At 60.4% G+C, this 57,506-nt stretch carries 50 protein-coding genes (1 of these 50 running past the window's edge); 27 read left to right on the top strand and 23 right to left on the bottom strand.

Annotation, left to right across the window (positions count from 1 at the left end):
* Positions 1–541 precede the first annotated feature (541 nt).
* The 3 genes from BW967_RS16580 to BW967_RS16590 all read left to right on the top strand — a co-directional run bounded on the left by BW967_RS16580 (position 542) and on the right by BW967_RS16590 (position 3,634).
* A complete protein-coding gene (locus BW967_RS16580; RefSeq protein ID WP_076486222.1) occupies positions 542–1,378 on the top strand; it encodes a hypothetical protein in 837 nt (278 codons plus the stop codon).
* Between the two features lie 41 nt (positions 1,379–1,419).
* The gene (locus tag BW967_RS16585) at positions 1,420–2,394 is read left to right on the top strand and encodes an AAA family ATPase (RefSeq protein WP_076486223.1); all 975 of its coding nucleotides are present in this window, start codon (positions 1,420–1,422) and stop codon (positions 2,392–2,394) included.
* A gap of 448 nt (positions 2,395–2,842) precedes the next feature.
* Entirely contained in the window at positions 2,843–3,634 is a 792-nt protein-coding gene (locus BW967_RS16590; protein WP_076486224.1) for a class I SAM-dependent methyltransferase, read from the top strand.
* A gap of 42 nt (positions 3,635–3,676) precedes the next feature.
* Here BW967_RS16590 and BW967_RS16595 read toward each other — a convergent pair whose 3' ends face one another.
* From BW967_RS16595 to BW967_RS16610, 4 genes are all read right to left on the bottom strand, one after another.
* The gene (locus BW967_RS16595) at positions 3,677–4,912 is read right to left on the bottom strand and encodes a saccharopine dehydrogenase family protein (RefSeq protein ID WP_076486225.1); all 1,236 of its coding nucleotides are present in this window, start codon (positions 4,910–4,912) and stop codon (positions 3,677–3,679) included.
* A 47-nt stretch (positions 4,913–4,959) separates the two neighbouring features.
* Entirely contained in the window at positions 4,960–6,054 is a 1,095-nt protein-coding gene (locus BW967_RS16600; protein ID WP_076486226.1) for a carboxynorspermidine decarboxylase, read from the bottom strand.
* A 70-nt stretch (positions 6,055–6,124) separates the two neighbouring features.
* On the bottom strand, positions 6,125–6,775 hold the full coding sequence (locus tag BW967_RS16605) for a winged helix-turn-helix domain-containing protein (protein ID WP_076486227.1): 651 nt from the start codon (positions 6,773–6,775) through the stop codon (positions 6,125–6,127).
* Positions 6,776–6,800: 25 nt separating this feature from the next.
* Positions 6,801–7,082, bottom strand: a complete 282-nt coding sequence (locus tag BW967_RS16610) for a hypothetical protein (protein WP_076486286.1) — start codon at positions 7,080–7,082, stop codon at positions 6,801–6,803.
* A gap of 164 nt (positions 7,083–7,246) precedes the next feature.
* Here BW967_RS16610 and BW967_RS16615 point away from each other — a divergent pair, with 164 nt between their 5' ends.
* From BW967_RS16615 to BW967_RS16625, 3 genes are all read left to right on the top strand, one after another.
* Positions 7,247–7,729 carry a hypothetical protein gene (locus tag BW967_RS16615; RefSeq protein ID WP_139327853.1) on the top strand — a complete coding sequence of 161 codons (483 nt, stop codon included), beginning with the start codon at positions 7,247–7,249 and terminating at the stop codon, positions 7,727–7,729.
* Positions 7,730–7,836: 107 nt separating this feature from the next.
* Positions 7,837–8,472, top strand: a complete 636-nt coding sequence (locus tag BW967_RS16620; RefSeq protein ID WP_076486229.1) for a ribonuclease HII — start codon at positions 7,837–7,839, stop codon at positions 8,470–8,472.
* A 110-nt stretch (positions 8,473–8,582) separates the two neighbouring features.
* Complete coding sequence (locus BW967_RS16625; RefSeq protein ID WP_076486230.1) at positions 8,583–9,686, top strand: site-specific DNA-methyltransferase; 1,104 nt, start codon at positions 8,583–8,585, stop codon at positions 9,684–9,686.
* Positions 9,687–9,777: 91 nt separating this feature from the next.
* Here the strand turns inward: BW967_RS16625 and BW967_RS16630 are convergent, their stop codons facing one another.
* The 4 genes from BW967_RS16630 to BW967_RS16645 are packed head-to-tail and all read right to left on the bottom strand — an operon-like array spanning position 9,778 to position 12,104.
* A complete protein-coding gene (locus BW967_RS16630; protein ID WP_076486231.1) occupies positions 9,778–10,209 on the bottom strand; it encodes a MarR family winged helix-turn-helix transcriptional regulator in 432 nt (143 codons plus the stop codon).
* Positions 10,202–11,041 (bottom strand): carbon-nitrogen hydrolase family protein, encoded by an 840-nt coding sequence (locus BW967_RS16635; protein ID WP_076486232.1) that lies wholly within the window; start codon positions 11,039–11,041, stop codon positions 10,202–10,204. The genes BW967_RS16630 and BW967_RS16635 overlap by 8 nt, the downstream gene beginning before the upstream one ends.
* Entirely contained in the window at positions 11,041–11,298 is a 258-nt protein-coding gene (gene grxC, locus BW967_RS16640) for a glutaredoxin 3 (RefSeq protein WP_076486233.1), read from the bottom strand. The genes BW967_RS16635 and grxC overlap by 1 nt, the downstream gene beginning before the upstream one ends.
* A gap of 32 nt (positions 11,299–11,330) precedes the next feature.
* Positions 11,331–12,104 (bottom strand): ComF family protein, encoded by a 774-nt coding sequence (locus tag BW967_RS16645; protein WP_245826595.1) that lies wholly within the window; start codon positions 12,102–12,104, stop codon positions 11,331–11,333.
* On the opposite strand from BW967_RS16645, the gene BW967_RS16650 reads away from it, so the two are divergent.
* Positions 12,103–12,933, top strand: coding sequence for a methyltransferase domain-containing protein (locus tag BW967_RS16650; RefSeq protein WP_076486234.1), 831 nt, complete (start codon positions 12,103–12,105; stop codon positions 12,931–12,933). The genes BW967_RS16645 and BW967_RS16650 overlap by 2 nt on opposite strands.
* On the opposite strand, the gene BW967_RS16655 is transcribed toward BW967_RS16650, so the two are convergent.
* Positions 12,934–14,280, bottom strand: coding sequence for an alpha,alpha-trehalose-phosphate synthase (UDP-forming) (locus BW967_RS16655; protein ID WP_076486235.1), 1,347 nt, complete (start codon positions 14,278–14,280; stop codon positions 12,934–12,936).
* On the bottom strand, positions 14,280–15,020 hold the full coding sequence (gene otsB, locus BW967_RS16660; RefSeq protein WP_076486236.1) for a trehalose-phosphatase: 741 nt from the start codon (positions 15,018–15,020) through the stop codon (positions 14,280–14,282). Before otsB ends, BW967_RS16655 begins: the two co-directional genes overlap by 1 nt.
* A 113-nt stretch (positions 15,021–15,133) precedes the next feature.
* On the opposite strand from otsB, the gene hemH reads away from it, so the two are divergent.
* The 3 genes from hemH to BW967_RS16675 all read left to right on the top strand — a co-directional run bounded on the left by hemH (position 15,134) and on the right by BW967_RS16675 (position 17,892).
* Positions 15,134–16,192 carry a ferrochelatase gene (hemH, locus tag BW967_RS16665; protein ID WP_076486237.1) on the top strand — a complete coding sequence of 353 codons (1,059 nt, stop codon included), beginning with the start codon at positions 15,134–15,136 and terminating at the stop codon, positions 16,190–16,192.
* A 69-nt stretch (positions 16,193–16,261) separates the two neighbouring features.
* Positions 16,262–16,942 (top strand): lysophospholipid acyltransferase family protein, encoded by a 681-nt coding sequence (locus BW967_RS16670; RefSeq protein WP_245826597.1) that lies wholly within the window; start codon positions 16,262–16,264, stop codon positions 16,940–16,942.
* The gene (locus BW967_RS16675) at positions 16,939–17,892 is read left to right on the top strand and encodes a phosphatidate cytidylyltransferase (RefSeq protein ID WP_076486238.1); all 954 of its coding nucleotides are present in this window, start codon (positions 16,939–16,941) and stop codon (positions 17,890–17,892) included. The genes BW967_RS16670 and BW967_RS16675 overlap by 4 nt, the downstream gene beginning before the upstream one ends.
* Before the next feature lie 9 nt (positions 17,893–17,901).
* Here the strand turns inward: BW967_RS16675 and BW967_RS16680 are convergent, their stop codons facing one another.
* Entirely contained in the window at positions 17,902–18,510 is a 609-nt protein-coding gene (locus BW967_RS16680) for a L,D-transpeptidase (RefSeq protein ID WP_076486239.1), read from the bottom strand.
* A gap of 166 nt (positions 18,511–18,676) precedes the next feature.
* Between BW967_RS16680 and BW967_RS16685 the strand changes: the two genes are divergently transcribed.
* Positions 18,677–19,186 (top strand): divisome-associated lipoprotein DalA, encoded by a 510-nt coding sequence (locus BW967_RS16685; RefSeq protein ID WP_076486240.1) that lies wholly within the window; start codon positions 18,677–18,679, stop codon positions 19,184–19,186.
* Between the two features lie 53 nt (positions 19,187–19,239).
* Here BW967_RS16685 and BW967_RS16690 read toward each other — a convergent pair whose 3' ends face one another.
* From BW967_RS16690 to hslO, 6 genes are read right to left on the bottom strand one after another with little or no spacing between them, the layout of a single operon-like run.
* A complete protein-coding gene (locus BW967_RS16690; protein WP_076486241.1) occupies positions 19,240–19,755 on the bottom strand; it encodes a L,D-transpeptidase family protein in 516 nt (171 codons plus the stop codon).
* 60 nt (positions 19,756–19,815) lie between these two features.
* Positions 19,816–21,039 carry a class I SAM-dependent RNA methyltransferase gene (locus BW967_RS16695; protein ID WP_076486242.1) on the bottom strand — a complete coding sequence of 408 codons (1,224 nt, stop codon included), beginning with the start codon at positions 21,037–21,039 and terminating at the stop codon, positions 19,816–19,818.
* A gap of 51 nt (positions 21,040–21,090) precedes the next feature.
* Complete coding sequence (locus tag BW967_RS16700) at positions 21,091–22,944, bottom strand: ABC transporter ATP-binding protein (protein WP_108188656.1); 1,854 nt, start codon at positions 22,942–22,944, stop codon at positions 21,091–21,093.
* Positions 22,945–22,995: 51 nt separating this feature from the next.
* Positions 22,996–24,150: a CCA tRNA nucleotidyltransferase gene (locus BW967_RS16705; protein WP_076486244.1), complete on the bottom strand. Its 1,155-nt coding sequence runs from the start codon at positions 24,148–24,150 to the stop codon at positions 22,996–22,998.
* Positions 24,147–24,740 (bottom strand): CoA pyrophosphatase, encoded by a 594-nt coding sequence (locus tag BW967_RS16710; protein ID WP_076486289.1) that lies wholly within the window; start codon positions 24,738–24,740, stop codon positions 24,147–24,149. Before BW967_RS16710 ends, BW967_RS16705 begins: the two co-directional genes overlap by 4 nt.
* Entirely contained in the window at positions 24,733–25,749 is a 1,017-nt protein-coding gene (hslO, locus tag BW967_RS16715; RefSeq protein WP_076486245.1) for an Hsp33 family molecular chaperone HslO, read from the bottom strand. Before hslO ends, BW967_RS16710 begins: the two co-directional genes overlap by 8 nt.
* A 93-nt stretch (positions 25,750–25,842) precedes the next feature.
* On the opposite strand from hslO, the gene BW967_RS16720 reads away from it, so the two are divergent.
* The 5 genes from BW967_RS16720 (at position 25,843) to BW967_RS16740 (ending at position 35,296) form a co-directional block, all read left to right on the top strand.
* Positions 25,843–26,280: an NUDIX hydrolase gene (locus BW967_RS16720; RefSeq protein ID WP_076486246.1), complete on the top strand. Its 438-nt coding sequence runs from the start codon at positions 25,843–25,845 to the stop codon at positions 26,278–26,280.
* Between the two features lie 168 nt (positions 26,281–26,448).
* Positions 26,449–30,513 carry a beta strand repeat-containing protein gene (locus BW967_RS16725; RefSeq protein WP_076486247.1) on the top strand — a complete coding sequence of 1,355 codons (4,065 nt, stop codon included), beginning with the start codon at positions 26,449–26,451 and terminating at the stop codon, positions 30,511–30,513.
* Between the two features lie 10 nt (positions 30,514–30,523).
* Positions 30,524–31,861, top strand: coding sequence for a TolC family protein (locus BW967_RS16730; RefSeq protein WP_083952300.1), 1,338 nt, complete (start codon positions 30,524–30,526; stop codon positions 31,859–31,861).
* A 79-nt stretch (positions 31,862–31,940) separates the two neighbouring features.
* Positions 31,941–34,127, top strand: a complete 2,187-nt coding sequence (locus tag BW967_RS16735) for an ATP-binding cassette domain-containing protein (protein ID WP_245826599.1) — start codon at positions 31,941–31,943, stop codon at positions 34,125–34,127.
* Positions 34,124–35,296 carry an HlyD family type I secretion periplasmic adaptor subunit gene (locus BW967_RS16740; protein WP_076486250.1) on the top strand — a complete coding sequence of 391 codons (1,173 nt, stop codon included), beginning with the start codon at positions 34,124–34,126 and terminating at the stop codon, positions 35,294–35,296. Before BW967_RS16735 ends, BW967_RS16740 begins: the two co-directional genes overlap by 4 nt.
* Here the strand turns inward: BW967_RS16740 and BW967_RS16745 are convergent.
* Positions 35,293–36,585, bottom strand: coding sequence for a PP2C family protein-serine/threonine phosphatase (locus BW967_RS16745; RefSeq protein ID WP_373455195.1), 1,293 nt, complete (start codon positions 36,583–36,585; stop codon positions 35,293–35,295). The genes BW967_RS16740 and BW967_RS16745 overlap by 4 nt on opposite strands.
* A 323-nt stretch (positions 36,586–36,908) precedes the next feature.
* Here BW967_RS16745 and nhaD point away from each other — a divergent pair, with 323 nt between their 5' ends.
* Both nhaD and BW967_RS16755 read left to right on the top strand, forming a co-directional pair.
* On the top strand, positions 36,909–38,234 hold the full coding sequence (gene nhaD, locus BW967_RS16750) for a sodium:proton antiporter NhaD (RefSeq protein WP_076486251.1): 1,326 nt from the start codon (positions 36,909–36,911) through the stop codon (positions 38,232–38,234).
* Positions 38,235–38,425: 191 nt separating this feature from the next.
* On the top strand, positions 38,426–39,013 hold the full coding sequence (locus tag BW967_RS16755) for a CHAP domain-containing protein (RefSeq protein ID WP_245826600.1): 588 nt from the start codon (positions 38,426–38,428) through the stop codon (positions 39,011–39,013).
* Positions 39,014–39,028: 15 nt separating this feature from the next.
* On the opposite strand, the gene BW967_RS16760 is transcribed toward BW967_RS16755, so the two are convergent.
* Positions 39,029–42,748, bottom strand: coding sequence for a bifunctional diguanylate cyclase/phosphodiesterase (locus tag BW967_RS16760; protein WP_076486253.1), 3,720 nt, complete (start codon positions 42,746–42,748; stop codon positions 39,029–39,031).
* A gap of 370 nt (positions 42,749–43,118) precedes the next feature.
* On the opposite strand from BW967_RS16760, the gene BW967_RS16765 reads away from it, so the two are divergent.
* Positions 43,119–43,928: a division plane positioning ATPase MipZ gene (locus tag BW967_RS16765; protein ID WP_076486254.1), complete on the top strand. Its 810-nt coding sequence runs from the start codon at positions 43,119–43,121 to the stop codon at positions 43,926–43,928.
* Positions 43,929–43,931: 3 nt separating this feature from the next.
* Here the strand turns inward: BW967_RS16765 and BW967_RS18785 are convergent, their stop codons facing one another.
* Together BW967_RS18785 and BW967_RS16770 are read right to left on the bottom strand one after the other, a co-directional pair.
* The gene (locus BW967_RS18785; RefSeq protein ID WP_175610474.1) at positions 43,932–44,084 is read right to left on the bottom strand and encodes a hypothetical protein; all 153 of its coding nucleotides are present in this window, start codon (positions 44,082–44,084) and stop codon (positions 43,932–43,934) included.
* Positions 44,085–44,191: 107 nt separating this feature from the next.
* Complete coding sequence (locus BW967_RS16770; protein WP_076486255.1) at positions 44,192–46,501, bottom strand: Tex family protein; 2,310 nt, start codon at positions 46,499–46,501, stop codon at positions 44,192–44,194.
* A 105-nt stretch (positions 46,502–46,606) separates the two neighbouring features.
* Here BW967_RS16770 and pepT point away from each other — a divergent pair, with 105 nt between their 5' ends.
* Both pepT and BW967_RS16780 read left to right on the top strand, forming a co-directional pair.
* Entirely contained in the window at positions 46,607–47,842 is a 1,236-nt protein-coding gene (pepT, locus tag BW967_RS16775) for a peptidase T (RefSeq protein WP_076486256.1), read from the top strand.
* A gap of 155 nt (positions 47,843–47,997) precedes the next feature.
* Positions 47,998–48,495, top strand: coding sequence for a DUF4405 domain-containing protein (locus tag BW967_RS16780; RefSeq protein WP_076486257.1), 498 nt, complete (start codon positions 47,998–48,000; stop codon positions 48,493–48,495).
* 10 nt (positions 48,496–48,505) lie between these two features.
* Here BW967_RS16780 and BW967_RS16785 read toward each other — a convergent pair whose 3' ends face one another.
* Positions 48,506–49,354, bottom strand: coding sequence for an asparaginase domain-containing protein (locus BW967_RS16785; RefSeq protein WP_076486258.1), 849 nt, complete (start codon positions 49,352–49,354; stop codon positions 48,506–48,508).
* Positions 49,355–49,744: 390 nt separating this feature from the next.
* Between BW967_RS16785 and BW967_RS16790 the strand changes: the two genes are divergently transcribed.
* From BW967_RS16790 to BW967_RS16805, 4 genes are read left to right on the top strand one after another with little or no spacing between them, the layout of a single operon-like run.
* Positions 49,745–51,388, top strand: coding sequence for an OpgD/OpgG family glucan biosynthesis protein (locus tag BW967_RS16790; RefSeq protein WP_076486259.1), 1,644 nt, complete (start codon positions 49,745–49,747; stop codon positions 51,386–51,388).
* Positions 51,385–51,600, top strand: coding sequence for a hypothetical protein (locus BW967_RS16795; RefSeq protein WP_076486260.1), 216 nt, complete (start codon positions 51,385–51,387; stop codon positions 51,598–51,600). The genes BW967_RS16790 and BW967_RS16795 overlap by 4 nt, the downstream gene beginning before the upstream one ends.
* A gap of 4 nt (positions 51,601–51,604) precedes the next feature.
* Positions 51,605–53,410 (top strand): glucans biosynthesis glucosyltransferase MdoH, encoded by a 1,806-nt coding sequence (gene mdoH / locus BW967_RS16800; protein WP_076486261.1) that lies wholly within the window; start codon positions 51,605–51,607, stop codon positions 53,408–53,410.
* Positions 53,403–54,599: an OpgC family protein gene (locus tag BW967_RS16805; RefSeq protein WP_076486262.1), complete on the top strand. Its 1,197-nt coding sequence runs from the start codon at positions 53,403–53,405 to the stop codon at positions 54,597–54,599. The genes mdoH and BW967_RS16805 overlap by 8 nt, the downstream gene beginning before the upstream one ends.
* On the opposite strand, the gene BW967_RS16810 is transcribed toward BW967_RS16805, so the two are convergent.
* The gene (locus BW967_RS16810; RefSeq protein ID WP_076486263.1) at positions 54,596–55,480 is read right to left on the bottom strand and encodes a LysR family transcriptional regulator; all 885 of its coding nucleotides are present in this window, start codon (positions 55,478–55,480) and stop codon (positions 54,596–54,598) included. The genes BW967_RS16805 and BW967_RS16810 overlap by 4 nt on opposite strands.
* Before the next feature lie 273 nt (positions 55,481–55,753).
* Here BW967_RS16810 and ffh point away from each other — a divergent pair, with 273 nt between their 5' ends.
* Positions 55,754–57,271 carry a signal recognition particle protein gene (ffh, locus tag BW967_RS16815; RefSeq protein WP_076486264.1) on the top strand — a complete coding sequence of 506 codons (1,518 nt, stop codon included), beginning with the start codon at positions 55,754–55,756 and terminating at the stop codon, positions 57,269–57,271.
* Position 57,272: 1 nt separating this feature from the next.
* On the top strand, positions 57,273–57,506 hold the beginning of the coding sequence (locus BW967_RS16820; RefSeq protein WP_076486265.1) for a GNAT family N-acetyltransferase. Its footprint extends 306 nt past the window's final position; the window shows 234 of its 540 coding nt (coding positions 1–234); the start codon lies at positions 57,273–57,275; its stop codon lies beyond the right edge, outside the window.

Below are 57,506 nucleotides of genomic sequence, written 5' to 3' on the forward strand. Positions count from 1 at the left end.
TCGGACGGGCGATAGCCCGGACGACCCGGCGTTGCCGGAGAGACCCGTGCCGTGAAATCGGCGATTTCGACCGACTTTTTCAACACTATCCGCCCTTATGGTCAAAAGGTGGTGTCCATTGCTGCGCGGCGTATAAATGGCCGCTATCCCAAACTCGCCGCGGGTGCCAAACCGCACCGCCGCAAGTCAGCTTTCCGGCCCCGTTGCTAACGCTGCCATCCGCTTAGGGGCGTGGGCGTGTCGATCCACGGTTTTTCAATGGGAGGCTCAAGTCCTGTTACGCCCCTGCCCAGGAGGCTTTTCTTCCGACACACCCGGGTATTCCGGCTGCTTCGAATATGCGAATGAAGACTCATTTTTTCGCATAAATATCAGTGCGTTAAAATCACTTGCGCGGGTTGGCAGACTATGACATGGGCTCGCCGGAAAATCGTCCACTCCCGATGGAATGGGCGTCCCCATGCCTGCCCCATCGAGTGCCCTATGATACACGGGTCGCAAGGCGGGAGAGCTGCCGGGATATGACGCCAAGGCATCCGGCGTGCTGGATATCGACCTCCTCTATGAAATCCTGACCAAGTTTTTCATCGATGAATACCCGTCCCTGAAACATATGGGCGTCGGGATGGCTGGGCGTCGGCCTGCCGAGGTCTATAAAGAACTGAATGAGACCCGCGGGATCTTTCGACCTTTGGATGAGGATCTCCGTCGCATCCATCTGGGCTGGAAATTTGATCTGAAAGCCAATGACGAGGGTGTGCGGGTTCTGGAGGGCCTCTTCTATTCGTCCGACGAATTTCAGCTCGCTATCGATGGGTATCAGGGCAAGGTCGCCGTATATCTTGATCCCGACAATCTGAACTTTGCAACCGCAGTGATCCCTCGTGATCCAGAGCCATATAAGCTGGCATTACAGACGACCGCCTTCGCCGATCTGACCGCATCCGAATTCCTGGAGCTGATGACGCACTACCGGCGTGAAAACCCAGAGTTGACAACGCTCTACGAAGACCGGATCGCAAAGGTTCGCCTCGAGAGGCATGATCAGCTCAAGAAAATCGGCGTCGAGCGGCGGCTTCCAAGGAGCTATGTCACTCAGGCCGAAGCCTGCAAGAAGGCCAAGAGCCTGTTCGCCTCATCTCGGCTGGTCAACACGCATGTGCCGCTCGATACGGTCGCCCCCGGCTCTCTGGCCACCGCGACCTCGGGGCCGGGGATCCTGCCGCTCGGCGCTGAAAATGTCATAGACCACGAGCCTGAAGGACCGGTCTCTACGCCCGCTCTGCCAGCGAGGAAGCCGAAGCCCAAGGCCGAAAAACCATCTTCGGAGCCCCCTGTTCGGCTCGGCCGACCCGCCCAAAAGGGTGAGATCTTGTAACTACCGCCATCTCAATCACCTCTAGCCTTTCAAGGATACCCATGGGTTTCATCGACCAGAAACGCGTCAATGCATCACTTGCTCTGCAGCGCGGCCATTATACTTTCCCGCGCGCGGCAAAGCTCCGCGAAGCTTTTGAAAACTGCCTGCACGATTACTATGTCAAAGCCAAGATTGGCGGGCATTTCGAAGCACGCGGCTTGCTGGTGACTGGGGAATCCCGGGTCGGAAAGACCTCCGAAACTGTCCGGCTTGTGGAGGAATTCAACGCCAGCATGACTGCGATGCCCAATGGGAAGCTGGGTAAGATCATCTACTGCAAGCTTGACGGGTCGATCAGCTGGAAAGATCTTGGCCACAAGACTCTTGAGGCACTCGGTTACCCTGCGAATCCTCGGCGCACCCAAGGTGAATTGTGGAACATGGTTCGCCATCAATGCCGCGAACAGGACGTCATCGGACTCTACTATGATGAATGCCAGCACGCCTTTACGTCGGGCCCAAAGTCCAACGAAAAGCTCCTCGACCGTTTTAAGGCGCTGATGAAGGAACCGGAATGGCCATTGATGCTCATCCTGTCAGGCGTCCCGGTTCTGGCCAGCCATGTGAACTCTGAAGAGCAGATCGCCCATCTCCTCTCCCACATTCATTTCGATAAGATCAACCTTGGCAGGTTCGCCGATCCGACAAAGGATCCGGACATGATCGAACTGAACAAGCTCGTCTACACCTATGCCGAACGCGCCGATATTGATGTCGAAGACCTTGTTGACGTCGATTTTCTGCAGCGCCTAGATTTTGCCTGCGCCTCCAGGTGGGGCCTCGTCATCGAGCTTCTGATCCGCGCCTTCGGCTTGTGCAGACTTCGCAGCCAGAGGACCGTCACGGTCAAAATGTTCTCCGAGGCCTATGCCCAGAATTCCCGCCTGCCTCAGGGCTTGTGCCCTTTCACCGCACCCGACTATCGCAACATGATCGACGGCGAAAAGCTCACGCAGATGATGCTGGACGAATAGCGGCTGACCAAGATTGGTATCGACGTTTCAGGGCTCGCATCGCGGGCCCTTTTTTTTGGCCGCAGCCGTGCATGCTTATGTGTCAACTGTGCATGCTTATGCCTCGCGGCGAAGATCGCCCTACGGCAAGCACCTGAAATACTTAAGATATTTATGCACGGCACAGCCGCCGAATCAACTGGGTGTGCAAACTTATGGTACATTGGCACTAGGCGAATAAAAACAAAGCCTTACGGTGCTTTGAGCCATTTGGTGTGGAGGCGGCGCGCGATTTCCTAAGTGGGTCTGTCGCGGTATCATCGACAACGAGATGATCTCGGCATGTCGCCTGCGCCTCGCCGCGACATCATGGTATTGAGCGGTCCGCCAAATTTTCTTGAGCGGATCAGCAAACCCAGCAAGACTTCCCTTTGACGCGGATAGATCGGACGGCGTGAGGTGAAGCGCAATGACCGCACATGAGATTGCCGAATTGAGCATTGCAGCAGATGCTGAGCGGCCAGAAATTCGTGCGCTTGACGTCTCAATGTTTGATCGCACCGATTTTCTCAACATGCTGCTGCAGCGCTCGGAAACCTTGTTCGATGTGGCGCGGCCGGGGCGCATCATCAAAGCTTGGAGCGAGGGTGATGAGGCGCCAATCGCAGAACAAATCGAACGGCTCGGCGCAGAGATCGCGCGGCGTACGGCGGCGGTGATCTTGGGTGAATACCGCCCGATGCAGGCGCGTATTCAGGCGCTAAACCCGCGCCGCGTCGCTGATATTGGCTGCGGCTATGCAATTTGGGATTTGCTCGCGCATCGCGATACGGGCTGCGAGATTGTGCTGATCGACATCGAGGAAAACGACCACCGTCATTTCGGCTATGCGAATGAAGGGGCGGCTTACACAAGTCTTCAGAAGGCACGTGCCTTCTTGGTGGCAAACGGTGTTCCCGAGGAAAAGGTTCAAACCCTGAACCCGAAAACGGATGATCTGGCGCAAGCCGGGCGGATTGACCTTGCCGTCAGCTTCGTTTCTTGCGGCTTTCACTATCCTGCTGCGACCTATCTTGATTTCTTCCGTAGTCAGGTCGCCCCGGCGGGGTCTGTGCTGCTTGATCTGCGGCTTAGATCGGTGGAGCCGCAGATCTGGGACCTTGCGGCGATGGGGCCAATCGAGACGATCTCTGGCCACCCAAAGGCGCGGCGCATTTTGTTGCGAAAGATGGGTGAGCCGTCCGCAGCCAGCATAAAATAAGGCCCGCTCGCGCGGGCCTTTGGTGTTTCGATTGCGTCTTGTTCAGATCGCGCGGTCAGTGCCGGTGGTGTCGATCACCCGGCTCGGCAGGCCGATTTCGCCAAGCAGTTCGAGGAACGGGCGCGGCGGCAGATCTTCGACATTGGCCATGTGCCCCACATCCCACACGCCTTTCGCGATCAAGATCGCGGCGGCGACCGGCGGCACGCCAGCGGTGTAGGAAATTCCTTGGCTGCCAACCTCGTTATAAGCCTCTTTGTGGTCGGCCACGTTATAGATGAACACCTCGGCCGGTTTGCCGTCTTTGGTGCCCTTGATCACGTCGCCAATGCAGGTTTTGCCGGTGTAATCGGGCGCAAGGCTGGCCGGGTCGGGCAGCACGGCTTTCACCACCTTAAGCGGGATCACTTCCTGCCCTTCGGCGGTTTTCACCGGCTGTTCCGAGAGCAGGCCTAGGTTCTTCAGCACCGTGAAGACGTTGATGTAGTGATCGCCAAAGCCCATCCAGAAGCGCACATCGGCGTGGGCATAGCGGGCCGAGAGCGAATGCACCTCGTCATGACCGGTCATATAGGCCTTTTGCTTGCCAACAACGGGCAGATCCCATTCCTTGCCGACCTCGAACATCTTGTTCGACTGCCACGCGCCCTGCTGCCACGAATAGACCGTGCCAGTGAATTCGCGGAAGTTGATCTCCGGGTCGAAGTTGGTGGCAAACCAACGGCCATGTGAGCCCGCGTTGATATCGACAATGTCGATGCTCTCAATCGTGTCGAGGAATTCTTCTTCCGCCAGACGCGCATAAGCGTTGACCACGCCCGGGTCGAAGCCCACGCCCAAAATAGCCGTGACGCCCGCTGCTTTACAGGCTTCGCGGCGCTTCCATTCATAGTTGCCATACCACGGCGGGGTCTCGCAGATTTTTTCCGGATCTTCGTGGATCGCGGTGTCCATATAGGCCACGCCGGTGTCGATGCAGGCTTGCATCACCGTCATATTGACGAAGGCGGAGCCCACATTGATCACGATCTGCGCGCCGGTCTTGCGGATCAGCTCGGCCACCGCCGCGCTGTCCATCGCATCGACGGCATGCCCTTCGAACGTGCCTTGCACTTTCATCGCGCTCTTTTCGTGCACCGAGGCGATGATTGCATCGCATTTGGATTGGGTGCGGGAGGCGATGTGCAGGTCACCCAGAATGTCGTTGTGTTGCGCGCATTTGTGGGCAACCACTTGCGCGACGCCACCGGCACCGATGATAAGCACGTTCTTTTTCACTTCAGCTGGCTCCTTTCATGAGCAAGGGAAGGGGGGCGATCAGCCCCTCAGGACAGGGATGTCAGGTAATCCTCGTAACCGAACTGTCGAATAAGCTCGATCTCGCCGGTTTCTCGTTTGATCGCGATCGACGGCATGTTGACGCCGTTGAACCAGTTTTTCTTGACCATCGTATAGCCCGCCGCATCCGCGACCGAGATCCGGTCGCCAACGTTCAGCGGCTGTTCAAAGCGGGCCTCGCCAAAGATATCGCCCGCAAGGCAGGATTTACCGCAGATCTGATAGGCATGATCACCGGTTTGCGGCAGTTTTGCGCTTTCGCGGTAGATCAACAGATCGAGCATATGCGCTTCGATCGAGCTGTCGACGATGGCGAGGTTCTTGCCGTTATCAAGCAGGTCCAGCACCGTCACCTCAAGCGAGGTGGATTGAGTGATCGACGCTTCACCCGGCTCCAAATAGACCTGCACGCCGAAACGATCCGAGAAGGTTTTGAGCCGCTTGGCCAGTTCTTCCAGCGGGTAGCCTTCGCCGGTGAAGTGGATGCCGCCACCAAGGCTCACCCAATCAAGCTTTTCCAAAAGCGGGGCGAATTCGCGCTCAATCCGGCCAAGCTGTTCGTCAAACAGAGCGAAATCGCGGTTCTCGCAGTTGTAGTGGATCATCACCCCGGTGATGAGATCGGCGACGCCCAAAAGCTTAGTCACATCCCATTCGCCCAGTCGGGAGAAAGGGCGGGCCGGGTCGGCCAGATCAAAGCCAGAGGTCGAGAAACGCGGGTTCAGCCGCACGCCACGCTGAATGCCCGCCGAGGGGCCTTCAAATCGGGTCAGCTGCCCCACGGTGTTGAAGATGATCTTGTCCGCGTAAGAACACGCCTCGTCGATCTCACGATCCGACCAAGCCACCGAGTAGGCATGGGTTTCTTTGCCAAACTTTTCCCGGCCCAAGCGCAGCTCGTACAGCGAGCTGGAGGTGGTGCCGTCCATATAGGGGCGCATGATGTCAAAGGCAGACCATGTGGCAAAGCATTTGAGCGCCAAAAGCGCCTTTGCCCCCGAAGCGGCCCGCAAAGCCTCGACCTTGCGCATGTTCGTCAGAAGCCGGGCTTCGTCGATCAGGTAGAAGGGTGTCGGAATCATGGGCGCCCCCCCGAAAAAAGTGAAGCCGCGATATAGGCCCCTAACCCTTGTGACGCAACAGGTTTTGGGCTCAGTCGACGCGCAGCCGTTCCTTGGCTACGCCCAGCGTGTAACCTTTACGTGAAATGTTTCTAACCAAAAGTTCTGAGACCAGCGCATTGCCAAGCGCGTCGCGCAGCCGCTTGATGCGGGTCGCGCCTGCGGCCTCATCACAATCGGCTTCGGGTTTGCCGGAGATCATCGCCTCGATCTGCGCGCCGGTTAGCAGTTCATCATCCATCCGCGCTTCGGCGAGAACAGAAAGCGTGTCTATGGCGGCGGGGGTCAGGGTAAAGGCCATATCATTCAGCATCACCGCGTTTTCGGCGCGCAGAATGCGCAGGCTTTGCACCTCAATCCCGGTGCGTTGAATCGCACTCATGCGGCGGTTCAGGCTGGCAATGGTGACCAAAAGCACGAGCGCCGCGACCATCAAGACGGTGGCAAAAACCAGCAGGATGAAAATGATCACGCGGTAAGAGGCGAGCACCTCACCAAACGCGGTGCCCGATTGCGCGAGCACCTCCAACAGCCGCAACTGGGTTGGGTTGGTCAGCGCGTCGTTTTGCACAAAGATCTGCTCAACCCGAGTGTTGAACGCATTGGCATCTGGCAGCGATAGGAACAGCAAAGCCGCCGCCGCCGCCAAGGCCACGGCAATCGCGGCCACACCCCAGATCATCGCGCGAGAGCCGGTTTTCAGCCCCTCAGTAACGGAGGAAGTAGCCACCAGCACTCGCCTTCTTAGATTGCAAACTTTCGGGCCCGAAAGTGGATACGACATTGAGCAAAACCCAACCGCCTGCCGCGAGTCGCGGGGTCAAAACAGCCGCCGCCGCGCCGGGCGAACAGGCGTTGTCGGGAACCTGGGCCACACCATAATGCAGCCGCAAGGGATTGTCCTGCTTTGCCTTGTAATCGGCATAGCACTGGGCCTGCGCAGGTGCGGCAAAGGCCATAAAAGCAAAGGCTATGAGCGCGTGTTTCATCATGTGTTCAGGCTGCGCGCAGTGGCGCTGTTATGCAATAGCCAAAAGGGGTTGCGGGGTTTGATATCCAATAACACGAGGTTGATATTGTGTTTCGGAACGCTTGAAGCCGATGATCGTTTTATCCCAAACGCGGTTCGCCGCACGAACGTTAGGACATTCCCATGACAATGACTCTTCGTAACCGTTTTACCGCCGCCCTGACCGCTATCGCGCTTGCCACGGGTGGTTTAACCGCCACTGGAACGCCTGCTGCCGCGATGAGTGATAATGACAAGGCTGCCTTGGGTATTGTGCTGGGGATCGGCGCGATGGCGCTGATTGCAGATAGCAAAAAGGACAGCCGTGCCCATTCGGAACCTGCCTACCCCCGCCACGATGTGCGTTCGGAGCGTCGCGATGATCGCCGCTGGGATGACCGCCGCCGCGATACGTGGCGCACCATTCCGGGAAACTGCGTGGTGAACTTTGGTGGCCGCGAGACCCGCAGCAATTTGGTGTCGGCGCGCTGTGCTGCCGACGCCGTGGGTTGGCGTGCGCTGCCGACAAGCTGCAAAGTCCGCCTGCATAATGACCGGAGCCGCGGCGCGACCTTCTATCAGCGTCGCTGCCTTGAGGATCACGGGTTCCGCATCGACCGCCGCTGAGCCAGTTGCCCGGGCACAATCAGAGCGACAGAATGCGTCGTAGAGAGCGAGGGGTGACCCCTCGCTTTTTTATTGCGCCATCATTCGTGAGGCGGCACAGGGGTCCTATGGCAAACCAACCCGATGACAGTTTTGAAATCGCCGCCCGCGCTCGCGGGCTTTTGCATGTGGCGGGCGTGGATGAGGTGGGGCGTGGCCCCCTGTGCGGCCCGGTCACTGCGGCAGCGGTGATTTTGGACCCTGCGCATATTCCGGCGGGGCTGAATGATTCGAAGAAGCTGTCCGCCAAGCGTCGTGCCGAATTGGTGGCGCAAATCACCGCGACCGCAGATTGGTGTGTGGCGCATGCGAGCGTGGAAGAGATTGATGCGCTCAATATTTTGCAAGCCAGCCACCTTGCGATGTGCCGCGCGATTGAGGGGCTGAAAACGACGCCCGATCATGTGTTGGTGGATGGCAACCGCTTGCCCAAGGCGCTGACGATCTCGGCCGAGACTTTGGTGAAGGGGGATGGCCGTTCCGTCTCCATCGCGGCGGCGTCGATTTTGGCGAAAGAAGCCCGCGATGCGCTGATGGTGGATTTGGCGCAACAATACCCGGGTTATGGCTGGGAAAGAAACGCCGGTTACCCAACCAAAGACCACCTGCAAGCGCTCCTAGATTTGGGGGTTACGCCCGTTCATAGACGTTCGTTTAAGCCCGTCCACAATATCTTGTGCCAAGCGAAAACTGTAACCCCCTGATTCAAAAAAGAAATTGACGGCGATTCGGCTTTGACTCATCTTTAGGCCCATAGACCGGCACAAGCTGGCGACCCACCGGGCATGACCCAGACGGGCAGAATGAGGCAGAAATGACCAAATCCCAAACGCGGAAGCCGCAACCGGCTCTTCCGCTCAATCAGATCATTGCGGGTGACTGCATCGAAGAAATGAACCGCTTGCCCGAGGCAAGTGTCGATCTGATCTTCGCCGACCCGCCCTATAACCTGCAACTGCGTGGCGACCTGCATCGACCGGATAATTCCAAGGTTGATGCGGTGGATGATGCATGGGACAAGTTTGGCTCCTTTGGCCATTACGACCATTTCACCCGCGATTGGTTGGCCGCCGCCAAGCGTATCTTGAAGCCCAATGGGGCGATCTGGGTGATTGGCTCTTACCACAATGTGTTCCGCCTTGGGGCGGAGCTGCAAAACCAGGGTTTCTGGATTTTGAATGACGTGGTTTGGCGTAAGTCGAACCCGATGCCGAACTTCCGCGGCAAACGTCTGACCAATGCGCATGAAACGCTGATCTGGGCGAGCAAGTCCGAAGGCGCAAAATACACCTTCAATTACGAGGCGCTCAAAGCGCTGAACGAAGGGATTCAGATGCGCTCGGATTGGGTGCTGCCGATCTGCACCGGCGGTGAGCGGCTCAAAGATGATGCGGGCGACAAAGCCCACCCGACGCAAAAGCCCGAAGCGCTGCTGCACCGGATCATTTTGGGCACCACGAACCCCGGTGATGTGGTTCTGGACCCGTTCTTTGGCACTGGCACCACGGGCGCTGTGGCAAAGATGCTGGGGCGCGATTACATCGGCATTGAGCGCGAAGAAGCTTATCGCACGGCGGCCGAAAAGCGGCTGGCCAAAGTGCGCAAGTTTGACCGTGAGGCGCTGGAAACCACCACCTCGAAACGTGCCGAACCGCGCGTGCCCTTTGGCCAATTGGTCGAGCGTGGCATGCTGCGTCCGGGCGAAGAGCTTTACTCCATCGGCAATCGCTACAAAGCGAAAGTGCGCGCCGATGGCACGCTGATCGGCAATGATGTGAAGGGCTCGATCCACCAAGTTGGCGCGCATCTGGAAGGTGCGCCGAGCTGCAATGGTTGGACCTATTGGCACTTCAAGCGCGACGGCAAATTGGTGCCGATTGACCTGCTGCGTCAGCAGATCCGCGCCGAGATGAACTAAGAGATACGCGGTTACCGCCAGTGTCTTGGCATGACCCAAGGCACGACCTTGCCCCGCCGTTCACTCGGCGGGGTCTTTTTGCATCTGGGGGTTAGCTTTCTTCCAGCCGCGCGCGCAATTCGCGCAACACGGGCAGCACAGCACGGACCTTATCGGCCCCGATGTCGCGCACAATATCGCCCATGAGCGGCATCAAAGTGGCCAGCGCCGCATCGCGCGCCTGCCGCCCGGCGGGCGAGATCGCCACGAATTTGCGCCGCGCATCATCCCAATCGGGGCGAATATGCACATGCCCCGCCCAGACGAGCTTGGAAAGCGTGTTGGTCATTGCCCCGCGCGTCACATGAAAGGTGGCGGCCAATTGCGCGGGGGTGCGTTCCTCGTTCAGATGCGCAAGGTGATTGAGCACCGAGAAATGAGAGATTTCCATGCCTTTGGGCAAAGCCCGGCTGACAACGTTGCGCGCCAGCTGATCGGCCATAAAGACCTCAGAAAAGAGCGTTGCGGCCAGCGGGTCAGCCATCTTCGGGCCCCTCAAATACGCGGTCATGGGTGATCGAGGGTACGCGGGCGCGCGCCTCGGCCACAAGCGCGAGATCAAGGTCGACCAGCGTCACGCCCGGCTCTGTGCCGCCATCGGCCAGAACTTCGCCCCAAGGGGCCACAGCCAAACTATGGCCATGCGTGCGGCGCGGTTTGCCGCCATGCGCGGCATGGGTGCCGCATTGCGCAGGCGCGAGCACGAAACAGGTGTTCTCAATCGCGCGCGCGCGGATCAGGCTTTCCCAATGCGCGGCGCCTGTTGTGTCATTGAACGCGGCGGGCAGGGTCAGGATTTCTGCCCCCGCATGGGCCAAGCGGCGGAACAGATGCGGGAAGCGCAGATCATAGCAAATCGCCATGCCGATCTTGGCGAAATCTGCCCGTGCCAGCACGGCGCGCGCACCGGGGCGATAGGCATCCGATTCGCGATAGCGTTCCGTGGGCGAGACATCGACATCGAACATATGGATCTTGTCATAGCGCGCCACGATCTGCCCTTGCGGGCCAATTAGGAACGAGCGGTTGGCAAATCGGCCATCACCCTCATGCGTTTTGAGCCCCAAAGAGCCAATCAGCAGCCAAATGCCCAAACTCTCCGCCTCGGCCCGCAGCGCGGCAAGGGTCGGGTCATCTTCTTCACGGCGAAGCACGGCGTTTTGCAGCGCGCGGTCAGAAGACAAGAGATTGGTGCATTCGGGGGTGAGCACAAAGCTCGCCCCCTGCGCCGCCGCTTGCCGGATAAACCCAACCGTCACCGGCAGGTTTTCTGCCGGATCATCGCTGACGGAAAGCTGAACCAGCCCGGCGCGCATCACTCGGCCAGCATCGGGTCAAGCTGCCCGCGTGCCTCCAGCGCATGCAGATCATCGCAGCCGCCCACATGCGTGCCGCCAATGAAAATTTGCGGCACGGTGTAGCCGCCATTGGCGCGCTGGGTCATTTTTTGCCGTTCCATCGGATCGGCGCTGACATCGGTTTCTTCAAAGGCAACGCCCTTGCGGGTCAACAGCTCTTTGGCGGCGATGCAGTAGGGGCAGGTGGGGGTGGTGTAGATTTCGACGCGTTTCATGACGGCTCCTTGTTGCCCCCAACGTAAGGGCTTCAGGCGTCCTTCGCAACGCGGGCCAGCGCAGCCACCGAAACCTGCCGTGCGCCCGCCGCCCGTGCCGCCTCTGCGCAAGCGGCCATGGTCGCGCCAGAGGTCAGCACATCATCCACCACCAGCACATGCCGCCCCTTGATTTTGGCGGCGTATTTGGGCCGCAGCCGGATCGCATCTTGCACATTTTGGTGCCGTTCGGCGCGGCTCAATCCCTCTTGGCTGGGCGTTGCGCGGCGTCGGTCAAACAAATCCACCACGCAGGGCAGCCTTGTATGCTTGGACATGGTCTGTGCCAAAAGCGCCGATTGGTTGAACATGCGCCGCACCATGCGCATCCGATGCAGTGGCACCGGGGCGATCACCATGCCCGGTTCAATCAGTGGCCGCGCGGCGCGGGCGAGCATTTCGCCCAAAGGCGGCACAAGGTCGAGCCGGTCGGCATGTTTGAAGGCCAAAACCAGTTTGCGCCCGGTGCCCGCATACAAAAATGCGGCCCGGCCTCGGTCCCATGGACGCGGCTCAGATAGGCATTCATCACAAAGTTCGATTGTAGCGCTTTCACCCGGCAGGGGCGCGCCGCAGCAATCGCAGACCGTGCCGGTGATAAAGCTCGCCTCTTGCCAGCAGGGGCTACACATCCCGTGATCGGAGCCCACCGCATCGCCGCAACAAATGCAGCGCGGCGGAAACACCGTATGCAAAGCGGCGGCAAGGGCGCGACGCATGCCATCTGGCATCCGCTTTCGATGCGCTTTATCTTCTATTTCCACCATGAGCACCTCTTACACACTAACAGACCGCCCCGCCTTGATCCGCAACCGGGCCCGCGCCGAACGGCAGGGACCTGCATTGTTCCTCCATGAGGACGCGGCGGAGGAACTCCATGAGAGGCTAAACGAGGTTAACAAAACGTTTACGAGGCCCGCTTTGATCACGCCTTTTGCCGGGCCGTGGCAGGCGGTTTTGCCCACGGCGAAGGTGGTGCAAGACAGCGAGGTCTTGGCGCTTGAAGAGGGTGCGCATGATCTGGTGGTTCATGCGATGTGTTTGCATTGGGCGGAAGACCCGGTGGGCCAGATCGTGCAAGCCGCCCGCGCGCTGGAACCCGATGGGCTGTTCATCGCGGTGATGTTTGGTGGCCAGACCTTGGCCGAATTGCGTGCCGCGCTGGCCGAGGCCGAAGTGGCGGTGACAGGCGGGCTATCGCCGCGGGTTTTGCCGATGGGGGAAATTCGTGATCTTGGCGGGCTGTTGCAACGCGCGGGGTTGGCTTTGCCGGTGGCGGATTCGGTGCTGCGCAAAGTCACCTATGAAAACCCGCTGCGGCTTTTGGCCGATCTACGCGCGATGGGAGAGGCGAATGCGCTCGCGGGCCGGGTGCGCCATTTCACCCGCCGTGCGGTGCTGGCGCAGGCGATGATGCATTACGCCGAGCATTTTGCCGAAGCCGATGGCCGGGTTCGCGCAAGCTTTGACATGGTTTGGCTCACCGGCTGGAAGCCGCATGAAAGCCAGCAAAAACCGCTGCGCCCCGGTGCCGCTTCTGCGCGGCTGGCCGAGGCGCTGGGCACTTGCGAACTCCCAACCGGCGAAAAGCCCTAACTAGCCAAGCGCGTCGAGGAAGTTCTTCGACCACCAATGCACATCTTGGGTCAGCAACACCTCAAGCAGCGCCTCATAGCGTTCGCGCCGCTCTGAATGGGACATCGCCAGCGCGGTCAGGATCGTGCTGGCCATCTGTTCGGTGTCGTGCGGGTTCACAATCAGCGCGGCCGTCATCTGCTCCGCCGCGCCCGCAAATTGCGACAGGATCAAAACCCCCGGATCTTCTGGGTTTTGCGCGGCGATGAACTCTTTCGCGACAAGGTTCATCCCGTCCATCAACGGGGTGACCAGCCCCACATGCGCCGCGCGGTAAAGCCCGGCCAACACCTCGCGCGGGACAGCGCGGTTGATGAAGCGGATCGGCGCCCATTGAATATCGGCGAAAGTGCCGTTGATCCGGCCCGACAAATGCTCGGTCTCTTCACGGATCGCGTCATAGGCCTGCACGCCCTCACGGGTCGGTGGCGAGATTTGCAAGAGCGACACATGCCGATGCCATTCCTCGTGCCGCGACAGAAACTCGCCAAAAGCGCGGAAGCGTTGCGGCACGCCCTTGGAATAATCCAACCGGTCCACGCCGATCATCAACCGCCGTCGATCCTTCACGATCCCCGCGGGCAGCGCCTGAAACTGCTCTTCGGCCAAATCCATGAATTCGCGCGCATCAATCGCGATCGGGAAGGCGGCGACCCGGCATTGGCGTTGGCCCAAATGCAAATAGCCCGAGCCCAAATCAATCGCTTCGCCAATTTCCACCATCGAGGCGAGGCAGGCGCGCACATCGCGTTCGGCTTGCAGCCCGATCAGGTCAAAGCCCGACAGCCATTGGCAGACCTCGCGCCCATTGGGCAGCACATGCATGGACAGCGGCTCGGGGAAGGGGGTGTGCAAAAAGAACCCGATCCGGTTGCCTACGCCCAGCACGCGTAACTCATGCGCCAGTGCCAGCAGGTGGAAATCATGCACCCAGATCCGGTCATCAGGCTCCAGATGGGGTGCCAGCATCCGCGCCAGCCGTCGGTTCACCTTTTTATAGGTCGCGAGATATTCCTGATGGATGTCCACCAGATCGGTGCGGCCATGCAACAGCGGCCAAAGCACCGAATTGGCATAGCCCGCGTAATAGTTTTGCTGCTCTTCCTCGGTCAGATCGAAGCACAGCCGCCGAAACGGCCCGCCCTCAATCTCGCGCAATTCATCCGACGGCGTTTCGCACACCTCGCCCGAGGTGCCGATCCAGATGCCGCCCGCTTGTTCGAGCGCGTCGCCCACGGCCACCACCAGCCCGCCCGAAGGGTTTGCCCCGGTGGGAATACGGTTTGAAAGACAGATCAAGCGCCCCATCAACAGTCCTCCAAAGCGGCGGCAAGCCAAGTGCGCACCTGCGCGGGCGCGGCAAGGCGGTGGCTCGCCGCCGTGGCACCATCGCCCACCTTCACGCCAAAACCGCCATGCGCCTCGGCCCAAGCCAGCGCAGGTTCATCGGTCACATCATCGCCCGCATAGACCGGGCGCCGGCCAGTAAAAGGGGCGATGTGCGACAGCATTTCAAGCGCGCGATCCTTGGACACACCACCTGGGCGCAGCTCGACCGCCATTTTCGCCAATTGCACTTCAAAGCCGGGGAAGCGCGTCGTCAGTTCAGCGGCGAAGCGCTCGGTCAAAAGCTGCAACTCGGGCTTGGCGCGGTAATGCAGCCCGCCCCCAAGCGACTTTGGCTCATAAAGCAGCCCGTTTTCGGCGCAAAAGTCTTCCATCGCCTGTTGCAAATCGGCCAGCCCTTCGGGGCGCACAGCCTCTTGGCCAAGACCACGGGATTCCGCGCCATGGCTGCCCACCATCGGGCCATCAAAGCCCGCAAGATAGGTTTCCAACTCTGGCAGGGAACGCCCAGAGACAATGGCCAGCGCGCCGCCGAGACGTTCGGACAAGCGCGTTAGCGTTTTTCCAAGCTCTTTGGGGATAATAATCGCGTCAGGACGGGGTGCGATCTCGACAAGGCACCCGTCGAAATCTAGAAATAGCGCATCCTGCGCGGCGTTGAGGGCGGGCGGAGCATCTTCAGCTCCGGTTGGTTCACTCATCGGCATACTCCCAACTTAGGTGAGGCGCGGCACATTGCAAAGGCGGCATTGACCTGAGCCGTAAACCCATTAAGTCCGGGGCAGGTTTCATCGGAGTGACGACAGGAAAAGACATGACCGAAGAACGGCCAGCACGCCTTGCCCATGCCCCTGCCGACCATCCGATGGTTCCGCCGGCCAAAATTGGTGTGCTGTTTGCAAACCTCGGCACGCCCGATGCGACCGATTATTGGTCGATGCGGCGCTATTTGAACGAGTTCCTGTCGGATCAGCGGGTGATCGATATTCCGTCGTGGAAGTGGCAGCCGCTGCTGCAATTGATCATCCTATCCAAGCGTCCCTTCACCTCAGGCGAGAACTATCGCTCGATCTGGAACGAAGAACTGGACGAAAGCCCACTGATGACGATCACCCGCCAGCAGGTGACGAAGCTGCGCAAGGCGGTGGATACGCGCTACGGAAAAGACAATGTCGTGGTCGATTTCTGCATGCGTTACGGCAACCCTTCGACCCATGATGTGATCGAAGAAATGGTTGCCAAAGGCTGCGAGCGGATCTTGTTCTTCCCGCTTTATCCGCAATATGCGGGCGCCACCTCGGCCACGGCGAATGACCAATTCTTCCGCGCGCTGATGGCGCAAAAGCGCCAGCCCGCCGCGCGCACCGCGCCCGAATATTTCGCAAGGCCTTCATATATCGAGGCTTTGGCGCAATCGGTTGAACGCGCCTATGCGGATCTTGAACGCCGCCCCGATGTGTTGGTGGCCTCCTATCACGGGATGCCAAGCCGCTATCACCGCGAAGGTGACCCCTACCATTGCCAATGCCAAAAAACCTCGCGGCTTTTGCGCGAGCGGCTCGGTTGGGACAAAGATGGGATCGACACCACCTTCCAATCCGTCTTCGGGCGCGAGGAATGGTTGCGGCCTTACACGGTCGAGCATGTGGTGAAGCTGGCGCAGGCTGGCAAAAAGAACATCGCTGTTATTTCGCCCGCCTTCTCGGCCGATTGCATCGAGACGCTCGAAGAGATCAATGGCGAGATCCGCGAAGCCTTTGAGGAAGCGGGGGGCGAGTTCTTCACCTATGTGCCCTGCCTCAACGATGACGATGCCCATATCGCCGCGCTGATGGAAGTGGTCGAAGAAAACCTCTGCGGTTGGATCTGCTAAGCCGCGCGACCTCTTAGCCCTTGCTATGCCCGCCCCCGGCGTTAGGCTCACCTTACGTCATGCGGCTCTTTGGGCCGGGAGGGGGCGAAACTGCGTGAGGCACTCAAAACCGGGCTGCGGCACGTCGCCGCACGTATCACCGCCGGGGGGATATCGGTCCTGATCCGGTTCCTGACCGCGCCACAGGCGCTTTATGCGGTGGCGCTGCCGCAAGGCGTGCAGCGGGTCTATTTCGCCAATCACTGCTCCAATGCCGATGCGGTGCTGATCTGGGCGGTTTTACCGCCCGAGGTCCGCGCCCGCACCCGGCCCGTGGCGGCAGCGGATTACTGGCTGAAAAATCGCCTTCGTCAGTTCATGGGACGCGATGTCTTTAAGGTGTTGCTGATCGAGCGGCTGCGCGAAAACCGGACCGAGAACCCGGTGGAGCGGATGATGGGCGCGGTAGACGAGGGGTCTTCGCTGATCATCTTCCCCGAAGGGCGGCGCAATGAAAGCGATGAGCTGTTGCTCGAAATGCGCCCCGGTATTTATCACCTTGGCCAAGCGCGGCCGAAGGTGGAACTGGTCCCGGTGTGGATTCACAACCTCAATGCGGTGCTGCCGCGCGGATCGCTCATTCCGGTGCCGCTTTTGTGCACGGTCAGCTTTGGGGAGCCGATGCGTCCGGGTGCGGACGAGACGAAAGAAGACTTCATGGCCCGCGCCCGCGCCGCGCTTTTGGCGCTTGCACCGAAGGAGGCCGTATGACTGCCGAAACCTCGGTCAACCTGATTGCGATCTTTGCGGCGGTCTTTGCCGTGTTGGGCCTTGCCTCTGCCGTGGGGCAGGTGCTGCGCTGGCGCTTTGACCCCGAAGGGATCAGCCCGGTCATTGCCACGCTGAACGCCCGGATTGATGGCTGGTGGCTGATGATCATCGTGCTGTGCTTGGCCTTCTTGATGGGACAAGGCGCGGTTCTGCTCCTTTTCGCCTTTGCCTCATTCAGTGCTTTGCGCGAATTTCTCACGCTGACCCACCGCCAGCGGGCCGATCATGCGGCGCTGGTGGCCTCGTTCTTCTTTGTGCTGCCGGTGCAATATGTCTCTGTTTGGCAAGATTGGTATGGCTTCACCGCGATCTTCATTCCGGTCTATGCCTTCCTTGGCTTGCCGATTTTGACGGTGTTGCGCGCCGACACGGCCCAATTTCTCACCCGCGTGTCAGAGACCCAATGGGCGCTGATGATCGCGATTTATTGCGTTAGCCATGTGCCTGCCTTCCTCACCCTGAAAATTGAAGGCTTTGAAGGCGATAGCATCCTTCTGATCGTGTTTCTGCTGTTTGTGGTGCAATCGGGCGATGTGCTGCGCTACCTCGCCGATAAGGCGATCGGGCGGCATAAAATCGCGCCGCAAGTCTCGCAAAGCAAAACATGGGAAGGGTTCGCCGTTGGGGTGCTGGCGGCTTCCGTCATCGGCGCGGCTTTGTGGTGGATCACGCCCTTCACGCCCCTTCAGGCCTTTGCCATGTCACTTGTCTTGGCGAGCCTTGGCTTTTTTGGTGGGCTGGTGATGGGGGCGATCAAGCGCGACCGCGGCGTGCGGGAATGGGGCCATATGATCGAGGGGCACGGCGGCTTCCTCGACCGGCTCGATTCCGTGGTGTTTGCCGCGCCGGTGTTTTTCCACCTGACGCGGTTTTTCTGGCAAGGCGCGTAGAAAGGCGGCTTAGATCAGCACAACCTGCGTGCCGACACGGGCCAGTTCAAACAGCTCTTCGATATGCTGGTTGAAAAGCCCAATGCAGCCGTTCGACGATTTCCGCCCGATCTTGCGTGTGTCATGGGTGCCGTGGATGCGGTAATATTTCCAACCCAAGTAAAGCGCGCGGGTGCCGAGCGGGTTATCCGGTCCGGCGGGCACGAAATCGGGCCAATCGGGGTTGCGCTGTTTCATCGACGGCGTGGGCGACCAAGTCGGGTTTTTCACCTTGCGGATCACCTCGGTGCGGCCGCGCCGGGTGAGTTCTTCCGACACCGGGACCGAGGTCGGGAACAGCCGATAGATCGATTGATCCTCTGACCAGTAGTGCAGCGCGCGCGAGATCGTATCGACCAAGATCGCGCCGTTCTTCGTGTTCGAGAAATAGGGCTGCCAATCCAATTCGCGGAAGCTGGAGATGTTGCGCCGCATATTGGTGTTGGCGCTTTCTTCATGGGCTTCGAGCCCCGCATCCGGGGTCTGCGCAAAGACGGCCGGTGCAGCGAGCGACATACCGGCAAAAGCGGCAGAGCCGAGGAAAGAGCGGCGGTCGAGCATCTTGCGCGCATCCGTCATGGAAAGTCTCCGTTCGGGCCGGGTTTTAGGTCAATCAAGCTGTCTCCTTATTGCGCCTTGGCCTCAGGTGCAAATCAAACCAACGTCAAGAAGCGGTTTCACGCAACTGTGGGTTTGCGTGGCTTCACGCGGCGGTGTAAGGGTCCGCGAACTTCGGGGGAATGATATGATCCGTGCAACCGCCCTTTTGATGGCCGCCAGCCTCGCCTTGACCGCCTGCACTGGCACCGGTGAACAGCTTGGCCCCGACGGCAAACCGCTGCCGAAACTCTACCGTATTTCGGCAAGCGACAGTGGCAAGATCGAGCAGCGCGTGGTTGAGGCGGTGAACAGCCTGCGCGCGGTGCGGGGCACGGCGCCGGTGGTGCTGAGCCCGGAACTGAACCAAGCGGCATTGATCCATTCGCGCGATATGGCGTTGCAAAACCGCCCGTGGCACTGGGGCTCGGATGGGTCATCGCCGCTTGATCGCGCGAAACGTGCGGGCTTTGCGGGCGCGTTCTTGGGTGAGAATATCTCGGAAACCTATGAAACCGAGACCGAGACGCTTTCCGCGTGGATGAACCTTGCCGATACCCGCGACGTGATCTTGAACCCCGAGGCCCGCTACATGGGCTTTGCGTGGTTCCAAGAATCCTCGGGCAAGATTTGGTGGACGATGGTCACCGGCAAATAAGTCCGGTTTCCCGATACCCAAACTAAAGGCCCCTTGCGGGGCCTTTTTCGTTCTTAGGGGAAGATAAAGATTGGCGTACCGAGCCGGATCATCGAATAGATTTCTTCGATCTCGTCATCTTTCACCGCGATGCAGCCTGCGGTCCAATCACGCCCGCGGCCTTTGTTTTTGCCCGCGCGCCCGTGGATCATAATATCGCCGCCGGGTTTGCGGCCCTGCGCCTCGGCAAAGGCGCGGTCTTCGGCATTCGGGTAAGACACCTCAAGCGACAGGTGATAGGCCGAATTCGGGTTTTGACGGCTGATGTAGTAAAGCCCCTCGGGCGTTTTGCCATCGCCCTCGAATTGCTTTTTGCCCACCGGGTTGCCACCAAGACCGATCTTGTAGGTCTTCAGCACCTTGTCGCCGGAAAACAGCATCATCCGCCGCTTGCCTTTGAAGACCTGAATTTGCGTGACCGGCGGCCCGCTATAGCGCCGGAATTTGGATGAGAATTTGGCGGAATCGCCGCCACAGGCGGCCAAAAGGGTGAGGCTCGAAAGCCCCAAAAAGACTGCGCGACGCTGCATGATCTGCCTGTAGTTTATGTTTTGCCCAAGCCTATCAGATTTGGCCCGGGCCGCGAAGCCTTATGCGCGGGTGAACCGTGCCGCAAGCTCGATATGTGCCGACCAGCGGAACTGATCGACCACGATCACGTCATCAAGCGCAAAGCCCGCCTGCAAAAGCCGCTCGGCATCGCGTGCAAAGGTGACGGGGTTGCACGAGACATAAACCAGATTGGCCAGTTTTGAGGTGGCAATCTCGCCCACCTGCGCCTCGGCCCCCGCGCGGGGCGGGTCCAGCACAACGGCGTCATAGCGGCTGATCTCATCGGGCAGGAGCGGGCGGCGGAACAGATCGCGCGCCTCGTGGCTGACCTTTTTCAGCCCTTGGGCGGCGCGCCAACCCTTATCCATCGCGGCAAGCATATCGGCCTCGCCCTCCACCGCATGCACTTCTGCCCCTAGCGCCAAAGGCAAGGTGAAGGTGCCACAGCCCGCGAACAGATCGGCGATCTTGTGCGCCCCGGCGGTCGCCTCGCGGACAAAAGCCACCAAGGCGGCTTCACCCTCTGCCGTCGCTTGCAAAAACGCGCCGGGCGGCGGCGTGATGCGTGCCGGGCCAAAGCTTTGCAGCGCGGGTCGGCGCGCGGCGATGGTTTCCCCATTCCAGCTCAGCCGCGCCAAATCGTGTTCCTCGGCCAGCCGGGCAAGGTCTTGGAAAAGCGCAGGCTCCATGTCTTTGCCGCCGGTGGCTGCAACCTCAACGCCTGCTTCCGACAGCGTCAGCGCAAAAGACACTTCGCCTTTGCGCGAGGCCCCCAGCACCGTCGCGGCATTCAGCGCAGGCAGGGTGGCAAGCAGTTCGGGTCGCAAAATCTGGCAGTTCGGCACCTCTACCACCGTGTCAGAGGCGCGGGCATGAAAGCCGACAAGGCTGCCCTTCTTTGTGCGCCGACCCGAAAAGCTGGCACGGCGGCGCGAAAGGGTGGGAGAGGTTTCCACCGCGCGCACCTCTGCCGTGATCCCACGGGCGGCGAGCGCGTTTTCCACCACCTCGGCCTTCCAGCGTTCGACAAAGCTGTCAGAGGCATGTTGCAACACGCAGCCGCCGCAGGCGCGGTAATGCGGGCAGGGGGCTTTTACCCGCTCTGCCGAGGCGGTGACAATGCTCGGGGCCGCGATCCGGCCCGCCTCGACGGTGCCGTCCACCACCTCACCGGGCAGGGCCATCGCCACATGCACGCGCCCTTCGGCACCTTGCGCAATGCCATCGGCATGCACGGACAAACGCTCGATTTCATAGGGCATGGGCGGGCCTCCTTGCGGGGCAGATAGCGCAAGCCCCGGCGCAGGCCAAGCCTATTGCGCGGCCTCGATGGTTTCCACCTCTTCGCCGCCGCCCTCATCTTCGTCGGTGCCAATGAAGCCGCCCGATTGGCGGTTCCAATAGCGCGCATAAAGACCCTGTTCCGCCAGAAGTTCGCTATGCGAGCCCTGTTCGACGATTTGCCCGCCATCGAGCACTACGATCCGGTCCATCTCCGCAATCGTTGAAAGGCGGTGTGCGATGGCCAGAACCGTTTTGCCCTCCATCACCCGATGCAGCGCTTGCTGGATTTGCGCCTCCACCTCGCTATCAAGGGCAGAGGTCGCCTCATCCAGAACCAAGATCGGCGCGTTTTTCAAAAAAGCGCGGGCAAGCGCAATCCGCTGCCGCTGCCCGCCCGAAAGCTTCACGCCGCGCTCACCCAGCGCCGCATCATAGCCTTTCTTGCCGGTGTGATCGACCAGCCCCAGAATGAACTCATGCGCCTCGGCGGCCTTAGCGGCGGCGATCATTTCCTCTTCCGTCGCATCGGGGCGGCCATAAAGGATGTTCTCGCGCGCGGAGCGGTTAAACATCGCGGTTTCTTGCGTGACCATGCCAATCTGACGGCGCAGGCTTTCTTGGGTGACGCTGCGTAGGTCATGGCCATCAATCAAAACAGCGCCTTTTTCGGTGTCATAGAGCCTTAAAAGCAGCGAAACGAGGGTTGATTTCCCGGCCCCCGAGGCCCCCACAATGCCGATCCGCTCGCCCGGCGTAATGGTCAGGTGCAGGTCTTCCACCCCACCCGTTTTGCGCCCATAGGCAAAGCTCACATGATCAAAGCGGATCTCGCCCTTGACCCGTTCAAGGCTCTGCGCGCCCGGCGCATCGGTGATGTCATGCGCGGGGGTAAGGGTGCGCATCCCGTCCTCGACCTCGCCCACGTTGGACCAAAGCGACATCAAAGATTGCGAGACCCAGCCCGACATTTGCGTGATCCGCATCGCAACCGCGCCCGCAGCGGCAATATCGCCCGCCGTGGCCGCGCCGCGCCGCCACATCAAAAGCGCGCCGCCGACCAGTAAAATTGGCAACAGGCCCGAGAAGGTGATCTGGCTTAGCCGATACCAGGTTGAGGTGATGCCAAACCGCTCTGCCGCCGCCCGAAAGCCCTGCATCGCGCCCAAGGCGGCTTGGTCTTCATGGCTGGCATGGGCAAAAAGCTTCACCGTTTTGATGTTGGTGATCGTGTCAACAACTTGGCCCGTGACCATCGCGCGGGCGGAGGCGCGGGCTTTTGACCGCCCCCGCACATGCGGCAGGAAGGCCCGGATCAAGAGCAGGTAAAACACCAGCCAAACACCCAATGCGAGCGCGCCAATCGTGTCTATTCCAGCCAAAAGGAAGACAGAGCCGATGATGGAGGCGAGCGCAAAGAACACCGTGCCGATGATTTCGGTCACCACATCGGTGACGGCGCGGGCGGTCTGCATTTGCTTTTGCGCAATGCGGCCCGCGAAGTCGTTGTCAAAGAAAGTAACGGCATGGCCCATCGTCCAGCGGTGCAGGCGCGAAAGCACCTGCGGCATCAGATTGGGCGCGACCAGCATGTTTGACGACCACGTGGAAAAGCCAAAGGAGGCCGGGCGGATCACGAGGTAAAACACCACAAAGGCCACCAGAAGCCACAAATGTTGGCTGCCATATGTGGCCGGGTCTGCTTCCACGATGGAATCGATCACCATCCCCAAAAGCCAGGCTGCGCCCACCTCCATCGTACCCGCAAGGGCCGAGGCGACGGCGGCCACCGCCACCACGGGCCAAGCACCGCTTAGGCACCAACGCAGGAAAGACAGCAGGCGCTGCGGGGGCGGCCCCTCGGCGGGGGTGAAGGCGTTGATCATGGGAATTCCTTTCGGCGTCACCATATAGCGGGCGGGGCCGGAAGGAAAAGGTCAGCCAAGGTCGCGCAAAAGCGCCTCGCGGTTCAGCGTAAAGCCCGAGGCAATCCAGCGGGCTTCAAGGTCGCGCAGCTTCGCCCCCAAGGCGGGGCCGGTGAAGGCGGGCACCAGGTCTTTTGCGGTGATGGGGAAGCGCTGGGCGGCTCCAAATTCGACCCTATTCCAGCTGGATTCTGCTATTTCTTGTCCCATCAATGCGGCACGAATGAGGAGCGCATCACGCGCGTCCGCCTGCCCATATCGGTAGCCAAGCGCCGCGTCTGAGCCAAGATCCCCCAGCGCCGCGCGCAGTTTTTCAAGCCGTTTGGCTTCTGCTTTGGAAAGCCGCAAGCGTTCAGCTGCTTCCATCCCGCCCAAACAGGCGAGCCGCCGCAGTGGGTCGGGCGCAAGGCCGGCTTCCAGATGCACCAAGGGGGCAAGGGCTCTGGCATCCGCACCCGGCAGAACCTGCGCTAAAACCCCGCAAGCAGCCATCGCCGCCATGGCGGGGGCCGGGTCTGGCGCGGCCAGCAATTTGCGCATTTCATGGCCGATACGTTCGCGCGAAAGCGTCTCTATTCCAGCGCAATGTTGCGCACAGGCGGCCAAACCTTCGGCATCCATGCCAAGCGCGGGGTCGCCATACCACGCGGTGAAACGAAAGAAGCGCAGGATGCGCAGGTAGTCTTCTTCGATCCGTGCGGCGGGGTCGCCCACAAAACGCAGGTGACGGGCTTGCAGATCGGCCAAACCCTCGCCCAGCGGGTCGAGCACGGTGCCATCGGCGCGGGCGTAAAGCGCGTTCATGGTGAAATCGCGCCGCGCGGCATCTTCGGCCACATCGGTGGAAAAGGCCACCGTCGCATGGCGGCCAAAGGTCTCTATATCACGGCGGAAGGTGGTGACCTCATGCGGCTGATGATCGACCACCAAGGTCACGGTGCCATGCTCAATGCCCGTGGGCACGGCTTTGATGCCGGCACCTTTGGCCAGTTCCAAAACCCGGTCCGGTGTCGCATCGGTGGCAATGTCGATATCGGAAACAGGCTGGAATAGAGCCGCATTGCGAACACAGCCCCCCACCAAAAGTGCCTGATGCCCACCCGCCTCAAGCACGCCCAGCACACGCTGGACATGAGGTTGAAACAGCCAGTCTGCTTGCAGTTTCATGGGGTGAGCCGCTCGGTCAGCCCGCGCAAGATCCGCGCAGTTGCGCCCCAGATGTAATAAGGGCCAAGCGGGGCGATGTAATAGGCGCGCATTTTTCCGCGCCAGCGGCGTTGTTCGACGCGGAAGCTTTGCCGCGTCAGATGCGCAAACGGCACGGTGAAAATCTCGTCCACCTCACCGGCCTCTGGGCGCGGGGTGAAGGGGGCGGTGATGCGCGCGATCACCGGAGTGACAAGGAAGCCCGTCACCGTTTCATGCGGCTCTAACGTGCCCAAAACCTGTACATTGCCGCGCGGCAGGGCGATCTCTTCCTCGGCCTCGCGTAGGGCTGCGGCCACGGGGCCGCTATCGTCTGGATCGACTTTGCCGCCCGGAAAAGCGATCTGCCCCGGATGGTGGCGCAGATGCGAGGCGCGTTTGGTAAGGTAAAACCGTAGCCCTTGGGGCGTTTCCTCGAATGCGACCAAAACCCCCGCAGGCCGAAGCACCCGGTTTTCGGGCAAGGCCATCTCAGGGTTCAGGTCATGATCTGACGAGGCCCGCCCCGGCCTTGCCAAGGCGGCAAGGAGCGGGGCGAACGGATCAGGCATCATCTGCCTCTTTCGGCGAGCCATCGGGGTTTTTCACCGCCTCAAAACCAAGAGAGAGGGGGTCAAACACGTAATGCGCACCGCAGAACTGGCAATCGGCGGTCACTGTGCCCTCTGCCGTGGTCATGTGGCGGATGTCTTTGGCCGAATAGATCGACAGGCTGGTGCGCACGCGATCCTCAGAACAGGTGCAGCCAAACTCGACCTTTTGCGCATCAAAGATGCGGGGCTCTTCTTCATTGAAGAGCCGCACCAAAAGATTGGTCAGCCCGACCGAGGGGCCGGTGAGTTCCATTTCCTCAACCGTATCAAGCAGCACATTCGCCCGCGTCCAATCTTCATCGGCAGCGCCCGACAAAATATCGGAGTGGCGCAGCAGGCCGCCCTCGCCCGAGCCTTCGCGCGCGGCAACGGGACTTGCGGGCATCATTTGCAGCATTACGCCACCGGCACGCCAATGCTCACCCTGCCCCGGTTCGGTTGAACGGCCAAAGGCCAATTGGAACCGGGTCGGCAGTTGCTCGGATTGCGCAAAATAGGTTTCGGCGCAGTGGGCAAGCGAACCGCCATCAAGCGGCGTCATGCCTTGATAGGGAAGGGTGCCCTCGCCTTGGTCGATCAGCACGGCCAGATACCCCTCGCCAATTTCGGCAAAGGGATCGGCGGCGTTTTCATTGAGCCGCTCGGCATCATAGCTCGCCCAAGCACGCAGGCGGGCGGGCGCGCCTTCTTCGGCGGGGGCATAGTAATCGGTGGCCAAAATCCGCACCGGGCCTTTGCCGCGCACTTGAAGCGACAGCTTCCAGCGCAGTTTCATCGTTTGCCCAATGAGCGCGGTCAAAAGCGCCACCTCGGCCACCAGCCCTTCGACAAGGGCGGGGTAGTCGTGCTGGCGCAGCACGTCTTCCAGCACGCCATCAAGTCGCGCGATACGGCCACGCACATCGGCGCGGTCAAGCTGGAACGGCAGGACGGTGTCGTCCCAAACGATATCAGTAAACGAGGTCATAACATTCCCGGGGGTTTTCGTTCAGCCCTTGGGCTGGCATATCGTGCCTATATGGTGGGGGCAACCGCTCGGCCAAGGGGTGAGGGGGCGAAAATGCGTCGTTTCGGAGAAAGTCTGGTCCGCGGGCAGCACTATAAGGCGCGTCCGGGGGCCTATGCGGTGTTGATGCGGGGGGATCGGTTCTTGGTCACGCATCAAGAAGAGCCTGTGCCGGAGTATCAATTGCCGGGTGGCGGCATTGATCCGGGCGAGGGGCCGCTCGCCGCGCTTACCCGCGAAGTTTACGAGGAAACCGGATGGGGCATCACCGGCGCGCGGCGTTTGGGGGCCTATCGGCGCTTCACCTACATGCCTGAATACAATCTATGGGCGGAAAAAATCTGCCACATCTATCTTGCGCGGCCCACACTTCAGCGCAGCGCCCCTACCGAAAAGGGTCATACAGCCGTTTGGTTGGATGGAGAAACCGCGCTCCAATGTCTCGCAAATGAAGGCGATCGGTACTTTATGGCCCAAATCTGGCGAAAATAGGGCCAAAATGCGGTGCAAATAGTCCACACTTGTGTCGACATGGGTCTGAATTACGACATATGGGCAAGTTCACGCTAGCCTTAAGAGCCAATTTCAGCTAATGGTTTAAAAGAGCAGCAGCAGAATATCCGGCCAAAAGAGCCGGAACTATCGAGGCGGAGCAGTACAATGGTAAAGTCGGTGAACTTTGCCGTCCGTAATTCTATGGGCGGTGTGACGCGTGGTGTCGTGGCGGGCGACGGCGCAAGCGACTTCATTCAGGTTGGCAGCGGCGATGAAATCTCGCTCAACCTGCGCAAAACCAACATTCTTAAATACACGCGCGACGGCGATGATTTGCAAATCACGCTTGTTGATGGGCGCACCATTACGCTGTCGGGCTTCTTTGATGCCAATGCACAGCTTTATGTCTCTGCCGATGGTGAATTGACCGCTGTGACGCTCGATGATGGCGGCGATGGCGTGATTTACGCGGGCTATGGCCGGGTCGAAGTGATCGGCAAATGGAGCCCGAACGACCAATTGGCCTTCCTTGATGGTGATGACATCATCGGTCCGGCCGTTGACGACGATACCACCGGCATGGCGATGTTTGCGCCTTTGGCGGGTCTTGGCGCTGCGGGCGCTGCTGGGGCGGGCCTTCTTGGTCTTGGCCTTATTAATGGCGGTGGCGGCGGTGGCGGCGGTGGCAGCCAAACGATCATTCCAACCGTGGATGACCCCGATGCGGAAACCACGCTGACCACGAATACTGTTGACCCCTCGGCCACTGTGTCGGGCACGGGGGAAGAAGGGTCCACGGTCGAGGTGGTTTTGGGCGGCCAGACGCAGACCACGACGATTGGCCCTGACGGGACTTGGTCGGTGACCTTCGAAGACGCCACCTTTCCCTCGGATGGTGATCTTGAGGCGGTGGTCTATGTGACCGCGCCGGATGGCACCCCCTATGAGCTGGATGGTCCGGGCTTCCTGATCGATATGACGCCGCCTGATGTGGCGATCACCGAAGGGGCGGTTTCCACGGGCGATGTGGAAAACTACGCCGAATACCAAGACGGGGTCACTATTCGCGGCACCGGCGAGATTGGCGCGAAGATCTCTGTCACGATTGACAGCTACGAACACACCACGACGGTCGATGGAAATGGCGAATGGGAAGTCACTTTCCTGACCTCGGAATTGCCGGATGGGGAATATACCAAGAATATGGTCGTCACGGCGACCGATCCGCTTGGTAACGTCACCACGCTCAATGACGCGGTGCAAGTGGACACCGAGGCCTCTGTTGCCTTCTCCGGCGCTTCTGTCACTGCCGATGATGTGGTGAACGCAGCCGAAGCAACGACTGGTTTTACCCTTTCGGGTACGTCTGAGGCCGGGACCAAATCGGTGACGGTGACGCTTGATGGCAATAGCTATGCCGCGACCGTCGATGCAAATGGGGACTGGACGGTGACGCTGAGCAATGTCGCGCTCGGCACGGGGGACCGGACTGCGACTGTCACCGCAGTTGACGCTTATGACAACGTCAGCACGACGGTGTCGAAAGTGATCACCTTCGACACCGAGGCCTCTGTTGCCTTCTCCAGCGCGTTTGTCACCGCCGATGATGTGGTAAATGCGAGCGAGGCGACGAATGGTTTCACGCTTACGGGCACGTCTGACGCCGGGACCAAATCGGTGACGGTGACGCTTGATGGCAATAGCTATGCCGCGACCGTCGATGCGAATGGGGACTGGACGATCACGCTGAGCAATGTCGCGCTCGGCACGGGTGATCGGACTGTGACCGTGAGCGCGATTGACGCTTATGACAACGTCAGTGCGACTGTCTCGAAGGTGATCAGCTTCGATACCGAGGCGTCCGTGGCTTTCTCCAGCGACTTGGTCACTGCGGATGATGTGGTGAACTCAACCGAAGCCGCGAATGGCTTTTTGCTTTCGGGCACCGCAGAGGCTGGTTCAACCTCGGTTGTCGTGACGTTGAATGGGGTCGACTATCCGGCGACTGTCAATAGCGCCACCGGCGATTGGACTGTGACGGTCTCTGGCGCGGGGCTTGGCACCGGCACGCATACGGCCACCGTTGTTGCAACCGATGCTTATGGCAACACCAGCCCGATCGCGTCGAAAGATATCGAATTCGACGTCGAAGCCTCTTTGGCTTTTGATGCCACGCAATCGGGTAGCGATAACCTGATCAGCGGGGCGGAGCGGACTGCCTCGGGTGGTGTGCAGTTGACCGGTACCGCCGATAAAGGTGCAACCGTCACGGTGTCTTTTGCCAATGGCACACATACGGTCACCGCTGATGCCCAAACAGGGGCGTGGGTGGCAACCTTCTCTTCGACCGAGATCCCGGCGGGCACCTACACGGCGACCGCGACAGCGACCACGAATGACGGGGCGGGCAATACCGCGACCGCGAGCCATGCGATTTCGGTCGATACCGAGGCTTCGGTGGCGTTTTCGGGCTTGCCTGTCGCCATTGATGACATTGTCAACGGGGCGGAAGCCGCCGCGGGCTTTACGCTTTCCGGCACGGCCGATCCGGGCTCGACCTCTGTGTTGGTGACGCTGAACGGGCAGACTTACAATGCGGTGGTGCAGCCCAATGGGAGCTGGACAGCGACGCTGAACGGTGTTGCCCTTTCGAAAGGCACCTATACCGCAACGGCGGTGGCAACCGATGAATATGGCAACGTTAGCCAGCCCGCGTCGCGCAGTGTCGAATTTGACCCGTCGACTTGGGCGCGTATCGACGCGAGCCAGTCGGGCAGCGATAACCTGATCAGCGGTGCCGAGCGGCTTTCGGGGGGTGGCGTCCAACTCACGGGGACCGCAGAGGCGGGCGACAGTGTCGAGGTCAGCTTTGGCACTGGTAAGCATGTGGTTACGGCTGGGGCAAACGGGGTTTGGGTTGCCTTCTTCAGCACGAGCGAAATTCCCACTGGTACCGGCACCTACATGGCAACGGCTGTGGCGACCGATGCGGCGGGTAATACCGCGACCGCGAGCCATTCGATCAGCGTGGATACGGAAGTCGTTAATCTGACCCACACCACGACGACAGCGGGTGTTGATGGCGTCGTAAACTATGTCGAAGGGCTGAATGGTCTTGCTGTCAGCGGCACGGTTGAGGCCGGGTCGCAGGTTTGGGTGCGGTTGGGGTCGGGTGCAGAATACCAGGCCACGGTGACCGGCACGACCTGGACGGCAAATATTCCCTTCAGTGAACTGCCCACGGTTGAAACCTCTGGGACGCTGAGCGTGCGGGCCGTTGATTACTATGGCAACACCGCCTCGCAATCGAGCACGGTCGACTTTGACCCGCTGGTACGCAACTTTACGGTGTCGCCCTTGGTGACGAGCGACAATATCGTCAACGCGCAAGAAGCCGAAGACGGGTTCCAGATCACGGGTACCGTTGAGGCGGGCTCGAGAGTGATTGTTTCGCTGATCGACCCCGTTACGAAAGGGGTGATCGCAACGGAGGAAGCCACGTTTAGCAGCAGCGAAAACTGGGCTGCCACTTTTGATACCGCCGCTCTGACTGGCACCAGCGGCACGGTCAATTACTCCGTGACGGCCTATGACGCGGCGGGCAACATGACGCAAACGTCGGGGACGGATAGCTTCAGCTATGACCTGACCCCGCCGGATAGCCCGAATGTGGAAGCCGTCACCTACCGAACCTCGGATAACGCGGTGGTCGGAATTGGGCTCGATGACACGGCCGAAACCACTTACCAGCTTTCGGCGGTGGCCGAAGATGGAACGGTGAGTGCGCTTGCCGCGAGCTCAAGCGATGGCTACGCCTATGCGTTCCGCTCGACACCTGTGCCGGATGGGTCCTACCTTGTGGTGACCGATCACGACACGGCGGGCAACACCACCTCAACCCTGCTGTTGGCCACCAACGATGCGAGCAACACGACCACGGTCACCTTGGATCTGAGCCGCGATGGCTTGAGTGATTTTGACTTCGGCACAATTGACCTGACCGCGGCCAAAACCGACCTCACCATCACCGATACCCAGATCGAGGCGATTACCGGGGCGGGCAATGATCTCTATGTCAAAGGCGACAGCGGGGATCATGTCACGCTCCAAGACGCCACGGATACGCATCAAAACACCGTGGTCGATGGGCATACCTACAGCCTCTACACGCTTGGCGCAGATGGCGAGCGCCTTTGGGTCGATGACGCGATCACCAACTTGACGATTTAAGGGGATCGTGATGACCCGGACAGGCGCAGCGCCGCGGCTCCGGGCTAGGACACTGGCCCGGATCACTGTGGCAACACTGGTTGCAGCGGGTTTGAGCGGCTGCATGGAGGGAACGCCGTTTCCCACCGGCCGCTCGGCCTTCAGCCCCTCCAGCATGGGGCTGATGCCGGGCCAACCCGGCACGACCAAACAGACCTCGGCGATTATTGCCGATCTGGCGGGGCGCGACTCTGCCTTGGCGAGCGCTGGGCCTTATGCGCAAATCTCGCAAGCGGTGCTGACCGATGCCAAAGGCACGGCCAAAGCCGAATTGCGGGTGGCACGGCTGACGGCGCAGGCGAAATCGAAGAACTGGCTGCCGCAGGTAGGGCCGAGCCTGAGCCTCAACTCGCTGGGCGATCTTGCCGCGCGGATTTTGGTGGAGCAGGTGCTGTGGGATAATGGTGCCAAACGCGCCGAGCGCGACTATGCCGCCGCCGATGTGGAGGTGGCCGCAGTTAGCCTGTCGACGGAAATGAACGACACCGTGGCGACCGGATTGAAAGCCTATATCACTGCGCTGAAGGCGCGCGAACAGGCGGCGGTCGCGGAACGCTCTGCGGCCAAGCTTGGCGATTACAACCACATCATGCGTCAGCGTGTTGAAGGTGGCTTGTCAGACGGTTCGCAAGCGCGGGTGTTGCGTCAAAAGCTGATCGAAATGCAGGCCACGGCGCAGGCGGATCGGGACAGCGCGCAGGCCGCAATGGCGCAGTTGCAATCCATGACGGGGCAACCGCTTGAGGGGCTCACCGGGCTGAGCGATATTGATCTGCCCGAAATCCTTCCTGATGCGCTCGCCGTCACTAAGGCGCAGGCTGAGGCCGGGCGCACCGAGGCGGAAGCGAAAATGGCCCGCGCTGGGCATCTGCCGGATGTCTCCGCGCAGGCCTCGGTCGGGCAAGGAAAGCCTTCGGTTGGCTTGGCGGTTGGGGTCGAGCAGATGCTGGGCTTTGGAACGCTTGATACGCTGGCCGCCGTCGATGCCTCGAAAGAGGCGGCTTTCGCCCGCATCGCTAAGGCGAAACAGGATGATGTGCAGCAGGTGGCCACGTTGCGCGCGCGGATGAGCGCCCTTCAGGCCAAGGCGGCACGCGATGCGCAAGTGGTTGAGCAAACCGAGGCTGGTCTCGAAATGTTCACCGAGCAATATCGCATGGGGCGCAGAACATTAATGGAACTTGTGTCCATGTATGAGACCTATGCGCAAATGGCGCATGCCCAAGCCGGACTAAAATACGACATAGCGTTAATAAAGCTGGAAATCGCTCGCCAACACGGGATATTGATAGACGGGAGTAGTATCTGACAAGGTGTAGGGGTTATTGGCTGATCGCGTTATAGCGTTTGACATTAACGCGGCTCGCGTCAGCGGGGCCGCTGAAGGGGTGCGCCCAAAGCCTGCCCTCGCCCCCACGGCAGATACCAAAACACCTCGGCGCGCGAAGGCACGGTCTGAACTGGCGGCAGCCTATGCCGGACTTTTGGGCGCGCAAGTGCCCGCGGCAGATATCCTTGAACAGATGCTTTTGGCGGTGGGGGAAGCCAGCGCCGCGGTGACCGGGGCCTCGAATGACGAGGTGCAGCCCGAACATATTGCCGCTGTGCTCCGCGTTGCGGGGATGACTGCGGCGGTCGAGCAGATCGACCGGCTTTCGCCCGGGCAATGGCCGGCGCTTGCGCAGATGACCTCGGGCCAATTGGTCTTGGTGATCGGGCAAGAGCACGACACGCTTTTTGTCTATGACAAAACCTGCCCCGATCAGCGCGCAGAAGTGCCGCTTGAGGATTTCGCCCCCTTCTTCTCTGGCAAGATCATCCGTGCGCGGACCTCGCTCAAGCAGCTTGAACAGCGCCACGCGCCTACGACCAGCACGGAGCACTGGTTTTGGGGCGCGTTCAAAGCGCAGCGCCGCGCCTTTGCGGAGGTGGCGGTCGGCTCGTTCTTTGCAAATATCTTGGCCGTCTCCGTCGCGATGTTCTCGATGCAGGTTTACGACCGCGTCATCCCGCATAAATCGGAATCCACGCTTTGGGTGTTGGCGCTCGGTGCCATGCTGGCGCTGGTGCTGGAAATGGCGCTGAAATTGGCGCGGTCTGGGCTGATGGACCTGTCTGGTCGCAAGATTGAGCTCACCGTGCAAAGCCTGCTGATGGATCGTCTTTTGGGGATGAAGGCGGCGCCGGGGCGGCGCTCGCCCAGCCAGCTGTTTTCAGCGATGCGCGAATTTTCTTCGGTGCGGGAGTTCTTTACCGCCTCCACGATCGGCACCTTGGCCGATATTCCGTTTATTTTCATCTTCTTGCTTTTGGTGGCCAGCATCGGTGGCAACCTTGTTTGGGTGCTGGCCTTGGGCGCGGTGCTGATGGTATTGCCCGGCTTCTTCATGCAAAGGAAGATGATCGAGATCACCAAATCCACCCAAGGGGCCTCGATGCGGGCGGCCAAGCTGCTGCACGAGGCAATCTACGAGCATGAAACGGTTTCGACCCAGCGCGGCAATGATCGGTTCAAGCGGATCTGGGAAGAGCTTTCCACCCTTTCGGCGGTGAAATCTTCTGAAAGCCGCAAGCTCGCCTCGGCGCTCACCTATTGGGCGCAGATGGTGCAACAGGGCACCTATTTAGCCGCCGTGGTCTTTGGCACTTACATGGTCTTTGCGGGCGAGTTCACCGTTGGGGCGATCATCGCCATCGGGATTTTGACCTCGCGCACGCTGGCGCCGCTCACGCAATTGGCGGGCACTTTGGCGCGTTGGGCCAATGTCAAAGCCGCGCTTGATGGGCTGGATGCTATCGTCTGTGCCGATCAGGTGCAGGCCGAAAGCCGCAGCTATTTGCGGGCCGAGGCGATTGAGGGCGAGTTTGAACTGCGCGGGCTTGAGTTCAAATATGATGCCGACGGCGCAACCAATATCGACATTGCCAGCCTGCGCGTTCCCGCCGGGCAGCGAGTGGCGATTTTGGGCGCGAATGGCTCGGGTAAATCGACCCTATTGCGGCTTTTGGCCGGGGTTTACGAACCCAGTTCCGGGCGGATTTTGCTTGATGGGGTGGATCTGGGGCAATTGCACCCACGCGATCTGCGCCGTTCGGTGGGCTATTTGAGCCAAGATGTGCGGCTGTTTTCTGGCACGTTGCGTGACAACCTGAACCTGACCCAACTCGAACGCGATGAAGAGCGACTTTATCAGGCGCTCGACTTTGCGGGTCTTGGTCCGTTCCTGCGTGCCCATCCGCGTGGGCTCGACCTTGAAATCCGTGATGGCGGCGAGGGGCTTTCGGTTGGGCAGCGTCAGTCGATTGGTTGGGCGCGGTTGTGGTTGCAAGACCCCTCTGTCGTTTTGCTCGATGAACCGACGGCCTCGTTGGATACCACGCTGGAAACCACGCTTGTGAGCCGTCTTGATACTTGGCTGACAGGGCGCACGGCGATTATTGCCACGCATCGGGTGCCGATCTTGTCGCTGACCACGCGCACGCTGATCTTGCAAAATGGCCGGATGGCCGTGGATGGCCCGCGTGATGCGGTGCTCGCGCATCTGACCAAGGCGAAGGCCGGGGCAGGGCAATGACCACGGTGGACCCCAGCGCGGTTTTGACCGCCGCGCGGAAGATGAGCCTGACAATCTGGATTGTGGTGGCGACGGTGGTTTTGTTCCTCGGCTGGTCGGCGATTGCCTCGGTCGATCAGATCGTGCGCGGCCCGGGCGAGATTGTCTCTTCATCGAAGCCGCAGATCATCCAAAACCTTGAAGGCGGCATTTTGGCGGAGCTCAACGTCTCGGAAGGCGAAGAGGTGGAGCCGGGGCAACTGCTTGGGCGGTTGCACGACACGTCTTATAAGGCGCAGGTGGATGATTTGCGCGCGCAGATCGCGGCGCTCGAAATCCGCCAGTTGCGCCTTGAGGCGGAGATGAATGGATTTGATGCTTTTGAAGCCAGCATCGAACAAGAAGAGCTTGTGCCCGAGATCGTGAAATCGGAAAGCGCGCTTTTGACGGCGCGGTTGAGCGATTTCAAATCCCGCAAATCGGGGGCTGCGGCGGTGCTGGAACAAGCCCGCGCCGAGCGGGACCTGATGGAGCGGATGTATGAAAAAGACATTGCCCCGCTGATTGATGTGACGAAGGCGCGCAAAGGCTTTTCGGATGCCGAGGCGCAACTCAATGACATCATCACCAAGGTGGAGTTGGAGCGTGCGGCGGAATATTCCGATACGCTCGACAAGCTTGGCACGTTGCGCCAACAGCTGAAACTCTCGCAAGATCAGTTGGAACGCACCCTTCTGACCTCGCCGATGCGGGGCGTGGTCAACAAGCTTTCGGTCACCACCATTGGTGGCGTTGTGCGCCCGGGCGAAGAGATCATGCAGATCATCCCGCTCGATGAAGAACTGTTCATTGATGCGCAAATCGCGCCCAAGGACATCGCCTTTGTGAAGGTTGGCCAAGACGCGACGATCAAGCTTTCCGCCTATGATTACACGATCTATGGCAGCCTTGAGGGAAAGGTGCATTTCGTTTCGGCGGACACGTTCAAAGACGAACGCAAGCCCGATGCGCAGCCCTATTACAAGGTCACGTTGCGGGTGGATTTGGGGCATTTAACGGATCGCCAGCGCAGCTTTGACGTACGCCCCGGCATGCAGGCCTCGGTCGAGTTGCACACGGGCGAGAAGACGATTTTGAATTACCTGCTCAAGCCGCTTTACAAATCGCGCGAGGCGCTGCGGGAGCCTTAATCAAGGTTTTCTTTGGCACCGTCGAATTCAAAGAGCACGGCCGAGACATCATCGCTAAGCGCGTCGGACGAAAGCCGCTGCAATTCCCAATACATCGCATCCAGTAGGGCCTGTCCCCGCATGTCGCGGAAGTCATGCAGCAATTGCGAAAGCCCCTCTTCGGCGAGTTGTTCGCCGTTCGAAAGCTGGATTTCGGTGATCCCGTCAGAGCCAAGAAACAGCCGATCTCCCGGGTTCAGTTGCGTGGTGATGGTTTCGTAACTCGCCCCATCAATTAGGCCGACGGGCATGCCGCCATTGCCCAAGAACTCGACCGTGCCATTGGCGCGCAGCACCGCCGGGTGCGGATGGCCCGCCTGCACCAGCGAGGCTTGGCCGGAGATAAGGTCCACATCGGCATAGATCAGCGTGAAGTAGCTGTCGGTCTGCATTTCCTCGAGCACCAGCGCATTGAGGTAGCCCGCCAATTCCGCAGGGTCACGCGCATCGTAGATGCCGTATTCCGTTTGAATAAGCGCGATGTTTTGTTCCGGCGACGAGCCAGAAAGATAGCCCGCAAGCCGCGCCGTCATCATGGCGGAGGTGATGCCGTGGCCCGATACGTCGATCCCGTAAAGCGCGACGCGCCGCGCATTGATCGGGAAAAATCCAACAAGATCACCGCCGACATGGCCCGAGGGGCGCAGCGTCAGCGATACCTGTGCATTGCCGAAGCAGCGGAATCGTTCCTGCACAAGGCTTTGCTGTAGTTTACGCGCCTCGACCAGATCACGGTCGATTGAGTCGTAAACTGTGCGCAACTCTTCCAGTGCGGATGACAGGAGCCGGTTCTTCTCCTTCATCTCCTGTTCCATGGTCAGGATGCGCTCGCCCGCAGTGAGTCTGGCCCGCAACTCGTCGCCATTGACCGGCTTGGCCAGAAAATCATCGGCCCCGCTTTGCAGCCCTTCGGCGACGTCATTTTTGTCTGATTTGGAGGTCAGCAAGATGAAATAGCCGTAGCCTTTACGGTCCATCTCACGGAATTTCTTGCAAAATTCGATCCCGGTCATGCCATCCATGACCCAATCCGACAAAACGAAATCCGGCTCTGTTTCCGCGCAGATTTCAAGCGCCTCTTCGCCGCTTTCGGCCTCAAGCACCGTGTAGCCCGCGCGAGTTAGTTGGGCGGAAAGAATGCGTCGACTCATCCGACTGTCGTCCACCACAAGCACACAGCGCGGGCGCCCAAGATCGGCGCCGCGGGAAGCAGGCTGGAGATGGTGCAGGCGTTCAGACACGAAATTCACCAATAGCAAAGTGACTGGAGAGTGGGGGAAGGAGTTTAAGAAGCGGTAAACGCCGTTTGTCTTGTTTTGCGTAACTTGCGGTGCGCACAACCTATCGGGGTACGGTCAATCCTCTGCAGAATCTCGGCACGCTGTTTGGCCCTAATTGCGGGCAAACATTGGATATGGGGCGCAGATTCCGGGCCAAAAAGCCGATTCCTGTTGCCCGACGCGGGCCCAGTCCTTTAAAGGTTCGGCGTTCGGTCGGACACGTTTTCGGCCAAAACGCATGCGCCGCGGGTGTCGGAACCCGGCTAAGGCAGAGCAGCTGGGAGAGCGAACCTATGCATGAACTCAATCTGACAGGAAGTATGTTCGGGCTCCTGTCGGTCGTCATCTTTATAGGCGCCTATGTGCTTGTGGTGTTTGAAGAAGCCACGCATATGCGCAAATCGAAACCGGTGATGCTGGCCGCTGGCTTGATCTGGACTTTGATCGGGATCGCCTATGCGATGCACGGCATGTCGGATGAGGCGCATGAACATGCCACCCATATCGTTGAGGAATATGGCGAACTGTTCTTGTTCCTGCTGGTGGCGATTACCTATGTGAACACAATGGAAGAGCGCCGCGTTTTTGATGCGTTGCGCGCCAAGCTGATTGGCATGGGGCTGAGCTATCGCAAGCTGTTTTGGCTCACGGGCGTGCTCGCCTTCTTCCTTTCGGGCATTTTCGACAACCTGACCACCGCATTGGTGATGGGCGCTGTTGTGGTGGCCGTGGGCCGCTCCTCGGCGAAGTTTGTCACGGTCGGCTGCGTGAACATCGTCGTGGCCGCCAATGCTGGCGGCGCTTTCACCCCGTTTGGCGACATCACCACGCTGATGGTTTGGCAAAAGGGCGTGATCGATTTCTTTGAGTTCTTCGTGATCTTCATCCCGTCGATGGTGAACTGGTTCGTGCCGGCTTTGATCATGTCGTTTGCGGTGCCTGCCGAATTGCCGCCGCCCGCGACCGATAACGCGCGCATGAAACCGGGTGGGCGCGTCGTGCTGATCTTGTTCTTGCTCACCATCGTTACGGCGATCAGCTTCAAGAACTTCCTGCATCTGCCGCCTGCCATGGGGATGATGATGGGTCTGGGCTATATGCAGATCTATTCTTACTTTCTCACCCGCAAGGGCAAGCGTTTGAAAGATTCGGAGCTGGTTCTGGATGCGTTCAAACTGTTTGAACGGGTGGAATGGGATACGTTGCTGTTTTTCTTCGGCATCATCTTTGCCGTGGGCGGGCTTGGCGTGTTGGGCTACCTCGACCTGCTCTCGACCGCGCTTTACGATGGTCTTGGGGCCACGGCTGCCAACATGATCCTTGGCGCGATGTCTGCCGTGGTCGACAACATCCCGCTGATGTTTGCCGTGCTGACCATGGAGCCTGAAATGAGCCATGGCCAATGGCTGCTGATCACGTTGACTTGCGGTGTGGGCGGCTCGCTTCTATCGATTGGTTCGGCGGCTGGCGTGGCGCTGATGGGGCAGGCGCGGGGCCATTACACGTTCTCGGGGCACCTGAAATGGAGTTGGGCGATTGCGCTTGGCTATTTCGCCTCGATCGGGGTGCACCTTGTGCTGAACGCGCATCACTTCGAGGTTGCTGCGAACGCCTTCTAAACGGCTCCGCAAGCGGATCATTTGGCCCGGGCTGACATTTGTTCAGCCCGGGCTTTTCTTTGTGCTGCGGTTTGGGCAGGAATCCGCGCAGTGGCCGGAGGCCGCGCCTTTGGGGGCTTTTCGAGCGGTGGGGCCTGCCTGTATGTCTTTGCCCGACAAGAAATCGGTAACCAAAACGCGATCAGGACATGATGACCAAAAGCCTTCTTTTCATGAACTGGACGTTGAAACTTCCTCTGGTTCTTGGACTTGCGCTTGGCCTTTCGGCTTGTGGTGAAGCACCGACCCAATCGAGCAAATCCTTCTTGAACTTCGCTTCGGCCCGGCCTGAACCGGAAGGGATCGACCCGGAGCGGAAGGCTTTCGCTATCGCCATGGCGAAAGAGTTGCGCGCGCGCGGTCAGCGCGTTTGGTGCGTGCCCTTTGCCCGCAATGCCTCCGGGATCGAGATTCGCGGCAATGCCCGGACCTGGTGGTCGCAGGCGGAGGGCGTTTATGGCCGTGGCCATACCCCCAAACCCGGTGCGGTGATGGCGTTCACCGGCACGCGGAAACTGCCCTTGGGCCATGTTGCCGTGGTGTCCGAGGTCGTGTCGGAGCGCGAGATTCGCATCGACCACGCGAACTGGAAGCGCAATCAGCTTTCCTTCGGGATGACCGTGGTGGATGTGTCGCAGAAAAACGACTGGAGTGCGGTGCGTGTGATGAGCACGCCGGGCCAGTTGGGCCGCGTTTATCCGGTTTCTGGTTTTATCTACGAGCCCGAAACGCGCAGCTAACGCGGCTGCGCGCGCCTAGACCGGGAGCGGAACCTCGCTGTTGCGTTTCATGAAGCGTGCCATCTCTTCCGCTTCAAGTGGCGCAGACAGCAGATAGCCTTGCAAAACATCGCAACCCATGGCGCGCAGGTGGTTCGCTTGTTTTTGGGTCTCCACCCCTTCGGCGATTGTGTCGATCCCGAGCGCGCCTGCCATTTTGACGATGCCCCGCACCAATTCGACCGCGCGCTCGCTGTCCCGCATTGGGCCGATGATCCGCCGGTCCAGTTTAAGCGCGCTGGGGCGCAGCGCCATCAGGCACAAAAGCGAGGCGCGACCGGAGCCGAAATCGTCAATCTCAAGCGAGACCCCCGCCGTCTGTAGCGCGGCCAGATTATCCCGCAAAGACTCGGAATCGGCATCAATGCAGAGCGATTCCCGCAATTCCAGCGCAACCTTTGTCGGGCCAAAATCCAACCCGGCCAGTTGCGCAGCAAATTCGGGTTCTTGCAGATCATCGGCTCCGATGTTGAAGGCGATCTTCGGCACGATCACCCCATCGGCGTGCCATTTCGCCAATATTGCATGACTTTTGGCCATCATCATCGCATCAATGTCCGGCACGATTTGCATGTGTTCTGCAAGCGGCATGAAGGCCTCGGCACTGAGCAATCCGCGATGCGGATGCCGCCAGCGCACCAGCACCTCAACCCCCGTCAAGCGACCGGAGCGGGCGCAAAGCTGTGGTTGGAACCAAGGCTCCAATTCGCGGCGTTCTAGCGCGCGGTGCAGGTCCATGACCATGGTGCGATTGTCGTGGATGCGCTTGGTCAGATTGCCTGAGAACACCTCCACCCGGTCGCGCCCAGCGGCCTTGGCGCGGTAAAGCGCAGCATCGGCGTAAAGCTGAAGCTCCTCGGTCAGGCCGGTGACATCGGGGGTGCGGACAATCCCGAAAGACGCAGTAATCCGGATCATCGTGCCGCGATATTGGAAGGGCTCGCGCAGCGCACCGCGCAATTGCGCCACCACAGCCTCAGACCGCGCTGCCGTGCTACCCGGGGCAAGCAGCACCGAGAATTCATCACCCCCCAAGCGCGCGGCGAAATCGCCGGTTTGCAAGGTGGCGCGCAGCACATCGGCCAAGCGGCGCAGTGCTTGGTCGCCCGCTTCATGACCCAGCGTGTCATTGACATATTTGAAGTGATCCACGTCGATCTGGATCAGGGTGCAATCGCTCGGACCGTCTTCGCTGCGCGCGGCTTGCAGCCGTTCTTCCAGATGGCGGTCGAAATAGCGCCGGTTGGCAAGCCCGGTCAGCCCGTCATGCAGCGCCAGATGTTCGTTGCTTTCCCGCATCCGTTCGGCCAGCGCATAGGCTTTTTCCAGTTCGGTTTCCCGAGCGACGTCGCTTGTCACATCGTAAAGCCCGCCGGTCCAGATGGTAGAGCCATCGGCGCAGCGTTGCGGTGTGGAGGAGGCATTGAGCCAGATCAGCCCGCGTTTGGGGTGCAGATAGCGGAACCGCATCCGCCACGGGGTCAGTGCAGAGGCGCTTTGTGCCGTGAGTTCATTCATCTTGGCGCGGTCTTCGGGCACGACGCGATCCAAAAGCGCGCCGCCAAGCGCCTCGATCTCAGGGCGTTCAAACCCGACCAAGTCGCTGAAACGCGCGCTGGAATAGGAAAACTCCGTCTTGCCATCCAACAAGAGGTGGTATTCAAACAGTCCCACCGGTGCGATTTCGGTGATCGCATTCAACCGGGCGTGGGCTTGTTTGACCTCGGCAGCCGCGGCGATGGCCTGTGCTTCGACTTCAAGCCGGTCGGTGATGTCAACGGCTTTGCCAAACCATGTCATCGTCCCGTCAGGATGCGCGAAGGGGGAGGCCCAAAGATGCACCCAGCGCACCGGCTGATCCTCGCGCACGACCCGAAACCGCAATTCCACGAGCGACAGCGCTTCGTGTGAAGCGGAGAAGCGCTCAACGAGTTTGGCGCAGTCTTCCGGCGGCAGGAACATCCGGGCCGATTTGCCATCGGCCTTGAGTTGCTCGGCCGAGACCCCCAAAAGCTCCGGCAGCTTTTGCGTGAAGTAAGGAAACCACTGCCGATTGTTGGGTTCACGGCGGTATTCAAACAGCGCGCCGGGCACGTTTTCGGCAATGGTATTGAGCCGTTCATGCGCCAATTGCAGCGCCGCGACCATTTCGCCTTTCTCGGTCACATCCGACACGATCCCATGCCAGACCACCGCGCCATCGGGTTGTGCATAAGGGATAGAAGACAGCTGCATCCAGCGCAGCCCGCGTTCGGGATGGTTGAGCCGATAACGCACGTCGAGCGGTGAAAGCTTTTCGCGCGATTGGGCGATTTCTGCGCCCAACATCTCGATATCGTCGGGGTGCACATTCCGCGCGGCAGCGCCGCCATCGGCTTCAATCTCCTCGCGCGAAACCCCCAATAGGTCAGGTAGACGGGCACTGAAATAGGGCAGATCCACCGTGCCAGACGGGTCTGCACGGTGCTCAAACAAGGCGCCGGGGGCATTGTCGGCAAGCGTGTTAAGCCGGTCGCGCGCGCGCCGCGCCGAGGCCGCGGTTTCGGCCAGTTGCGCCTCAATATCTTTACGCCGGGTGATGTCTTGAAGCGCGCCGCTCAGCCGTATCGGCGACCCGTCTTCAAAGGCCACCTCGCCCACGGAACGCACCCAGACGCAGGCGCCATCTGTGCGGATCAAGGGAAGCTCCAAATCCCAAGGCGTGCCGTCTTTCATGCCCGCCTCTACGGCGGTGCGGATCGCCTTTTGGGCCTCTGGCGCGTAATAGGTCAGCGCCTCTTCCAAACCGGGCGCATGGCCGAGCGGGACACCATGAATGCGGCAGGTTTCATCGGACCACGAAATCTCACCCGTGGTGAGATCAAATTCCCAGCTTCCGAGCCCCGCGAGCATCCCGGCCCGTTCGAGGAGGTCTTGGGCGCGGCGCAGGCGCGTCTCATGCCGTTTCCATGTGTCGATGTCGCGTTTGATGCCGCTCATCCATTCGGGTTTGCCATCTGCCGTCCAACTGCGGACCCGGCCCAGATCGCGGATCCAGAGCCACCGCCCCGATTTATGACGGACACGGGCTTCAATTTCATACCAGCTTGTTTCGCCTTTGAAGTGGCGCTGCAACTCGGCCTCGATGCGGGGGATATCTTCGGGGTGGCACAGCCGGGACCATGTATCGAGCGTGATGGGTTGCAGGTCTTTGAGGTGATACCCTGCAATCTCCGCCCAACGCTCGTCAAAAAGCGTTTCGCCCGTCTGCACATTCCAATGCCATTGCCCCAAATTGGCGGCACCGATGATGGCATTGAGCTGCGCTTTTTCATGCCGCAAGCGCGCCACTTCCTCCAAGGGTAGCGCTTGTTCCGTGAGCGCAGCGCGCCCGGGCAGGCCGGGGCCAAGGCGGATCAGTGTCACCAAGAAATAGGTCGCGCTGTTTTCGGGGCCATGCAGGGCCAAAGTGGCATCGGTTGCCCCAGAACTAAGCCAATCCACAACCTGCATCTGTTCGGAGGGCGCGAAAAGCGCGGCGAGGGGCTGGTGCAAAAGCGTCTCTGGGGCGAACCCAAGGCGCGCGCAAAGCGCGGTATTGATCTCGGTCAGCAGGCCATCACCGTCAAAGGCCAAAGCCATTGCGGGGCGCGTTTCGGCCAAGCTTGCGATCGGTTTCGCAAAAGGTTGGCACGCAGGAACCAGCTCAATTGTCATCTACACCTCCGAAGCCGTCGGCGTTTGTGAGGCCGAGGGCGTTCAGTTCACGAGGTAAAGAAACCATTTCAGGGTTAATGGGTGCTTAAGACTTGCCGCGAAACTCAATAAAACAAGGGCTGTGCCGCGCCAGAGTTTGGGCCGTGCGCTTAATTTCGGGCAATTTCAGCAGCTTCGCTGACCTGACGTAAATTTAGGCGCAGATAAGAATTCTTGCCGCTTCATTTGCACAAAGGTTCGTGCGCTGAGTCGCTTTTGTGCGAGGCAAGATCGCGCACCATCCCCCTTGCGCCAGAGCACTTCCTTCGGTAGCCGGGGCGTCCTATAAACGAGCAGGCTCCGCAGAGGGCCGGAAAATGGGGTTGAACACGTGGCGCATATCATCGTTGTCGGCAATGAGAAGGGCGGTTCGGGCAAATCGACCACCAGTATGCATGTGGCCACCGCATTGGCGCGGATGGGTCATAAGGTTGGCGGGCTTGACCTTGACCTTCGGCAGCGCAGCTTTGGCCGTTATGTGGAAAACCGGCTGGCCTATATGGCGCGCGAAGGGCTGGACCTGCCGACGCCCGATTACCGCACTTTGCCCGAGGTGGATGCCGCAAGCCTTGCCCCGGGCGAAAACCCTTATGACCATCGGTTGTCGACCGCTGTGGCGGAGCTCGACCCGATTTGTGATTTTGTGATCATTGACTGCCCCGGCTCGCATACGCGGTTGAGCCAAGTCGCGCATTCGCTTGCCGATACGCTGATCACCCCGCTCAATGACAGTTTCATCGACTTTGACCTGCTGGCCCGGATCGACCCGGAAACATCGAAGGTCACGGGCCCCTCGATTTACTCGGAAATGGTTTGGTCGGCGCGGCAGTTGCGCGCGCGGGCCGGGCTGAAGCCGATTGACTGGATCGTGCTGCGCAACCGGATGGGCGCGCAACAAGCCCATAACAAGCGCAAGGTGGGCGAGGCGCTGGATCAGCTTTCCAAGCGGATCGGTTTCCGCGTGGCGCCGGGCTTCTCGGAACGGGTGATTTTTCGCGAACTGTTCCCGCGCGGCATGACGCTTTTGGATCTGCGCGATCTTGGGGTGGAAAACCTCAATATCTCCAACGTCGCCGCGCGGCAGGAATTGCGTGATCTGGTGAAAACGCTCGACCTGCCGGGCGTGACGGTGGATTTCTAAGGCTTAAAGGCTGCGCGCAGCCGCCCGAAACGGCGAAATCGGCGCATGCAGGCAGCGGGCCTGTTTCGCATCGCCAAGCGCAGTCAGCCTTGCGACGAAAACATCATTTTCGGTGTGACGCAACCGCGCCCAAAGGGTGATCAGTCTCTGCGCCATCTTGTCCTCCGTTCGTGGCCGCAAACCGTCTTGAGATCATTTTCCAAGGGATTTGCGGCCAAAACGGGGCCCTGTCAGGGTAAACGCGGGGCGTCTGTACGGCTGGATTAGCGCTTCTTCATTGCATCGAGCAGCGCGGCGCCAAAAGCGCCGGTGCTATTGCCCCCTTTGGGTCCGGCCTGCATCGGGCCCTTGCCTTTCGGGCCTTTGGGCTTGTCTGGCCCGCGCGCGGCGCGCTCTTCACGCGCCGAAGTGCCGCCGTCTTTGCGCATCGTCAGCCCAATGCGTTTGCGCGGCACATCCACTTCGGTCACGCGAACCTTCACCACATCGCCCGCTTTCACCACCTCATGCGGGTCTTTGACGAACCGATCCGCCAGTTGGGAGATATGCACGAGCCCATCTTGGTGCACGCCAATGTCGACAAAGGCGCCAAAGGCGGCGACGTTGGTGACCGTGCCTTCCAACTGCATGCCGGGTTTGAGGTCTTTGATATCTTCCACGCCATCGGCAAAAGCGGCGGTCACAAAGCTCGGGCGCGGGTCACGGCCCGGTTTTTCAAGCTCTGCCAGAATATCGCGGACCGTGGGCAGGCCGAAGGTCTCGGTGACAAAATCCTGCGCGCGCAGCCGGGTGAGCGTGGCGCTGTCCCCCATCAGGCTGCGGATATCGCGCCCGCAAGCTTTCACGATCGCGCGGGCCACATCATAGGCCTCGGGGTGGACCGAGGAGGCATCCAGCGGCTCAACCCCGTCGGTGATGCGCAAGAAGCCGGCGCATTGCTCAAAGGCGCGCGGCCCAAGGCGGGCCACTTTCAGCAGTTCTTTGCGGGCCTTAAAGGCGCCGTTGCTATCACGATGCGCGACAATCGCTTCGGCGAGCCCCGGCCCGAGGCCCGAAACATGGGCGAGCAAAGGCGCCGAGGCGGTGTTGAGGTCCACCCCCACCGCGTTCACCGCATCTTCCACCACGCCTTCCAGTGCGCGGCCCAGTTTGGATTGGTCGACATCATGCTGGTATTGGCCCACGCCGATGGACTTCGGTTCGATCTTCACCAGTTCGGCGAGCGGGTCTTGTAGACGCCGCGCAATCGACACCGCGCCGCGCAGGCTCACATCAAGCTCGGGGAATTCGCGCGCGGCCAGTTCCGAAGCGGAATAGACAGAGGCCCCGGCCTCCGACACCACCACCTTGGTGGGGGCTTTCACGCCAGCGGGCAAAAGCTTCAGCGTTTCGGCCACCATGCGTTCCGTTTCGCGACTTGCCGTGCCGTTGCCGATGGCGATCAGTTCCACCCCATGCGCCGTAATGAGCCGCATCAAAGCGGCCTGCGCGCCGCGCATATCGCTTTTGGGCGGGAAGGGGTAAAGCGTGTCGGTCGCCAAAAGTTTGCCTGTGGCATCGACCACGGCGGCTTTTACCCCCGTGCGAATGCCGGGGTCGAGGCCGAGCGTCGCCTTGGCCCCCGCCGGGGCGGCGAGCAACAGATCTTTGAGGTTGCGCGAGAAGACGCGGATCGCTTCTTCCTGCGCGCGGCCACGCATGTCGGAGAGCAAATCCAGCATCATCGACAGGCTGAGTTTCACCCGCCACGTCCAGCCCGCCACTTTGCGCAGCCACGCATCTCCGGGGGTTTTGCCGCGTGCATCAAGCACAGCGGCCACCATCGCCTCGGCGCGGGCAACGCCCTCTTCATCGGGGCTGATGTCGAGCGTCAGCACCCCTTCATTGGAGCCGCGCAGCATTGCCAAAGCGCGGTGGCTTGGCACATCGGCCCACCGCTCGCGATGGTCGAAATAGTCGGAAAACTTCGCGCCTTTGTCCTGCTGGCCATCGACGACCTTTGCCGTCAGATAGGCTTCGCGGGTCAGGTAATCGCGCAAAGACCCAAGCAGTTGCGCGTTTTCGACAAGACTTTCCGCCACAATCTCGCGCGCGCCATTGAGCGCATCTTTCACCGTGGGCACGGCCTCGGAAATGTACCCCTCCGCCAAAGCTTCGGGTGTGGCGCTGCGATCCGCCAAGATCGCATCCACCAGCGCGGCGAGCCCATTTTCCCGCGCGATCATCGCTTTGGTGCGGCGCTTGGGCTTATAGGGCAGGTAAAGGTCTTCCAGTTCCGCCTTGGTCTCGGCCTGTGCGAGCGCCTTGGCCAGATCATCGGTCATTTTGCCCTGATCGGAGATCGAGGAAATGATCGCCGCACGCCGGGCCTCGCGTTCGCGCAGATAATCCAGCCGCTCGGCCAGTTTGCGCAATTGCGTGTCATCCAGCCCCCCAGTCACCTCTTTACGATAGCGCGCGACAAAGGGCACCGTCGCGCCGCCATCCAACAGTTCAACCGCCGCGCCGACTTGGGCGGGGGTGGCACCAATATCTGTGGCGATAGTGCGGGCGATGCGGGTGGCGGTATCCATGCGTTCCTCCGATGCTGGAGGGGTGATGTAGCCCCCCCGCCCGCGCGGAGCAAGGCTTGACACTCCCGGCTGAGCGGCGCCCATTGCACGCATAAGGAGCCCCTCATGCAAGACTATCATTCTAAACTGGAAACCCGCCTGATCCGCTATTGCGAGGTTGATACGCAAAGCGATGAGGAAAGCCCGACTTCGCCCAGCACGGCGATTCAGCTCAACCTTGCCAAGATTTTGGCGCAGGAATTGGAGGCGATTGGCGCGCAAGAGGTGCATATCACCGATTACGGCGTGGTTTTGGCGACCGTTCCCGCCACCGCCGAAGGCCCGGTGATTGGGATGCTGGCGCATATGGACACCGCACCGGCCTATAATGCGGTGGGGGTGAAGCCGCGCGTCATTCGTGGCTATAACGGCGGTGAGATCACTTACCCAGATGCGCCGGGTCTGGTGAACTCCCCCGCGCGCAACCCTTATTTGGGCGAGAAGGTCGGCCATGATCTGATCACCGCCTCTGGCGCGACGCTTTTGGGGGCGGATGACAAAGCGGGCGTGGCCATTTTGATGACGTTGGCCGAGCATTTGATTGCCAACCCCGATGTGCCGCATGGCAAGGTGCGGCTTGCCTTCACGCCGGATGAAGAAATTGGCCGCGGTGTCGATGCCCGTCTGCCCGCCGATCTGGGCGCGGATTTCGCCTACACGCTCGATGGCGGCGCGGTGGGCGAGATCGAATATGAAAGCTTCTCGGCCGATGGGGCGAAGGTGAAGGTGGTGGGCGTGTCCACCCACCCCGGCACGGCCACCGGCAAAATGGTCAATGCGCTGCATCTGGCCGCCAAAATCATCGACATGCTGCCGCAAGCCACGCAAACCCCCGAAGTCGTCGAGGGGCGCGAGGGTTTTTGGCACATCACCAATATTGCGGGCACGGCGGCAGAGGTCGAATTCTCGATCATCTTGCGGGACTTTGAGCTGGATGGCCTCGCTGCGCGGGGCGAGATGTTGCAGCAGGTTTGCGCGGCTGTGGCGGCCACTGAACCGCGCGCCACGATCACCTGCACGATCAAGCCGCAATATCGCAACATGCGCTATTGGCTTGAAAAGGATATGACGCCTGTCGATCTGGCGCGCGATGCCTGCCGTGATGCCGGGATCGAGCCTTTGTCGGTGCCGATCCGTGGTGGCACCGATGGGTCGCGGCTGACCGAAATGGGTGTGCCTTGCCCGAATATCTTCACTGGCATGCAAGACATTCACGGCCCGCTCGAATGGGTGTCTGTGCAAGATATGGCGGTGGCGACCGATGTTTGCCTGCGGCTGCTCACCCGTGCTGCCAAGGCATGATCGGGGCGCTCGTTAAAGCTGAGTCTGATCTATAACTATCAGGCCATTAAAGAAATTCTGATAGGGGCGCGACGGAAACGTCGCGCTCCAACGTTTGGTTTGCGAAATCTCCCCAAGAGGGCAGCAAGCCCTCATCCATCAGAAAGACAGTGAAAATGACTTCCGCTCTTAGCCGTTATGCCACCCCGTTCATCACCGGGTTGTTCCTTGTCTCGCTTGTCTCTGGCGTGGCGCTTTTCTTCCATGTGGGCATGGGCACCTTCCATGAAATGCACGAGATTTTGTCGATGGTGCTGATCGTGCCGTTTGTGCTGCATGTGTGGAAGAACTGGCGCTCGGTGGTGAATTACCTCAAACGCGCGCCGATGTGGATTGGTTTGGCCGTGTCGCTGTTGGTGGCGGTGCCCTTTGCGTTGCCGAGCTCGGGTTCCGAAGGCCGCTCGGGCCCGCCGCAATTCGCCATCGCGATGACGGTGCTGCAAAGCTCGGTTCAAGATGTTGCGCCGATTTTTGGCACCGATGGGGCAGGCCTTACTGCCAAGCTGACTGCGGCAGGCTTCACCGTGACGGACCCGAGCGAGAGCCTGATTGCCGTGGCCGAGGGCTCTGGCCAATCGGTTGAGGCGGTGGCGGCGGCGCTGGTCGCGCGCTAATTATTGCGCCTTACGAAAGCCAAAGCCGCGCCAGCGCGGCTTCTGGTGTTTCGCGGCCGCCGTTTTCAACGCCCGCCTCCCAAAGCGCGGCCCCGGCGGCATAGGCCCCTGGGCTGAGCCCGCCCGCCTCGCATTGGCTGACCGCGCGTAGCCGTTTGCCTTGGGCAATCGCGCTGCGCAACACCGCCAAGATGGCCGGGTTATTCATCACCGTGCCTGCGCCAAAAACACGTAAAACCGCCCCGTCGAGCGCGTCGAGCATGGCGCCAAGCGCGCTTGCTGGCAGGCCGGGGGAAAGGCTTAGAATCGCGAATTTTCGGTCTAGCGCAAAACGCTTCCGGGCGGGGGGTGTGCCGGGGTCTTGCGGTTGGCTGCGAAAGGCATCGGCGGCGTGGCTATCATGTTTCACCAGCCCTGCCGCGGGCAAAAGCCGCCCGTCAAAGGCCAAATCTACGCCGACGCCGGGGGCTTGGGCCGCCGCAAGCGCCAGATCAAGGTTGCGCTCTGCATCGCCACCTTGGCCCAAGGGCTGCATCGACCCGCACATCACCACACGCCGTCCGGCCCCCGCCAAAGCTTGCGAAAGCGCCGCGCCGGTAAACGCCATCGTATCGGTGCCATGGGTCACAAGCGCGGGCAGGCCCGGATGCGCATCGAGCGCATCCAAAATCGCATTCCAATCGGCGGGGCCAATATCGGCGCTGTCGCGCAAAGGCGCAAAGACATGCGCTTTGAGCGCCACCCCTTCGGGTAGTCGCGCGGCAATGGCGGCCTCGACCAGCCCCGGTTCGGGGCGTAGCCCATGCGGCCCCGGCGCCATGCCGATGGTGCCGCCAGTATGGATCAGCAAGAGTGTCATAGGGATGCATTGCCGCAGGCTTTGCGCTAACGCAAGCGGGACAAAAGGTCGGAAGCCTGTGAGAATCGGCCTGCTTTGGCGGGCATTTCGGGCGACTCATCCGCCCACACTTTCCGCCGCGTCAGGGCTTGCGCGGAAATCCGCTTGCCGCAGCGCCTGAAAACGGTTGATTATTGGGCGAAACCGGCCTTTGCAGGTGCAGAACGCGCAACTTCGTGCCTGTTACATGCCAAGATGCGCAACTTTGCGCCGAAACTTGCAAAGCTCCCTTTGTTTGACGGGAGTGTGACGCAATCTCTCTTGCCAGTTTTTAAGCGCTATGACTATAGAAACAGCAATTAGGCCGCGTTTTTGCGGGCTTTAGAACTATATGAGTTTGAACGAAAACACATGCCTTCCGACCGTGCCAATCCCCCTCTCTGCTTGACCCGTCGCCACCTGCTGGCGTCGCTGTCTTCGGCTGCGGTTTTGGCCGGGGCTGGGCTTGTTCCGCAGCGGCTGAACGCGCAAGAGACCGCGCTGCCGGAAGTGCCTGCGGAGATCACGCCGCCTGCCGCGGTGCAGCGCCCGTTCAGCTTTGAAATGCTCACCGATGAGATGCGCGCGATGGCCGCTGCGGCCCCTGTGCCGCCCGCGACGTTGCCCGACACGTTCCTGTCGCATCTTACCTATGATCATTACCGTCTGATCCGCTTCGATCCGGAGCGCGCGCGCTTTGCTGATGTCGAAAACCGCCGCTTCTTGCTGCATGCGTTCCATCTGGGCTGGCTCTTCAAAGAGCCCGTGCTGCTTTACGAGGTGAAAGACGGTGAAGCCCAGCCAATGGGCTTTGACACCGACGATTTCATCTATGAGCGCGAAAGCCGCGCGAAAGTGCCCGAACATGAGCCGCTGCCGGGTGTGGCGGGCTTCAGGTTGCACACGCCGCTCAACCGCCCCGATCTTTTTGATGAATTGGTGGCTTTCCAAGGCGCGTCCTACTTCCGCGCTTTGGGGCGCAATTCGGCCTATGGGCTTTCGGCGCGCGGTCTGGCGGTCAATACGGGTCTTTCGGTGGCCGAGGAATTCCCGCGCTTTACCCGGTTCTGGATTCAGCGTCCCGAACCCGGATCGGAAGTGATCACGATCTGGGCGGCGCTTGAAAGCGACTCACTCACTGGAGCGTATAAATTCACCATCACGCCGGGCTTTGAAACGGTGATGGAAGTGACCGCGCGGCTCTTCTTCCGCGCTGATGTGCAGCAATTGGGCATCGCGCCGCTGACCTCGATGTTCCTTTTTGCGGAGCGCAATCGGGCGGATTTTGATGATTTCCGCCCCAATGTGCATGACAGCGATGGGCTGGGGATTGTGCGCGCGGATGGTGATTTGCTCTGGCGTCCGCTCGCGAACCCGCCGCGATTGGCCTCGTCATATTTCTCGGAAACGGCGCCGCAGTCCTTTGGGCTTTACCAACGCGACCGTGAGTTCGACCATTACCAAGACGATGCGGCGCATTATGAAAAGCGCCCCTCTTGCGTGGTGGAACCCATCGGCGATTGGGGCAAGGGCGTGATCCGCTTGGTCGAGATCCCCTCCGATCTGGAAGTGAACGACAATATCGTTGCCTTCTGGATCCCCGAAACCGAGGCGAAAGCAGGCGAAAGCCGCGAGTTTTCGTATCGGCTGCGCTGGGGTGATCTTGAATTCGATCCGGCGGATGAACGTGCCCATGTCAAAGAGACCCGCGCGGGCGAAGGCGGGGTTTCGGGCGTGGAGAACACCGACGGCACCCGCAAATTCGTGATCGACTTTGTGGGCGGGCTGATGGACGCCCTGCCGCACGATGCCGCCAAGGACCTGACAATCAATGCAAGTGCTTGGAATGGTGAAATTGTTACCAAAGTACTCTCTCGGAATACCACCGATGGCATCTGGCGGCTTGTGCTCGATGTTCGGCCCACGCGGGGCGATACGGTGGAACTGGCTGCCCATATCGCGGGTTATGGTCGCAAGCTGACCGAAACCTGGCTTTATCAATGGATCCACGCATGAGTGCGCATACCCCCCATATCACCGCGCTTGCGTCCGAACACGTCTCGGGCGAAGCCCTGACTGCCGATGCGCTGATCGCCGGGCCTTGTGCCTTGCCCACAGCGCCCCTTGCCATGCCGCCGCAAACAATCGAGCACGAGCTTGGTTTCTTCCGGCGTTTGCTGGCCAGCCTGCATCCGCAAGCCGCGCCCTCTCCGGGCCCCGGTCTGTAACCTGATGGCATCGCGCCTGATATCTCGCGTGGGGCTCTATGCTCTGCGCGCCTTAGCGCTAACCCTGAGCCTTGTGGCTGGGGGCGGCGCTTTTGTGCTGTTTTTGCAGTTTGGCGCGGCCGATGGGATCGATACGCTCGATATTGCACGGGCGCTGTTGATCTTGATCTCGACGCTTTGGTTGGCTTGGGGGGCGGTGCAGGCGCTGATCGGCCTGACCTCTGCTGCCCGGCCGCCCGCCTATGATCCGCATGGCCCCATTCGGGGCCGCACCGTGGTTTTGGTGCCGGTCTACAACGAAGACCCGCTGGTCACCTTTGCGCGGATCGCGGCGATGGATGCCTCTCTTGCTGCCACGGGTGACCCGGCTGAGGTGCATTTTGCCATTTTGTCTGACACCCGCAATGATCTGATCGCCGCGCGCGAAAAGCAGGTTTTCGCGCAATTGGTGGCAGAGCGGAACGGGGTCGGGCGGTTCTTCTATCGTCGCCGTGAACAAAACACGGGCAAAAAAGCGGGCAACATCGAGGATTTCATCACTCGCTCTGGCGCCGCCTATGATTACGCGGTGATCTTGGATGCCGACAGCCTGATGGAAGGCCACACCATCTTGCAGATGATCCGCCGGATTGAGGCGGAGCCGCGCTTGGGGCTGTTGCAAACTCTGCCCAAAGTCATTCGCGCGCGGTCGCGGTTTGGTCGAGCGATGCAGTTCTCGGCCTCCTTCTTTTCGCCGATCTTCGCGCGTGGCCTTGCGATGATGCAGGGCGATACCGGGCCATTTTGGGGCCATAACGCGATTGTCCGTGTGCGCGCTTTTGCCGAAAGCTGCGGCCTGCCCGCGCTGAAGGGCAAGCCGCCCTTTGGTGGCCATGTGCTCAGCCATGATTACGTGGAAGCCGCGCTTTTGGCGCGCGCGGGTTGGATCGTCCGGCTCGACGACGATCTGGGGGGCAGCTATGAGGAAGGCCCGGAAAACATCGTCGATCACGCCAAGCGCGACCGGCGTTGGTGCCAAGGCAACTTGCAACATGGCCGGATCATTGGCGCGCCGGGGCTGAAACCTTGGTCGCGTTTTGTCTTTGCCCAAGGGATCATGGCCTATATTGCGCCGCTGTTTTGGCTTGGCTTCATTCTGGCGTCGATCGCGGCCCCGCTTTTGGCGCCGAAGCCTGATTACTTCCCGATTCCCGATTGGCCGATCCCCTATTTTCCGCCCTCGGCGGCCTCTAAGGCGATTGGGCTAGCGATTGGCATTTTCGGGCTGCTGCTTTTGCCGAAGATTTTGATTGCGGCTCGGGCTGCGCTGAGCGGTGAGGCGCGTCGGTTTGGCGGCGCGGGCATTGCCTTTGCTTCCACCTTCGCGGAACTGCTGCTGTCATCGCTTACTGCACCGGTTTTGTTGATGTATTCTACACGTTCGGTGTTGCAGGTGCTGTTGGGGCGGGATGGGGGCTGGCCCACTAACAACCGCGGCGATGGCACGCTGAGCCTGAAAGACAGCTTCGCAGCTTCGCATTGGATTGTGACCATCGGCCTGATTGGGCTTATGGCGACATGGACCTTTGCCCCCGGTCTGTTCTTGTGGCTGCTTCCCGTCGGCGTGCCGATGGTGTTGGCGCCGCTGATCCTTGTCTGGTCGTCGCGGCCTTCGCGGTCGCGGCTGATGGGGGTGCCTGCCGAATATGCCAAGCCCGCCGTTGTGGCGCTGCATGATGCGGTGCTCGATCGTTGGGCGCTTGATGCCGAACGCGCCGAGGCGGATGCCTCCGGCCAGATTTCTCAGGGAAGTGTCGCACAGAATGGCTAACGCCCCCAAGTTTTCGCAGCCTGCCGGTTTGCCGGCAGGGGCTCGTGACCCGCGTCTGGATTTCTTCCGGGGGCTGAGTTTGGTGATGATTTACATCAACCACATCCCGGGCAATTTTTACGAGCATTTCACTTCGCGCAACCTTGGCCCTTCGGATGCGGCAGAGGCGTTTGTTTTTATGTCGGGCTGTGCGGCGGCGCTCGCCTATGGGCCAAAGCTGAAAGACGGGCTCAACTGGCCGGGCATTCGCAAGGTTTGGGGCCGGGCATGGCTGCTCTATATGGTGCATATCCTGACCACGGTCTGGGCGATTGCCATTGCGGCCAGTGCCACGCTCTGGTTTGGCGGTGAGGCGATGTTGGAGCGCAATGCCTTTGGCCCGCTGTTGGAGACGCCGCTTGAGTTTTTGGTGGGTATCGCCACGCTGGGCCATCAACTTGGCTATGTGAATATTTTGCCGATGTATGCGGTGATGCTTTTGGGCGCGCCGTTCCTGATACGGCTTGGACAACGCTCGATGTGGGGGCTTTTCGCCTTTACCGTTGGGTTTTGGGTGCTTACGGGGCTGACCCGGCTCGACCCGCCCAACTTCCCCTATAAGGGCGGGTGGTTCTTCAACCCCTTTGCTTGGCAGCTCTTGTTCAGCCTTGGCATTTTGACCGGGCTTGCCTTGCGCAAGGGTAAGCGGCTGGTGCCGGTGACGCATTGGCTGATCTGGCCGGTTTTTGCTTGGCTGATCTTTGCCTTTGCTTGGGTGCATATGGATGTGCTGCTGAAGAACGTTGGCCACGCGATGTGGCAGTTGCGCCAATGGGGGGTGCCGTTTTTCTTGGTGAACTCCGACAAGACTTTTGTCGGCGTGCCCCGCCTGCTGCATTTCTTGGGGCTGGCCTATATTCTGTCGCTGCCTTGGCTGGTGCCGCAGATCGCGGCTTCGCGCTGGACCAAACCCATTCGCACCCTTGGCAAGCAAGGTTTGCAGGTGTTTGCACTGGGAACGGTGCTGGCGATCTTTGGCCAAGCGGTGAAGGTCTCAAACGAGGCGGGCGGCTTTGCGCAAGACAGCGTGCTGATCTTTGGCGGGCTTGCCATTCAATGGGCCTTCGCGGCGATACGCGAATATATCAAGCCGCATCCCAACCGCCCGCAGCCCGTGCCGCAGGTGGGGCAGTCACAGGCGCAAAGTTAAATCTCGAGCTTGCCAGCGGCGGCGCGCAAGGCTTTGAGCGCCGCTTGCACTTTGGGGGTGCGGTGCAAGTCCACATGCGTCACCAGCCAAAACGGGCTGTCCCATTCGGGCTGCGGCGGCACCACTTCGACCAAGCGCGGATCGTCTTGTGCTTGCAGCACCGGCAAGAAGCCAAGCCCCAAACCCGCCACCACAGCCGTGAACTGCGACGCGATCTCGTTTGCCATGAACACCACGGATTCTGTGGGTTGCGTTTGCGCAAGCCAGCGGAAGAAGGGCGCGCGGCTGTCGCGCGTATCGGGGCCAATGAAGCGATGTCCCGAAAGATCACCAAGCCCTTTTGGGCGGCCATAGCGTTCCAGATAGGCGTGCGAGGCATAAAGCGCGGTGCGGTTGATGCCCAACTGGCTTACGACGTTATCAGGCTCTGTCGGGCGCGCGCCCGCGCGAATGGCCACATGCGCTTCACCATATTCGAGCCGGAAGACCCGTTGGTCGGTGATATAGCGCAGCACCAAGGCCGGGTGTTGGTGCATTAGGTCTGCCATGGCGGGCATCACGAGCCCACCCAGCACCGGCAAAGAGGTGATGATCAGCTCGCCACGCATTTCCTCGCCCGCGCCAGAGATGCGCGCCGCGAGTTGCGAAAACTGATCTTCGGTCGCTTGGCCCACGGCCAAAAGCTGGCTCCCGGCCTCTGTCGGCGTGTAGCCGCGCGGATGGCGTTGGAAGAGCTTGGTGCCCAGACGCCCCTCAAGCGCGTCTACATGGCGGATCACCGTGGCATGGTGCACGCCCAGAACCTCGGCTGCCCCTGAAACGGTTCCCACGCGCGCCACCTGATAAGCAGTGCGGATCTCATCCCAGTTTTCGAAGCGCATTTGTGCACCTATGAACGTATTTGGCCCTACATTTCGCATTTCGTTCCTGAATGCAAGGTGGTGCAGTGCCGCGCCCGGGCAAACCGGCCTCCTTTTGCCACAGCGCAGGGGCTGTGATTGACTCGAACCCACATTTCGCTTAAGCGACACCAGATTCCCCGGAGGACGAAACCTCCGGTCCCCGCATGGGCGGGGATCGCCACCAGTCAGCGCGTTGCGCCCACTGGTGCGTTTGACGTTTTTTAGGCCGCAACCGCGGCGCAGGAGGGCACGATGTTCGAGTCTCTTTCCGATCGCCTTGGTGGGGTGTTCGAGCGGCTGACCAAACAGGGCGCGCTGACGGCTGAAGATGTGAAAGTGGCGATGCGCGAAGTGCGTACCGCTTTGCTTGAGGCCGACGTCTCGCTGCCCGTGGTGCGCGAGTTCGTGAAAAAGGTCGAAGTCAAAGCCACGGGCGCGCAGGTTACGAAATCGATCAGCCCCGGCCAGCAGGTCGTGAAGATTGTGCATGACGAACTGGTCGCCATGCTGGCGGGCGACGATCCGGCCGATACGCTGAAAATTGACAACCCGCCCGCGCCGATCTTGATGGTCGGTCTGCAAGGCGGCGGTAAAACCACCACCACCGCGAAACTGGCGCGGCGTCTGAAAGAGCGCGAGAAAAAGCGCGTTCTGATGGCCTCGCTCGACATTTATCGCCCGGCGGCGATGGAGCAGTTGGCGATTCTGGGCACCCAGATTGGCGTCGATACGCTGCCGATCGTGGCAGGCGAAAGCGCGGTGCAAATTGCCAAACGGGCGAAGCAACAAGCCTCGCTTGGCGGTTATGACGTTTATCTGCTCGATACCGCGGGCCGTCTGCAAATCGACGATGTGTTGATGGGCGAGGTGCAAGATGTTCGCGATGCGGTGAACCCGCGCGAAACGCTGCTGGTCGTTGACGGCCTCACTGGCCAAGTCGCCGTGGAAGTGGCGCAAGAATTTGACGACAAGATCGGCGTTTCCGGCGTTGTGCTGACCCGGATGGATGGCGATGGCCGTGGCGGTGCGGCGTTGTCGATGCGCGCGACCACCGGCAAGCCGATTCGTTTTGTGGGTCTTGGCGAAAAGATGGATGCGCTTGAGACCTTCGAGGCCGAGCGGATCGCGGGCCGTATCCTTGGCATGGGCGACATCGTCGCGCTGGTCGAACGGGCACAGGAAGTCTTTGAAAAAGAACAGGCGGAGCGCATGGTCAAGCGCTTCCAAAAGGGCCTGTTCAACATGAACGACATGAAGTCCCAGCTGGAGCAAATGCTCAAGATGGGCGGTATGCAAGGCGTGATGAGCATGATGCCCGGCATGGGTAAAATGGCCAAACAAGCCGAGGATGCGGGCTTTGACGACCGCACCATCCGCCGCCAGATCGCGATGATCAACTCGATGACCAAGCAAGAGCGTGCGCGGCCCGAAATGCTGCAAGCCAGCCGCAAACGTCGGATTGCTGCGGGCTCTGGTTTGGATGTGGCTGATCTGAACAAGCTTTTGAAAATGCATCGGCAAATGGCCGATACGATGAAAAAGCTCGGCAAGATGAAGGGCGGCATGCTGAAACAAGCGATGGCCGCGATGCAGGGCAAATTCGGTGGCCTGCCGGAGCAAGGCGAGCTTGATCCCGCGAAAATGGAAGAAGCCACCAAGGCGATGGGCCAAATGAAGGGCCTGCCCGGCGCGATGCCCGGCATGGGCAATTTGGGCGGTGTGAAGCTGCCGCCGGGTCTCGCTGGTCTGACCATGGGCAAGAAGAAGTAACATGGTTGCGCTGTCGCCCACCCCGGTTTTGGAGACGGAACGTCTCGTGTTGCGTGCCCCTGCGGCGCGCGACTTTCCGGCGTGGTGTGACTTCATGCTGTCCGACCGGGGCCGGTTCATCCGCTCCACTGACACTGTGGACGAGGCCATCGCATGGCGGGCTTGGGCGGCGGTGATCGGCCATTGGGTGATGCGCGGCTGGGGCAGCTTTGTCATCACGACGAAAGACAGCGAT

It is taken from the genome of Rhodobacter aestuarii (genome assembly GCF_900156655.1).
GTDB classification, from domain to species: domain Bacteria; phylum Pseudomonadota; class Alphaproteobacteria; order Rhodobacterales; family Rhodobacteraceae; genus Rhodobacter; species Rhodobacter aestuarii.

Excerpts from the sequence above, each read along its gene's own strand:
- BW967_RS16630 (WP_076486231.1), bottom strand. The coding sequence starts at position 10,209 with ATGGCTGACCCGCTGGCCGCAACGCTCTTTTCTGAGGTCTTTATGGCC.
- BW967_RS16695 (WP_076486242.1), bottom strand. The coding sequence starts at position 21,039 with ATGCCCTATGAAATCGAGCGTTTGTCCGTGCATGCCGATGGCATTGCG.
- BW967_RS16675 (WP_076486238.1), top strand. The coding sequence starts at position 16,939 with ATGACTGCCGAAACCTCGGTCAACCTGATTGCGATCTTTGCGGCGGTC.
- BW967_RS16770 (WP_076486255.1), bottom strand. The coding sequence starts at position 46,501 with ATGGATACCGCCACCCGCATCGCCCGCACTATCGCCACAGATATTGGT.
- BW967_RS16620 (WP_076486229.1), top strand. The coding sequence starts at position 7,837 with ATGGCAAACCAACCCGATGACAGTTTTGAAATCGCCGCCCGCGCTCGC.
- BW967_RS16760 (WP_076486253.1), bottom strand. The coding sequence starts at position 42,748 with ATGACAATTGAGCTGGTTCCTGCGTGCCAACCTTTTGCGAAACCGATC.
- BW967_RS16780 (WP_076486257.1), top strand. The coding sequence starts at position 47,998 with ATGACTTCCGCTCTTAGCCGTTATGCCACCCCGTTCATCACCGGGTTG.
- BW967_RS16655 (WP_076486235.1), bottom strand. The coding sequence starts at position 14,280 with ATGGGGCGCTTGATCTGTCTTTCAAACCGTATTCCCACCGGGGCAAAC.
- BW967_RS16690 (WP_076486241.1), bottom strand. The coding sequence starts at position 19,755 with ATGCAGCGTCGCGCAGTCTTTTTGGGGCTTTCGAGCCTCACCCTTTTG.
- BW967_RS16795 (WP_076486260.1), top strand. The coding sequence starts at position 51,385 with ATGAGTGCGCATACCCCCCATATCACCGCGCTTGCGTCCGAACACGTC.
- BW967_RS16810 (WP_076486263.1), bottom strand. The coding sequence starts at position 55,480 with ATGCGCTTCGAAAACTGGGATGAGATCCGCACTGCTTATCAGGTGGCG.
- ffh (WP_076486264.1), top strand. The coding sequence starts at position 55,754 with ATGTTCGAGTCTCTTTCCGATCGCCTTGGTGGGGTGTTCGAGCGGCTG.
- BW967_RS16710 (WP_076486289.1), bottom strand. The coding sequence starts at position 24,740 with ATGCCTGATCCGTTCGCCCCGCTCCTTGCCGCCTTGGCAAGGCCGGGG.
- otsB (WP_076486236.1), bottom strand. The coding sequence starts at position 15,020 with ATGAGTGAACCAACCGGAGCTGAAGATGCTCCGCCCGCCCTCAACGCC.
- BW967_RS16585 (WP_076486223.1), top strand. The coding sequence starts at position 1,420 with ATGGGTTTCATCGACCAGAAACGCGTCAATGCATCACTTGCTCTGCAG.
- BW967_RS16790 (WP_076486259.1), top strand. The coding sequence starts at position 49,745 with ATGCCTTCCGACCGTGCCAATCCCCCTCTCTGCTTGACCCGTCGCCAC.
- BW967_RS16635 (WP_076486232.1), bottom strand. The coding sequence starts at position 11,041 with ATGCGCGCCGGGCTGGTTCAGCTTTCCGTCAGCGATGATCCGGCAGAA.
- BW967_RS16805 (WP_076486262.1), top strand. The coding sequence starts at position 53,403 with ATGGCTAACGCCCCCAAGTTTTCGCAGCCTGCCGGTTTGCCGGCAGGG.
- BW967_RS16610 (WP_076486286.1), bottom strand. The coding sequence starts at position 7,082 with ATGAAACACGCGCTCATAGCCTTTGCTTTTATGGCCTTTGCCGCACCT.
- BW967_RS16590 (WP_076486224.1), top strand. The coding sequence starts at position 2,843 with ATGACCGCACATGAGATTGCCGAATTGAGCATTGCAGCAGATGCTGAG.
- BW967_RS16725 (WP_076486247.1), top strand. The coding sequence starts at position 26,449 with ATGGTAAAGTCGGTGAACTTTGCCGTCCGTAATTCTATGGGCGGTGTG.
- hslO (WP_076486245.1), bottom strand. The coding sequence starts at position 25,749 with ATGACCTCGTTTACTGATATCGTTTGGGACGACACCGTCCTGCCGTTC.
- pepT (WP_076486256.1), top strand. The coding sequence starts at position 46,607 with ATGCAAGACTATCATTCTAAACTGGAAACCCGCCTGATCCGCTATTGC.
- BW967_RS16755 (WP_245826600.1), top strand. The coding sequence starts at position 38,426 with ATGACCAAAAGCCTTCTTTTCATGAACTGGACGTTGAAACTTCCTCTG.
- BW967_RS16730 (WP_083952300.1), top strand. The coding sequence starts at position 30,524 with ATGACCCGGACAGGCGCAGCGCCGCGGCTCCGGGCTAGGACACTGGCC.
- BW967_RS16785 (WP_076486258.1), bottom strand. The coding sequence starts at position 49,354 with ATGACACTCTTGCTGATCCATACTGGCGGCACCATCGGCATGGCGCCG.
- BW967_RS16680 (WP_076486239.1), bottom strand. The coding sequence starts at position 18,510 with ATGACGGATGCGCGCAAGATGCTCGACCGCCGCTCTTTCCTCGGCTCT.
- BW967_RS16605 (WP_076486227.1), bottom strand. The coding sequence starts at position 6,775 with ATGATCTGGGGTGTGGCCGCGATTGCCGTGGCCTTGGCGGCGGCGGCG.
- grxC (WP_076486233.1), bottom strand. The coding sequence starts at position 11,298 with ATGAAACGCGTCGAAATCTACACCACCCCCACCTGCCCCTACTGCATC.
- BW967_RS16625 (WP_076486230.1), top strand. The coding sequence starts at position 8,583 with ATGACCAAATCCCAAACGCGGAAGCCGCAACCGGCTCTTCCGCTCAAT.
- nhaD (WP_076486251.1), top strand. The coding sequence starts at position 36,909 with ATGCATGAACTCAATCTGACAGGAAGTATGTTCGGGCTCCTGTCGGTC.
- BW967_RS16700 (WP_108188656.1), bottom strand. The coding sequence starts at position 22,944 with ATGATCAACGCCTTCACCCCCGCCGAGGGGCCGCCCCCGCAGCGCCTG.
- BW967_RS16600 (WP_076486226.1), bottom strand. The coding sequence starts at position 6,054 with ATGATTCCGACACCCTTCTACCTGATCGACGAAGCCCGGCTTCTGACG.
- mdoH (WP_076486261.1), top strand. The coding sequence starts at position 51,605 with ATGGCATCGCGCCTGATATCTCGCGTGGGGCTCTATGCTCTGCGCGCC.
- BW967_RS16705 (WP_076486244.1), bottom strand. The coding sequence starts at position 24,150 with ATGAAACTGCAAGCAGACTGGCTGTTTCAACCTCATGTCCAGCGTGTG.
- BW967_RS16685 (WP_076486240.1), top strand. The coding sequence starts at position 18,677 with ATGATCCGTGCAACCGCCCTTTTGATGGCCGCCAGCCTCGCCTTGACC.
- BW967_RS16645 (WP_245826595.1), bottom strand. The coding sequence starts at position 12,104 with ATGGTGGAAATAGAAGATAAAGCGCATCGAAAGCGGATGCCAGATGGC.
- BW967_RS16740 (WP_076486250.1), top strand. The coding sequence starts at position 34,124 with ATGACCACGGTGGACCCCAGCGCGGTTTTGACCGCCGCGCGGAAGATG.
- BW967_RS16615 (WP_139327853.1), top strand. The coding sequence starts at position 7,247 with ATGACAATGACTCTTCGTAACCGTTTTACCGCCGCCCTGACCGCTATC.
- BW967_RS16720 (WP_076486246.1), top strand. The coding sequence starts at position 25,843 with ATGCGTCGTTTCGGAGAAAGTCTGGTCCGCGGGCAGCACTATAAGGCG.
- BW967_RS18785 (WP_175610474.1), bottom strand. The coding sequence starts at position 44,084 with ATGGCGCAGAGACTGATCACCCTTTGGGCGCGGTTGCGTCACACCGAA.
- BW967_RS16650 (WP_076486234.1), top strand. The coding sequence starts at position 12,103 with ATGAGCACCTCTTACACACTAACAGACCGCCCCGCCTTGATCCGCAAC.
- hemH (WP_076486237.1), top strand. The coding sequence starts at position 15,134 with ATGACCGAAGAACGGCCAGCACGCCTTGCCCATGCCCCTGCCGACCAT.